The organism is Trabulsiella guamensis ATCC 49490 (assembly GCF_000734965.1).
Taxonomy (GTDB): Bacteria; Pseudomonadota; Gammaproteobacteria; order Enterobacterales; family Enterobacteriaceae; genus Trabulsiella; species Trabulsiella guamensis.
Map to the genome: position 1 here is coordinate 1 of NZ_JMTB01000113.1, position 56256 is coordinate 56256.

At 54.1% G+C, this 56256-nt stretch carries 57 protein-coding genes (1 of these 57 only partly in view); 34 read left to right on the forward strand and 23 right to left on the reverse strand.

What is annotated here, in order from left to right; genetic code table 11:
- On the forward strand, positions 1 to 1050 hold a 1050-nt coding region (locus GTGU_RS19310), incomplete at its 5' end, for a glycosyltransferase (RefSeq protein WP_038161046.1).
- Positions 1051 to 1085: 35 nt separating this feature from the next.
- On the opposite strand, the gene tdh is transcribed toward GTGU_RS19310, so the two are convergent.
- Positions 1086 to 2114, reverse strand: a complete 1029-nt coding sequence (gene tdh, locus GTGU_RS19315; protein ID WP_038161049.1) for an L-threonine 3-dehydrogenase — start codon at positions 2112 to 2114, stop codon at positions 1086 to 1088.
- Between the two features lie 9 nt (positions 2115 to 2123).
- A complete protein-coding gene (gene kbl / locus GTGU_RS19320; protein WP_038161052.1) occupies positions 2124 to 3320 on the reverse strand; it encodes a glycine C-acetyltransferase in 1197 nt (398 codons plus the stop codon).
- Between the two features lie 216 nt (positions 3321 to 3536).
- On the opposite strand from kbl, the gene rfaD reads away from it, so the two are divergent.
- The 6 genes from rfaD to GTGU_RS19350 are packed head-to-tail and all read left to right on the forward strand — an operon-like array spanning position 3537 to position 9680.
- A complete protein-coding gene (rfaD, locus tag GTGU_RS19325) occupies positions 3537 to 4469 on the forward strand; it encodes an ADP-glyceromanno-heptose 6-epimerase (protein WP_038161055.1) in 933 nt (310 codons plus the stop codon).
- Positions 4470 to 4481: 12 nt separating this feature from the next.
- On the forward strand, positions 4482 to 5528 hold the full coding sequence (gene rfaF, locus GTGU_RS19330; protein ID WP_038161058.1) for an ADP-heptose--LPS heptosyltransferase RfaF: 1047 nt from the start codon (positions 4482 to 4484) through the stop codon (positions 5526 to 5528).
- Between the two features lie 3 nt (positions 5529 to 5531).
- On the forward strand, positions 5532 to 6518 hold the full coding sequence (rfaC, locus tag GTGU_RS19335) for a lipopolysaccharide heptosyltransferase RfaC (protein ID WP_038161061.1): 987 nt from the start codon (positions 5532 to 5534) through the stop codon (positions 6516 to 6518).
- A complete protein-coding gene (locus GTGU_RS19340) occupies positions 6519 to 7616 on the forward strand; it encodes a glycosyltransferase family 9 protein (protein ID WP_038161065.1) in 1098 nt (365 codons plus the stop codon). It abuts the gene before it with no gap.
- Between the two features lie 8 nt (positions 7617 to 7624).
- Positions 7625 to 8533 carry a sugar glycosyltransferase gene (locus GTGU_RS19345; protein WP_245609625.1) on the forward strand — a complete coding sequence of 303 codons (909 nt, stop codon included), beginning with the start codon at positions 7625 to 7627 and terminating at the stop codon, positions 8531 to 8533.
- Positions 8520 to 9680, forward strand: a complete 1161-nt coding sequence (locus GTGU_RS19350) for an O-antigen ligase family protein (RefSeq protein WP_038161070.1) — start codon at positions 8520 to 8522, stop codon at positions 9678 to 9680. Before GTGU_RS19345 ends, GTGU_RS19350 begins: the two co-directional genes overlap by 14 nt.
- 13 nt (positions 9681 to 9693) lie before the next feature.
- Here GTGU_RS19350 and GTGU_RS19355 read toward each other — a convergent pair whose 3' ends face one another.
- The gene (locus tag GTGU_RS19355) at positions 9694 to 10656 is read right to left on the reverse strand and encodes a polysaccharide deacetylase family protein (protein WP_038161073.1); all 963 of its coding nucleotides are present in this window, start codon (positions 10654 to 10656) and stop codon (positions 9694 to 9696) included.
- A gap of 150 nt (positions 10657 to 10806) precedes the next feature.
- On the opposite strand from GTGU_RS19355, the gene rfaQ reads away from it, so the two are divergent.
- From rfaQ to coaD, 7 genes are all read left to right on the forward strand, one after another.
- Entirely contained in the window at positions 10807 to 11877 is a 1071-nt protein-coding gene (gene rfaQ / locus GTGU_RS19360; protein WP_038161076.1) for a putative lipopolysaccharide heptosyltransferase III, read from the forward strand.
- Positions 11874 to 13001, forward strand: a complete 1128-nt coding sequence (locus tag GTGU_RS19365) for a glycosyltransferase family 4 protein (RefSeq protein ID WP_038161078.1) — start codon at positions 11874 to 11876, stop codon at positions 12999 to 13001. Before rfaQ ends, GTGU_RS19365 begins: the two co-directional genes overlap by 4 nt.
- Positions 13002 to 13003: 2 nt before the next feature.
- The gene (locus tag GTGU_RS19370; protein WP_038161080.1) at positions 13004 to 14101 is read left to right on the forward strand and encodes a glycosyltransferase; all 1098 of its coding nucleotides are present in this window, start codon (positions 13004 to 13006) and stop codon (positions 14099 to 14101) included.
- An 11-nt stretch (positions 14102 to 14112) separates the two neighbouring features.
- Positions 14113 to 15102 carry a glycosyltransferase gene (locus GTGU_RS19375; protein ID WP_038161081.1) on the forward strand — a complete coding sequence of 330 codons (990 nt, stop codon included), beginning with the start codon at positions 14113 to 14115 and terminating at the stop codon, positions 15100 to 15102.
- 65 nt (positions 15103 to 15167) lie between these two features.
- The gene (gene waaA, locus GTGU_RS19380) at positions 15168 to 16442 is read left to right on the forward strand and encodes a lipid IV(A) 3-deoxy-D-manno-octulosonic acid transferase (protein ID WP_038161084.1); all 1275 of its coding nucleotides are present in this window, start codon (positions 15168 to 15170) and stop codon (positions 16440 to 16442) included.
- A complete protein-coding gene (locus GTGU_RS19385) occupies positions 16442 to 17218 on the forward strand; it encodes a glycosyltransferase family 2 protein (protein WP_038161087.1) in 777 nt (258 codons plus the stop codon). The genes waaA and GTGU_RS19385 overlap by 1 nt, the downstream gene beginning before the upstream one ends.
- Positions 17219 to 17220: 2 nt before the next feature.
- Entirely contained in the window at positions 17221 to 17700 is a 480-nt protein-coding gene (gene coaD / locus GTGU_RS19390) for a pantetheine-phosphate adenylyltransferase (RefSeq protein ID WP_038161089.1), read from the forward strand.
- Here the strand turns inward: coaD and mutM are convergent, their stop codons facing one another.
- The 4 genes from mutM to radC all read right to left on the reverse strand — a co-directional run bounded on the left by mutM (position 17701) and on the right by radC (position 19888).
- The gene (gene mutM, locus GTGU_RS19395) at positions 17701 to 18510 is read right to left on the reverse strand and encodes a bifunctional DNA-formamidopyrimidine glycosylase/DNA-(apurinic or apyrimidinic site) lyase (RefSeq protein ID WP_038161093.1); all 810 of its coding nucleotides are present in this window, start codon (positions 18508 to 18510) and stop codon (positions 17701 to 17703) included.
- Between the two features lie 69 nt (positions 18511 to 18579).
- Positions 18580 to 18747 (reverse strand): 50S ribosomal protein L33, encoded by a 168-nt coding sequence (rpmG, locus tag GTGU_RS19400; protein ID WP_003024094.1) that lies wholly within the window; start codon positions 18745 to 18747, stop codon positions 18580 to 18582.
- Positions 18748 to 18769: 22 nt separating this feature from the next.
- Positions 18770 to 19006, reverse strand: a complete 237-nt coding sequence (rpmB, locus tag GTGU_RS19405) for a 50S ribosomal protein L28 (RefSeq protein ID WP_002436699.1) — start codon at positions 19004 to 19006, stop codon at positions 18770 to 18772.
- Positions 19007 to 19222: 216 nt separating this feature from the next.
- The gene (radC, locus tag GTGU_RS19410) at positions 19223 to 19888 is read right to left on the reverse strand and encodes a RadC family protein (RefSeq protein WP_038161100.1); all 666 of its coding nucleotides are present in this window, start codon (positions 19886 to 19888) and stop codon (positions 19223 to 19225) included.
- 174 nt (positions 19889 to 20062) lie between these two features.
- On the opposite strand from radC, the gene coaBC reads away from it, so the two are divergent.
- The 3 genes from coaBC to slmA all read left to right on the forward strand — a co-directional run bounded on the left by coaBC (position 20063) and on the right by slmA (position 22419).
- A complete protein-coding gene (gene coaBC / locus GTGU_RS19415) occupies positions 20063 to 21274 on the forward strand; it encodes a bifunctional phosphopantothenoylcysteine decarboxylase/phosphopantothenate--cysteine ligase CoaBC (protein WP_038161377.1) in 1212 nt (403 codons plus the stop codon).
- A complete protein-coding gene (gene dut, locus GTGU_RS19420) occupies positions 21252 to 21710 on the forward strand; it encodes a dUTP diphosphatase (protein ID WP_038161103.1) in 459 nt (152 codons plus the stop codon). The genes coaBC and dut overlap by 23 nt, the downstream gene beginning before the upstream one ends.
- 112 nt (positions 21711 to 21822) lie before the next feature.
- Complete coding sequence (slmA, locus tag GTGU_RS19425; protein ID WP_038161106.1) at positions 21823 to 22419, forward strand: nucleoid occlusion factor SlmA; 597 nt, start codon at positions 21823 to 21825, stop codon at positions 22417 to 22419.
- Between the two features lie 45 nt (positions 22420 to 22464).
- Here slmA and pyrE read toward each other — a convergent pair whose 3' ends face one another.
- Positions 22465 to 23106 carry an orotate phosphoribosyltransferase gene (pyrE, locus tag GTGU_RS19430; protein WP_038161109.1) on the reverse strand — a complete coding sequence of 214 codons (642 nt, stop codon included), beginning with the start codon at positions 23104 to 23106 and terminating at the stop codon, positions 22465 to 22467.
- Between the two features lie 62 nt (positions 23107 to 23168).
- A complete protein-coding gene (gene rph / locus GTGU_RS19435; protein ID WP_038161379.1) occupies positions 23169 to 23885 on the reverse strand; it encodes a ribonuclease PH in 717 nt (238 codons plus the stop codon).
- Positions 23886 to 24012: 127 nt separating this feature from the next.
- Between rph and GTGU_RS19440 the strand changes: the two genes are divergently transcribed.
- Positions 24013 to 24876 carry a YicC/YloC family endoribonuclease gene (locus GTGU_RS19440; protein ID WP_038161112.1) on the forward strand — a complete coding sequence of 288 codons (864 nt, stop codon included), beginning with the start codon at positions 24013 to 24015 and terminating at the stop codon, positions 24874 to 24876.
- Between the two features lie 193 nt (positions 24877 to 25069).
- Positions 25070 to 25687, forward strand: coding sequence for a trimeric intracellular cation channel family protein (locus GTGU_RS19445; RefSeq protein WP_038161115.1), 618 nt, complete (start codon positions 25070 to 25072; stop codon positions 25685 to 25687).
- Here the strand turns inward: GTGU_RS19445 and ligB are convergent.
- On the reverse strand, positions 25681 to 27363 hold the full coding sequence (ligB, locus tag GTGU_RS19450) for an NAD-dependent DNA ligase LigB (RefSeq protein ID WP_038161118.1): 1683 nt from the start codon (positions 27361 to 27363) through the stop codon (positions 25681 to 25683). The genes GTGU_RS19445 and ligB overlap by 7 nt on opposite strands.
- Before the next feature lie 259 nt (positions 27364 to 27622).
- Here ligB and gmk point away from each other — a divergent pair, with 259 nt between their 5' ends.
- From gmk to fpr, 7 genes are all read left to right on the forward strand, one after another.
- Entirely contained in the window at positions 27623 to 28246 is a 624-nt protein-coding gene (gene gmk, locus GTGU_RS19455) for a guanylate kinase (RefSeq protein ID WP_038161121.1), read from the forward strand.
- A gap of 54 nt (positions 28247 to 28300) precedes the next feature.
- The gene (rpoZ, locus tag GTGU_RS19460; protein ID WP_000135058.1) at positions 28301 to 28576 is read left to right on the forward strand and encodes a DNA-directed RNA polymerase subunit omega; all 276 of its coding nucleotides are present in this window, start codon (positions 28301 to 28303) and stop codon (positions 28574 to 28576) included.
- 19 nt (positions 28577 to 28595) lie between these two features.
- A complete protein-coding gene (gene spoT / locus GTGU_RS19465) occupies positions 28596 to 30713 on the forward strand; it encodes a bifunctional GTP diphosphokinase/guanosine-3',5'-bis pyrophosphate 3'-pyrophosphohydrolase (protein WP_038161128.1) in 2118 nt (705 codons plus the stop codon).
- Between the two features lie 4 nt (positions 30714 to 30717).
- Positions 30718 to 31407, forward strand: a complete 690-nt coding sequence (gene trmH, locus GTGU_RS19470) for a tRNA (guanosine(18)-2'-O)-methyltransferase TrmH (RefSeq protein ID WP_038161130.1) — start codon at positions 30718 to 30720, stop codon at positions 31405 to 31407.
- A 3-nt stretch (positions 31408 to 31410) separates the two neighbouring features.
- Positions 31411 to 33492 carry an ATP-dependent DNA helicase RecG gene (gene recG / locus GTGU_RS19475; RefSeq protein WP_038161133.1) on the forward strand — a complete coding sequence of 694 codons (2082 nt, stop codon included), beginning with the start codon at positions 31411 to 31413 and terminating at the stop codon, positions 33490 to 33492.
- A 49-nt stretch (positions 33493 to 33541) separates the two neighbouring features.
- The gene (glpX, locus tag GTGU_RS19480) at positions 33542 to 34552 is read left to right on the forward strand and encodes a class II fructose-bisphosphatase (RefSeq protein ID WP_038161136.1); all 1011 of its coding nucleotides are present in this window, start codon (positions 33542 to 33544) and stop codon (positions 34550 to 34552) included.
- Between the two features lie 95 nt (positions 34553 to 34647).
- On the forward strand, positions 34648 to 35394 hold the full coding sequence (gene fpr, locus GTGU_RS19485) for a ferredoxin--NADP(+) reductase (RefSeq protein WP_038161139.1): 747 nt from the start codon (positions 34648 to 34650) through the stop codon (positions 35392 to 35394).
- On the opposite strand, the gene GTGU_RS19490 is transcribed toward fpr, so the two are convergent.
- Entirely contained in the window at positions 35395 to 35814 is a 420-nt protein-coding gene (locus tag GTGU_RS19490; protein WP_038161141.1) for a DUF805 domain-containing protein, read from the reverse strand.
- A 111-nt stretch (positions 35815 to 35925) separates the two neighbouring features.
- Between GTGU_RS19490 and GTGU_RS19495 the strand changes: the two genes are divergently transcribed.
- The gene (locus tag GTGU_RS19495; protein ID WP_038161142.1) at positions 35926 to 36525 is read left to right on the forward strand and encodes a DUF1454 family protein; all 600 of its coding nucleotides are present in this window, start codon (positions 35926 to 35928) and stop codon (positions 36523 to 36525) included.
- Positions 36526 to 36634: 109 nt separating this feature from the next.
- Positions 36635 to 37402, forward strand: a complete 768-nt coding sequence (tpiA, locus tag GTGU_RS19500) for a triose-phosphate isomerase (protein WP_038161145.1) — start codon at positions 36635 to 36637, stop codon at positions 37400 to 37402.
- Positions 37403 to 37448: 46 nt separating this feature from the next.
- On the opposite strand, the gene GTGU_RS19505 is transcribed toward tpiA, so the two are convergent.
- From GTGU_RS19505 to fabR, 5 genes are all read right to left on the reverse strand, one after another.
- A complete protein-coding gene (locus tag GTGU_RS19505) occupies positions 37449 to 38750 on the reverse strand; it encodes an SLC13 family permease (RefSeq protein ID WP_038161148.1) in 1302 nt (433 codons plus the stop codon).
- 72 nt (positions 38751 to 38822) lie between these two features.
- A complete protein-coding gene (locus tag GTGU_RS19510) occupies positions 38823 to 39578 on the reverse strand; it encodes a CDP-diacylglycerol diphosphatase (protein ID WP_038161151.1) in 756 nt (251 codons plus the stop codon).
- Positions 39579 to 39671: 93 nt separating this feature from the next.
- Complete coding sequence (locus GTGU_RS19515) at positions 39672 to 40661, reverse strand: sulfate ABC transporter substrate-binding protein (protein ID WP_038161153.1); 990 nt, start codon at positions 40659 to 40661, stop codon at positions 39672 to 39674.
- A 146-nt stretch (positions 40662 to 40807) separates the two neighbouring features.
- Positions 40808 to 41167 carry a YijD family membrane protein gene (locus GTGU_RS19520; protein ID WP_038161156.1) on the reverse strand — a complete coding sequence of 120 codons (360 nt, stop codon included), beginning with the start codon at positions 41165 to 41167 and terminating at the stop codon, positions 40808 to 40810.
- A complete protein-coding gene (gene fabR, locus GTGU_RS19525) occupies positions 41167 to 41817 on the reverse strand; it encodes an HTH-type transcriptional repressor FabR (RefSeq protein ID WP_038161157.1) in 651 nt (216 codons plus the stop codon). Before fabR ends, GTGU_RS19520 begins: the two co-directional genes overlap by 1 nt.
- A gap of 197 nt (positions 41818 to 42014) precedes the next feature.
- Between fabR and sthA the strand changes: the two genes are divergently transcribed.
- Complete coding sequence (sthA, locus tag GTGU_RS19530; RefSeq protein WP_038161160.1) at positions 42015 to 43415, forward strand: Si-specific NAD(P)(+) transhydrogenase; 1401 nt, start codon at positions 42015 to 42017, stop codon at positions 43413 to 43415.
- Here sthA and oxyR read toward each other — a convergent pair.
- The 4 genes from oxyR to argC form a co-directional block, all read right to left on the reverse strand.
- On the reverse strand, positions 43398 to 44315 hold the full coding sequence (gene oxyR / locus GTGU_RS19535) for a DNA-binding transcriptional regulator OxyR (RefSeq protein WP_038161162.1): 918 nt from the start codon (positions 44313 to 44315) through the stop codon (positions 43398 to 43400). The two genes, sthA and oxyR, sit on opposite strands and share 18 nt — an antisense overlap.
- 226 nt (positions 44316 to 44541) lie before the next feature.
- Positions 44542 to 45915 (reverse strand): argininosuccinate lyase, encoded by a 1374-nt coding sequence (gene argH / locus GTGU_RS19540; RefSeq protein ID WP_038161164.1) that lies wholly within the window; start codon positions 45913 to 45915, stop codon positions 44542 to 44544.
- A 35-nt stretch (positions 45916 to 45950) separates the two neighbouring features.
- Positions 45951 to 46727: an acetylglutamate kinase gene (gene argB / locus GTGU_RS25830; protein WP_156964213.1), complete on the reverse strand. Its 777-nt coding sequence runs from the start codon at positions 46725 to 46727 to the stop codon at positions 45951 to 45953.
- A gap of 9 nt (positions 46728 to 46736) precedes the next feature.
- The gene (gene argC / locus GTGU_RS25835; RefSeq protein WP_038161166.1) at positions 46737 to 47741 is read right to left on the reverse strand and encodes an N-acetyl-gamma-glutamyl-phosphate reductase; all 1005 of its coding nucleotides are present in this window, start codon (positions 47739 to 47741) and stop codon (positions 46737 to 46739) included.
- 88 nt (positions 47742 to 47829) lie between these two features.
- On the opposite strand from argC, the gene argE reads away from it, so the two are divergent.
- On the forward strand, positions 47830 to 48981 hold the full coding sequence (gene argE, locus GTGU_RS19555; protein WP_038161168.1) for an acetylornithine deacetylase: 1152 nt from the start codon (positions 47830 to 47832) through the stop codon (positions 48979 to 48981).
- Positions 48982 to 49022: 41 nt separating this feature from the next.
- Here argE and GTGU_RS19560 read toward each other — a convergent pair whose 3' ends face one another.
- Entirely contained in the window at positions 49023 to 49493 is a 471-nt protein-coding gene (locus GTGU_RS19560) for a nuclear transport factor 2 family protein (RefSeq protein ID WP_038161172.1), read from the reverse strand.
- A complete protein-coding gene (locus GTGU_RS19565; RefSeq protein ID WP_038161384.1) occupies positions 49486 to 50121 on the reverse strand; it encodes a pyridoxamine 5'-phosphate oxidase family protein in 636 nt (211 codons plus the stop codon). Before GTGU_RS19565 ends, GTGU_RS19560 begins: the two co-directional genes overlap by 8 nt.
- 109 nt (positions 50122 to 50230) lie before the next feature.
- On the opposite strand from GTGU_RS19565, the gene GTGU_RS19570 reads away from it, so the two are divergent.
- From GTGU_RS19570 to GTGU_RS19585, 4 genes are all read left to right on the forward strand, one after another.
- On the forward strand, positions 50231 to 51118 hold the full coding sequence (locus GTGU_RS19570; protein WP_038161174.1) for a LysR substrate-binding domain-containing protein: 888 nt from the start codon (positions 50231 to 50233) through the stop codon (positions 51116 to 51118).
- Between the two features lie 139 nt (positions 51119 to 51257).
- A complete protein-coding gene (gene murQ, locus GTGU_RS19575) occupies positions 51258 to 52160 on the forward strand; it encodes an N-acetylmuramic acid 6-phosphate etherase (RefSeq protein ID WP_038161176.1) in 903 nt (300 codons plus the stop codon).
- A 21-nt stretch (positions 52161 to 52181) separates the two neighbouring features.
- Positions 52182 to 53618, forward strand: coding sequence for a PTS N-acetylmuramic acid transporter subunit IIBC (gene murP, locus GTGU_RS19580; RefSeq protein WP_038161178.1), 1437 nt, complete (start codon positions 52182 to 52184; stop codon positions 53616 to 53618).
- Positions 53619 to 53792: 174 nt separating this feature from the next.
- A complete protein-coding gene (locus tag GTGU_RS19585) occupies positions 53793 to 55217 on the forward strand; it encodes a DNA cytosine methyltransferase (RefSeq protein WP_038161180.1) in 1425 nt (474 codons plus the stop codon).
- Between the two features lie 33 nt (positions 55218 to 55250).
- Here GTGU_RS19585 and GTGU_RS19590 read toward each other — a convergent pair whose 3' ends face one another.
- A protein-coding gene (locus tag GTGU_RS19590) for a type II restriction endonuclease (RefSeq protein ID WP_038161181.1) crosses the window boundary here: on the reverse strand, positions 55251 to 56256 show its 3' portion. 200 nt of this gene lie beyond the right edge of the window; only the last 1006 of its 1206 coding nucleotides appear in the window; its start codon lies beyond the right edge, outside the window — the gene reads right to left on this strand; it ends in the stop codon at positions 55251 to 55253.

The window sequence follows — 56256 nt, forward strand, 5'->3', positions numbered from 1 at the left end:
TTTGGTATACCGATGATTCTGCTGCCTGCGCGCTGCCAGCCAGTCTGGGCGAAAGTGCTCAAAGAGCTTGGACGCAGCCTGCTGTTTTTCTCCCGCGGTGCCCGCAAAGCCTTCACCCGCAAAATGGACAGCCTGTGGCGCATTCAGCCGAACGCGAAACGGCTACGACAGTTGCTGCAAGACGACGGTTACGACATTCTCTATATGAACAATCAGCCGGGCTCAAACGAGGAAGGCTATCACGCTGTTGACGGTCTGCCTGTTGCGCTGGTGCAGCACTGCCGCATTGAGCCCACGCTCACGCCGTCGCTGGTGTCATTAGTCAATCAACGCATTGATAAGATCATCGCCGTTTCGCAGGGCGTGGAGCAGGTGTTGCTGAAAAATGGGGTAGAGAAGCCGTATTGTGTGACGGTGAATAACGCCATTGATGTTAACCAGCCGCTGCCGGATCGCCAGCTGATGCGCAAAACCCTGGACATTACGCCTGAGACCTTCGTCTTCGGTAGCATCGGATCGCTACTCGCACGCAAATCCAATCATCATACGCTGGCAGCGCTGGCGCAGTTCCACCAGCAACATCCTGAAGCGAGCTGGAAAATGATACTGGTGGGTCAGGGGCCGGAGCGCAGCGCACTGGAAGCACAAGCCAGAACGCTGGGAATTGCGGAGCATATGATCTTCACCGGCTTCAAAAATAATCCTTTTGATTATCTGGCAGCCTTTGACGCGTTTATTCTCGCATCCAGCAGCGAAGGGCTGCCGCGGGTGGTGCTTGAAGCAATGCTGCTTGGTATTCCGGTCGTGGGATCAGACGTGACGGGAACGCAGGAGCTGGTTCACCATGAGCAAACCGGTCTGCTGTTTCCCTGGAGCGATGTGAAAATGCTGGAAAATCATCTCACCCGTATCTGGCAGGATGCGTCGCTGCGCCAGCGGCTCGCGCAAAACGGCCAGCAGCAGGTGCGCAGCCAGTACGCGATTGAACATTATGTTTCCGGTGTGGAAGACGTTCTGGGGACAATTCAGTCGAGGCGTTCGGGCGTTTAACCGGGAGCGCGAACGCGCCCCCGGCAATCACGGGCTTATTTATCCCAGCTTAAAATCACTTTTCCGGACTGGCCAGAACGCATCGCGTCGAAGCCTTTCTGGAAATCATCAATCCCGAAACGGTGAGTGATGATTGGCGATAAATCCAGACCAGACTGGATCAGCGCCGCCATTTTGTACCAGGTTTCAAACATCTCGCGACCGTAGATCCCTTTGATAAACAGCCCTTTAAAGATCACCTTGGTCCAGTCGATGGACATGTCTGATGGTGGAATACCGAGCATCGCGATGCGACCACTGTGATTCATGGTGTCGAGCATGGTGCGGAATGCGGGCGGCGCACCGGACATTTCCAGACCAACGTCAAATCCTTCGGTCATGCTCAGCTCGGCCATCACATCGGCCAGGTTCTCTTTCGCGACGTTAACCGCGCGGGTGACGCCCATTTTGCGCGCCAGCTCAAGACGATATTCATTCACATCAGTGATGACGACATGACGCGCACCCACGTGCTTCGCCACAGCCGCCGCCATGACGCCGATCGGACCTGCGCCCGAGACCAGCACATCTTCGCCGACCAGGTCAAAAGAGAGCGCCGTATGTACCGCATTGCCAAACGGGTCAAAAATGGAGGCTAAATCATCAGAGATATTGTCCGGGATTTTGAACGCGTTAAATGCCGGGATCACCAGATATTCCGCAAAGCACCCCGGGCGATTGACGCCCACGCCGATGGTATTGCGGCACAGGTGCGTGCGACCGCCACGGCAGTTGCGGCAGTGTCCGCAAGTGATATGGCCTTCACCGGAGACGCGATCACCGATGTTAAAGCCCTTCACTTCCTGACCAATGCCGACCACTTCGCCAACATATTCATGGCCCACGACCATCGGTACCGGAATGGTTTTTTGCGACCACTCATCCCAGTTGTAGATGTGTACATCCGTTCCGCAGATGGCTGTTTTACGGATTTTAATCAGGAGATCGTTATGACCCATGGCCGGTTCCGGCACATCAGTCATCCAGATCCCTTCTTCCGCTTTCAGTTTGGATAACGCTTTCATCTCACATCCTCAGGCAATCACGCCCAGTTGTTTACCGATGCGGGTAAAGGCTTCTACCGCACGTTCAATCTGTTCAGGCGTATGTGCAGCCGACATTTGGGTCCGGATACGCGCCTGACCTTTTGGTACCACCGGGTAGAAGAAGCCGGTGACATAAATACCTTCTTTTTGCAGTTCGCGAGCAAATTCCTGAGCGACCGTCGCTTCACCCAGCATCACCGGGATAATCGCGTGATCGGCACCAGCCAGGGTAAAGCCAGCGGCGGTCATTTTTTCGCGGAACAGGCGCGCGTTAGCCCACAGGCGGTCACGCAATTCAGCGCCGGATGCCAGCATTTCCAGCACTTTAATCGACGCAGAGACAATCGCAGGCGCGAGGGAGTTTGAGAAAAGATACGGACGAGAGCGCTGGCGCAGCCATTCCACGACCTCTTTACGCGCAGCGGTATAGCCACCAGACGCGCCACCGAGCGCTTTACCGAGCGTACCGGTGATAATGTCCACACGGCCCATCACATCGCAGTATTCATGCGTACCGCGACCATTTTCACCGACAAAACCGACCGCGTGGGAATCATCGACCATCACCAGCGCGTCGTATTTGTCTGCCAGATCGCACACGCCTTTCAGGTTGGCGATCACACCATCCATTGAGAATACGCCGTCAGTAGCAATCAGGACGTGGCGAGCGCCCGCTTCACGCGCTTCTTTCAGACGCGCTTCCAGCTCCTGCATGTCGTTGTTGGCGTAACGGAAGCGCTTCGCTTTACACAGACGCACACCATCGATGATCGATGCATGGTTCAGCGCGTCAGAAATAATCGCGTCTTCTGCGCCGAGTAGTGTTTCAAACAGACCGCCGTTGGCATCGAAGCAGGAGGAGTACAGAATGGCATCTTCCATACCGAGGAACTCCGCCAGTTTTTTCTCCAGCACTTTGTGCGTGTCCTGCGTTCCGCAGATGAAGCGGACCGACGCCATCCCGAAGCCATGGCTGTCCATACCCGCTTTTGCTGCAGCGACCAGCGCCGGATGGTTCGCCAGACCGAGGTAGTTGTTGGCGCAGAAATTGATGACGTGGCTGCCGTCGCCGACAGTGATATCCGCCTGCTGGGCAGACGTGATAATGCGCTCTTCTTTAAACAACCCTTCAGCACGAGCGGTATCAAGGTCATTGGCTAACTGTTTGTAAAAATCCCCACGCATTGCAACTCTCCAGATTCGGCTAAATTTGGCACATATTACCCAAAGCTATACTTCTATACGAGATGACAGAGTATGAAGTGCATTTTTTGTAGCATAAATCACGTGTAACCCTGTGAGGTGTCGGGGAATGGCTGAAGGGTTTCTCTTCTGATGATATGATAAGAAGCATTAGCGTCCGGGATAGTCCCGGTCATTCACATTTCAAAGGTTATCGTTATGATCATCGTTACCGGCGGCGCTGGCTTCATCGGCAGCAACATTGTCAAGGCACTGAATGACAAAGGTATTACCGACATTCTGGTGGTAGACAACCTGAAAGATGGTACCAAATTCGCCAACCTGGTAGACCTGAATATCGCTGATTACATGGATAAAGAAGACTTTCTGATCCAGATTATGGCGGGTGAAGAGTTCGGCGACATCGAGGCGATTTTCCATGAAGGTGCCTGCTCCTCCACCACTGAGTGGGATGGTAAGTACATGATGGATAATAACTATCAGTACTCCAAAGAGCTGCTGCACTACTGCCTTGAGCGCGAGATTCCGTTCCTGTATGCCTCATCTGCAGCGACCTACGGCGGCCGTACTTCTGACTTTATCGAATCCCGTGAATATGAAAAGCCGCTGAACGTTTACGGTTACTCAAAATTCCTGTTCGATGAATATGTTCGTCAGATCCTGCCGGAAGCCGGTTCGCAGGTGGTCGGTTTCCGTTACTTCAACGTTTACGGACCGCGTGAAGGTCACAAAGGCAGCATGGCGAGCGTGGCATTCCACCTCAACACCCAGCTCAACAATGGCGAAAGCCCGAAACTGTTCGAAGGTAGCGACAACTTTAAGCGCGACTTTGTGTACGTCGGTGACGTTGCAGCGGTCAACCTGTGGTTCTGGGAAAACGGTGTTTCCGGCATCTTCAATCTCGGTACGGGCCGCGCGGAATCTTTCCAGGCCGTAGCCGATGCGACGCTCGCCTTCCACAAAAAAGGCAGCATTGAATACATTCCGTTCCCGGATAAACTGAAAGGCCGCTACCAGGCATTTACTCAGGCGGATCTCACTAACCTTCGCGCTGCCGGTTACGACAAGCCGTTCAAAACCGTTGCCGAAGGTGTAACGGAATATATGGCCTGGCTGAACCGCGACGCGTAAGGCAAGCAACTGATGAGAATACTGGTGGTTGGCCCGTCCTGGGTGGGCGACATGATGATGTCGCAAAGTCTCTATCGCACGCTCAAGGCGCGTTATCCTCAGGCGATAATTGACGTGATGGCACCCGCGTGGTGCCGTCCGCTTTTATCACGCATGCCGGAAGTGAACGAGGCGATCCCCATGCCGCTGGGTCACGGCGCGCTGGAAATTGGTGAGCGTCGTAAACTCGGCCACAGTCTGCGCGATCGTCGTTATGACCGCGCTTACGTCCTGCCAAACTCATTTAAATCCGCACTCGTGCCTTTCTTCGCTGGCATTCCCCTACGCACCGGCTGGCGTGGCGAAATGCGCTATGGCCTGCTCAACGATGCGCGCGTGCTGGATAAAGCCGCCTGGCCGCTGATGGTGGAACGTTACGTTGCGCTGGCTTACGACAAGGGCGTGATGCGCTCCGCCAGAGATTTACCGCAGCCGCTACTGTGGCCACAATTGCAGGTCTCCGACGGTGAAAAATCGCAGACCTGTAACGCATTTGGTCTCTCGGCAGAACGCCCAATGATCGGCTTTTGTCCGGGCGCCGAATTTGGCCCGGCGAAACGCTGGCCGCATTACCACTACGCCGAACTGGCGAAACAACTGATTGACGAAGGCTATCAGGTAGTCCTGTTTGGCTCGGCGAAGGATCACGACGCGGGCAATGAAATTCTGGCGACGCTCAGCATTGAACAACAGGCCTGGTGCCGCAACCTGGCGGGTGAAACCCAGCTGGAACAGGCGGTGATCCTGATTGCCGCCTGTAAAGCCGTGGTCAGTAACGATTCCGGGCTGATGCATGTCGCCGCCGCGTTGAACCGCCCGCTCATTGCGCTTTATGGCCCGAGCAGCCCCGACTTTACGCCGCCGCTGTCTCACAAAGCGAAGGTAATTCGCCTGATTACGGGCTATCACAAGGTGCGCAAAGGCGATGCCGCAGAAGGTTATCACCAGAGCCTGATCGATATTACGCCGGAAAGCGTACTGGAAGCGCTTAACGCTTTGCTGCTGGACGAGGAAGTCTGACGGATGCGGGTATTGATTGTAAAAACTTCCTCCATGGGCGATGTGCTGCACACCCTGCCGGCACTCAGCGATGCCGCGATTGCGCTTCCAGGGATCCGTTTTGACTGGGTAGTTGAAGAAGGTTTCGCACAAATCCCCACCTGGCATGCCACTGTGGATCGCGTAATACCTGTCGCCATTCGCCGCTGGCGAAAAGCCTGGTTTTCCGCCGCCATCAGGCAGGAGAGACAGACCTTTCGCGAGCAGCTACAGCAGGCGCATTACGATGCCGTCATTGATGCACAGGGCCTGGTAAAAAGCGCCGCACTGGTGACTCGGCTGGCGCATGGCATCAAACACGGGATGGACTGGCAAACGGCACGCGAACCACTGGCGAGTCTGTTCTATAATCGTCGCCATCATATTGCAAAACAGCAGCACGCCGTGGAACGCACCCGCGAACTGTTTGCCAGAAGTCTGGGTTACAGCAAACCGCAGACGCAGGGTGATTACGCGATAGCTCAGCATTTCCTGAAAAATAGCGATGAAATGCAACCGCCATACGTTGTTTTCCTGCATGCCACCACGCGTGACGACAAACACTGGCCGGAATCGCACTGGCGAATGCTTTTAGAACGGATGCAACCAACCGGGTTACATATTAAACTCCCATGGGGTGCAGAACATGAGCGGCAACGGGCGGAACGTATCGCAACCGGTCTCGACTATGTTGAAGTCCTGCCGAAGCTCTCATTAGCCGAGGTGGCTGCCACTCTGGCGGGTGCGCAGGCGGTAGTTTCGGTCGATACAGGGTTGAGTCATCTTACCGCCGCGCTTGACCGCCCCAATATCACGCTGTTTGGCCCAACGGACCCTGGGCTCATTGGCGGATATGGTAAGAACCAACAACAAATGGTAAGTCCGACCCGCAATATGGGAGATATCACGGCCGATGCAATTTTTACCGCTTTACAGGGCAACCTGCGACGCGTTGACATGGAAGACAGCTAAATGAGCTATGTCTTTCTGTTTATCCTTTTTTTCCCGGTAAAGTTACTGGGCAAACTGTTTCGCAAAAACACGGGCAAAAATCTCGTCATTCAGACAGCGAAAATTGGCGATTTTGTGAATGCCACGCCGCTGCTCAGCTATCTCAAGACAAGCGATGTTCTTATCAGCCGGGGCGTAGCGCCACTGGCTGAACGTGACGACACGATTGATACCATCTATCTCATTGGTCTGCACAAGCGCAATCTGTTTGCCAAGCTCCGCTTCGCCTGGCAGATTATGAATCGCTACGACAACGTCTACCTGTTGCAGCCCAATAGTACGAACCTTTTTTTTGCTGCGGTTTGCAATGCCAAAAATAAACAGTTTCTGAGCATTTATACCCGTCGCTGGTATCACGGTATTTTTTACGCCACCGCAGACGGGGTGATTGAACATGGCAAGCGCACGCTGTCAGTCACAAACTATTTGCAGCTGGCAGACAGAAAACTGAGCTGGCAGGATGTTCCCAAACACGCGACCCATCCGCTGTATATGCCCAAAGCCTGGCCGGAAAGCCTGGAGAAAAAAGACGTTATCCGTATCGGGATCAGTATCTCAGCGGGTAATCGCGCCAAGACGGTCCCTCCCGCTACCTGGAAAAGTATTTTTGACGCACTCTCTGACCTGCCCTGCGTGTTTTATGTTTTTGGTACTGATGACGAGCAGCCCTGGCTGGATGATCTTTATCGGCATCTCGACGAGGAGCCGGACAACATCATCAGTCTGCTCGGGCTGCTTCCGCTGGAAGATGCCCCGTTCACCATTTCAAAGATGGATTGCTACATCGCCTCAGACTCCGGCAACGTCTATATCGCTGATGCTGTCGGCGTCCCTGTCGTGCTGCTTTTCGGTCCCTGTTGCCATTATGAGCAACGCCCGCTAGGCAAAACGCTGCTAATTGGCGACGACGAAAATATTTGTTCTTATGTCTTTGAGACGCGGTATTATTTCGATCAACCACGAGAGACGTTATTTAACTTAACCGAAACTGACATTAATAAACTGCATCATTTCGTTGCATCTCAATGCCATAACATGGATGCTACGCTCGTACACTAAGCAGGATAATGATGGGAACGCTGACTAAACAATTTTACCGTTACAGCCATAAACGCAATATGCGACATAACGAAAATTTATGGCCATTTGTTAAGATCCAGCGAAATAGCGAAGGCGAAATCACCACTTTCACCTATAAAAAAGAGCCAATTAATATCGTCAGACTCTCTTCGCTTGCGCAAAAATATACAGGCGAGGTATTACTCACCGCCACAGGCCCTTCTGTAAATACGCTTGATTTTTCAAGACTACCTGAGCATATCAACAGAGCCGGGGTGAATGGGGCCTGGCATCTCAACGGCATTCTTCGTTTTAATTTGTACTTCGTTGTCGATATGACGTTTATAGACCACCATACTTCAGTAATGGAAGGTCTCTGCAAAAATAGTAGCATTATCCTGTTCACAACGGTGATGGGTATCGTTAAGTTAATCGAACAGTTTGGCATATCAAATATTGTATGTCAGATTGCAATTCTGGAAGATATTTGTTACCAAACCTATCAGCCATCAGTAAAAAAAGAAAATATTTACAAAATATTCCATAACAATATTGATATTGCTTTTTCTACAGAGAAAAATCATATCGCTTATGCTAAAGATATCCGTCAGGGTGTTTTCGATGCCGGAACCGTTGTTTACTGGGCATTGCAGGCACTTGGTTATCTCGGCTTTAAAAAAATCTACATCGCCGGGCTTGATATGAATAACTTTAATGATCCCAGATTCTATGAGGACAACATCAACAAACGGCCATCCTTCCTTCAAAATAAAGTTAAAGATACCGTTATTCCGGCGCTACAACTCGCAAGCACTGTTCTTGCAGAAATGAGTGTATCGGTCATTAATCTTTCTTCACAAAGCGCAGTTCCAGAATCAATCTTTCCTAAACAGGATTTTAATAATGTCTTCAGTTAACTGGAAGAAAACTTATATCTGGTTTTTTATTTCTTTTATATTGCTCAGCACAATATTTTGTGGCATTTCTCGTGTTAATATTTTATTCCATGTTGCGCTTTCACTATTCCTGCTGTCGTTCATCTTTTCGCCGCTGGTGCGTAAAAGTGTTTTAGACGACAGACAATATTTGCCAGCGATGCTGCTCGTCGCCCTGTTTGTCATTTACTATTCATTCTCTAATCTGTGGGCTGATCACTCTCATCTGGAGTCATCTCTGACCCATTCTTTTTATTTGCTGGTTCTGATGGCACTTTACCGTCAGGCAGAACTGGCAGGGTATAAGAAAGCCGTCATTACTGCCGCCTGGCTGGGAACTATCATACTGGCGATTTTGACCCTCATTTATGTCGACAAAACAAAAATTTTCACCCAACGACTGAATCATGCTTTTCCGTGGGCGCCAGACAACGTGATTGATCTGGGCGGCTATATGGCATTGGGTATTTTATTGAGTGCCCTTCTGGTCAGGGAAATGAAAACGCTGTGGGTTCTTCTGCCCGTTCCACTACTGCTGCTGTGTCTTATTTTGACTCAGAGCCGTGGTCCTCTGCTCGCCTTAGTGCTTGCAGGCGTTATGGTTTACTTGCTACGACCAAATTTAAATCTGAAATTCCTGCCTGGCATCATTATGTTATTGGTCGTAGTCGCCGCTGCATTGTATTTCAGTGGCTTTCTTGATCGTTTTGTAATGCGCATTGAATCTTCCTATCAACAGAGCTTTATCCGGTTTGGAATATGGCAGCATGCGTTTGAGGTGAGCCTTGAAAAGCCCATTTTTGGCTGGGGGTTTGATAAAGAACTCACGTTCATCAATAGCATCAAGCAACCCGTAACAACAACACATAGCCTCTATGTCTCAGCATTGTTAAAGGGCGGCTTTGTTGGGTTTACGTTATTTATCGGCATGATCGGCTATAGCCTGTGGCAATGTAAAAAGCACCTCGCTGCACACCATACGGCCGAAATTGCTATTTTGCTGTTTGCACTGATCTTCTACTCAACCCAGGGGATGTTCATTATCAGTAACCCGCGTGAATACTGGGTCTTGTTCTGGTTACCACTTATTATCGTGTTGAGTGTTCCCCCGCAACGACAGCAATATTAAAGAAAAACGCCGGTTACCCGGCGTTTTTTTTCATTTCATAATACTCTGCCAGCGTCATTCCCTGCGTTCGTTGCGCGAGCCAGGCAAACAGCTGTTCCAGGTCCTGATACAACCCTTCGATTGCCGCGTCATCCTTAAACGTCGGACTGCCGCCGGGCATAAACTCGGAAGAGTGCAGCATAAACTCAACGTAATCATTGCCCTGTGCCAGGCATTTTTCTGCCACGGCGATCATTTGCGCCACATTACCACCGGCAGGGCGCAACCAGTTTACTGACGGGGAGCGGTATTTTCCTCGCAGCCGATCGTAACCCTGTTTGATGCTGTTCAGCCAGGCGGGATGTTTGTATTGAATACTCATCGGCACTTCCAGCAACGGGCTGTTGCCCGGCTGATGAATCGCATTTTCATCCATAAAATAAGCGTGATCGGGAAAATGCTGGAAATCTGTCCCGCCGTTGCCCTGCGGCGCACCTTTGGCGTTGCGCCAGTTCACGCGCGGGGTGACGGAGCAGTCCACCTGATAGCCCTGCTCAATCAGCAACTTCGCATAACGGCTGTCAAATGCCCAGCGGCCGGCCCGGTGGCTACGCATTTTTGTCTGGAAGGTGTCTTCCAGCAATTGCGTCATAAACTCGACTTTGTCCCGCAACACGGCATCCGGGAATTCAATCAGATAGGGTTGCCAGCGCCAGTCATCACCCGTAAGGTCGAACTCCGGCGGACTGTTCCAGGCATGAAGATGCATCCCGACTTCACCCTGCCCGCGCGCAATGACATCCTTAGCAAACGCAACATAAACAGGATCAACCGCCATCTCATAGTTCGTTAACCAGACCGGTTTGAAACCAAATTTTTCACAAAGTGACTGAAAGCGCGGTAAAAAGCGGGCATTCTCCGTTTTAATCTGTCGATGGTTTTGCCACAGATTATCGCCTTCTGTATCAATAGTGATGATAAATGCGGGTCTGGTCATGTTGTTCTCATTAGTCATACCGATAAATACTATGTTACGCACTCGGGCCGGTGGGAGTAAATACTCGCCAGGAAAAGACCGACATTAAGGAGAAAGGATGCAACTGTGCAGCAGGTCTATTAGAATTGCACGCATATTGCTTCCGATAAGATAATGATGAATAACCAACTTAACACGCCTGAATTACGGATTTTGTTGATAAAATTACGTCATCATGGCGACATGCTTCTGACGACGCCGGTCATCAACTCCCTGCATCAGCACTGGCCTAATGCGCGCATTGACGTCCTGTTGTACGAAGAAACACGGGATATGCTGGCGGCCCATCCGGATATTCATCATATCTATGGCATCGATCGAAAATGGAAACAGCTCGGTACGCGCGGCCATCTGGCGAAAGAGTGGCAGTTGCTGAAAACCTTGCGAAAACAGCATTACGACCTTGTCGTTAATCTCGCCGATCAGTGGCGCAGCGCCATTATCACGCGATTTACCGGTGCGCCGGTGCGCATCGGCTTTGCCTTTAATAAACGCCGCAGCGCCTTCTGGCGTTATTGTCATACGCGGCTGGCACTGGTGACGAATCACACAACGTTGCACACTGTTGAACAAAATTTAACGATTCTCGAGCCGCTTCATATTGAGCCTCAGACCAACGTCTCGATGTGCTATTCCGCTGACGACTGGCAGGGTGTTGAAGCAAAACTGGCGGAGAAAGGTGTTACGGGATCATACATTGTCGTCCAGCCCACATCCCGCTGGTTCTTCAAATGCTGGGACGAAAATAAGATGGCGCAAACCATCACCGCGCTTCAACAGGACGGGCGTACCATTGTCCTCACTTCCGGCCCTGATAAAAAAGAGCTGGCGATGATTGACACTATTCTTTCTGCTTGCCCGACAGAACGTGTTATCTCGCTGGCGGGCCAACTTAGCCTGCGACAGCTTGGCGCGATTATCGATCATGCCGCGCTGTTTATCGGCGTGGATTCCGTGCCAATGCACATGGCGGCCGCGCTGCAAACACCTTGCATCGCGTTGTTCGGGCCATCAAAACTGACATTCTGGCGCCCCTGGCAGGTCAAGGGCGAGGTGATCTGGGCCGGTGATTACGGCCCGCTGCCTGACCCTGATAACGTCGATACCAACACGAAAGAACGCTATCTGGATGCCATTCCGGTCGAGCCTGTCGTGAATGCCGCCAGGAGACTTCTGTCATGAAAAAACATCGCCTGGCGATTGTCAGACAAAAGTATCGCCCTGATGGCGGCGCAGAACGCTTTGTCTCCCGTGCCCTCAGCGCGCTCAGTAACCAGGATCTCGAACTCAATGTGATCACCCGCGAGTGGCAGGGTGACAAGCAGGACGACTGGCATATTCACATTTGTAACCCGCGAAAATGGGGGCGAATCAGTCGTGAGCGCGGCTTTGCTCATGCGGCACGCGCGCTGTGGCAGGCGGAGCAGTTCGATATCGTACAAAGCCACGAACGTATCCCCGGTTGTGATATTTATCGTGCAGGTGATGGCGTGCATCGTCGCTGGCTTCAGCAACGTGCGCGTATTTTACCTGGCTGGCGCAGCCAGCTTCTGATGCAGGATCGCTATCATCGCTATGTGATGGGCGCAGAACGTGAGATGTATCAGGCGCCGGAACTCAAGGCGGTGATCTGCAACGCGGCGATGATCAAACAAGAGATTATTGAGGATTTCGGCGTAGGTGCAGATAAAATTCACGTTATTTATAATAGTATTGATTCAGGCCGCTTCGCTCCGGCACAAAGTGCGCAAAGATTCGCACTGCGACAACAGTATGGCATCCCGCCAGAAGCGGTGGCGCTTTGCTTTGTTGGCTCCGGATTCGAACGAAAAGGGCTGACTGCCGCTATCAGAGCTATCGCGCCAAGTGACCGTTATTTGCTGGTCGTCGGTCAGGATAAAGCCGAAAAGCAGTATCAGGCGCTGGCGCGCACGCTCGGGTGCAGCGATCGTGTTCTTTTTTGCGGTGTGCAGAAAGAGACGCTACCGTTTTATCAGATGGCCGATGGCTTGTTACTGCCGACGCTTTATGACCCTTTTCCGAATGTGATCCTTGAAGCAATGGCGTGCGGTTTACCTGTCATCACCTCGACAACCTGTGGTGGCGCAGAATTTGTTGAACAGAATATCAACGGTTTTGTTTGCGATGCGCTGGATATTCAGCGACTGGCTGAAGCGGTAATGGCCATTCCGGCGCTCGAAAAAGATAACAATATGGGCATGAATGCCCGACATAAAGTCAAGGAAGCAACACCTGAGCGGCTCTCGGGCCAGCTCATTTCGCTTTATCATACTTTATTGGATTAATGATGCGCATCCTCATGATTATCGATGGTTTACCCGGCGGTGGGGCTGAGAAAACCGTATTGACGCTTTCCCGTGGGTTAATGGAAATGGGTCATCAGGTCTCGCTGTTCTCCCTGCGCAAGGTATGTGATTATCCACTTCCTGAGGGGCTTGATTACCAGGTTGTGTTGGATCGCTGTAAAAAGCCGTGGCGGAAGCTGACGGAGTTATATCGTCGTGCCCGTCTGCTTGATGACGCCATCAGCAAAGCGCAAGAAAAAGGCGAATTCGATATCGTCTTTTCACACCTGCACAAAACCGATCGCATTGTGTCGCATACGAAGGTTATCGACCGCAAGAAAATCTGGTATTGCGTCCACGGGATGTTCTCATTTGCCTACCTCGGCCACCGTAAAGGGTTATCGCGTTGGTTTAAGCAGGCAAAAATTCGCCATGTTTATGAAAACAGTCAGGTGGTGGCCGTTTCAAATGCCGTGCTGGAGGATTTAACCCAGGTACTCGGCATACATTTACAGCGTCAGACCGTCATCCACAATCCATTCGATATCGACAGGATCCAGCAGTTAATGCAGGAGCCGTGCGAAATGCAGGGCCAGAATTACATCATTCACGTAGGTCGTTATCATGAACACAAGCGCCATGACCGTCTGCTGCGCGCCTGGGCGCAAAGCGGTATTGATGCATCACTGGTAATGATGGGAAACGGCAATGATCGTCAGCGCGAACGGTTGAAAGCCCTTGCCGCCGAGCTGGGCGTTGAGGATAAAGTCACCTTCAGCGCGTTTGTTCCGAATCCGTACCCGTGGATTAAAAACGCCCGCCAGCTGGTACTCAGTTCAGATTGCGAAGGGTTCGGCAACGTTCTGGTTGAAGCCATAATCTGTCATACTCCGCCGGTCAGCACGCGTTGCCCTGGCGGACCCGCCGAAATACTCACCGGCGATCTGGCACGCGGGCTCTCAGACATGAGCGATGAGGGTCTGGCGAAGACGATTTCGGATATCTACAATCATCCGCCCGTCATTGATGACTCTACGATCTCTGCCTATAGCATTGAGGCCATTTGCCAGCGTTATCTCTCGCTGGCAGAAAAACATTAATCAGGTATTTTATGCAACTCCCGACATCGCCACTGCTGAGTGTGGTTGTGGCCGTTTATAACGGCGAGGCTTTTTTAGATCAGTTTTTCTCCTGCTTAGTTGCGCAGAACATCGACAGCATGGAAGTCATCATCGTTAATGATGGCTCCACCGATGGCTCCATGGGCATTGTCGAAAAATGGCGCGAGCAACTCCCGCAAATGCAGGTGCTTGAGCAGGAGAATCAGGGCGTCTCCGCCGCGCGCAATACGGGTCTCGCGGTCGCTACGGGGCAGTATCTCTCCTTTCCTGATATTGATGATTATTTCAAACCTGGCATGTATCAGCGCCTGCTGGATATGGCGCTGGAAAACACGCTGGACGTCGTCACCTGCAATGGTAACTACGTCTGGGAAAACGACAAAAAACCGTCGCGCCCCATTTTCCCGCTCGATAAGCTGCAATCTACCGGAGTGATGACCGGCCCGGCCTGGCTGAAGCAGGCGCTGGATTCGCGCAAATTTCTGCATGTCACCTGGCTGAATCTGTATCGCCACGACTTTATTCGCCAGCACAATTTCCATTTCGAGCCTGGCTTACGTCATCAGGATATTCCGTGGACCACCGAAGTGCTGCTGACCGCCGAACGCGTTCAGTACACCAGCGAACAGTTTTATGACTACTACATCCATTCCGCCTCGGTTTCCCATAAACCAGACACTGATGACACGCTGATCCGCTCCGCGCGACATTACATGAAAATTCTGCAAATGCTGGATGCCATCAACCAGCGTTACCCGGAAAAAGTCAGCCGTATTCCGGCCTGCCACTGGCAGATCGCCAAAGAAGGGCTGGGGATCATTCATACCTTCGACAACATGAAGGATGAACAGAAAAAGGCGATGATCATTCGGGAATTCTTTGAACGCGGCATCTGGAAACTGATCTGGAAGAGTGCGAAAAGCCCGCGACTGCGCTGGCGGCTTGGTCGTCGGTACTTTCGTTTGAAGCGTTATATTTAGGGAGTAGCTTTACTCCGGCTAAATGCTTAGAATTTGCCCGCTAAAACAGAAAACGGATAACACTCTTGGAATTGCTTTATACCGCCCTGCTCTACCTTATTCAGCCGCTGGTCTGGTTGCGATTGCTGTTACGCAGCCGGAAAGCGCCCGCTTACAGAAAACGCTGGGCCGAAAGGTACGGCTTTTGTACAAACAAGGTGGCGCCAGAGGGTATTCTTCTGCACTCCGTTTCCGTCGGCGAAACGCTGGCGGCGATTCCGTTAGTTCGCGCGCTGCGCCACCGTTATCCGACGCTGCCGATTACCGTGACAACCATGACCCCGACGGGTTCTGAACGCGCCATGTCGGCGTTCGGCAAAGATGTTCATCACGTTTATCTGCCCTACGATCTTCCCTGCGCCATGAACCGTTTTCTCGACACCGTGCGACCAAAGCTGGTGATTGTGATGGAAACTGAGCTGTGGCCCAACATGGTGTCCGCACTCAATAAGCGCAAAATCCCGCTGGTCATCGCCAACGCCCGTCTTTCTGAGCGCTCGGCAAAAGGCTATGGCAAGCTGGGCGGCTTTATGCGTCGGCTGTTGAGTAAAATCACGCTCATCGCCGCACAGAACGAAGAAGACGGAAACCGTTTTCTCGCTCTGGGTCTGAAACGCAACCACCTGGCGATTACCGGCAGCCTGAAGTTTGATATTTCCGTCACGCCTGAACTTGCCGCGCGCGCTATCACGTTGCGCCGCCAGTGGGCACCGCGTCGTCAGGTCTGGATAGCCACCAGCACCCACGATGGCGAAGAACAAATTATTCTGCAGGCGCATAAAGAACTGCTGAAAAGTTTCCCGGAACTCCTGCTGATTCTGGTTCCCCGCCACCCTGAACGTTTCAACGATGCACGTCAGATGGTACAAAAAGCGGGCATGAGTTTTACTCTGCGCAGCACCGGCGAGATCCCATCCAGCAGCACACAGGTAGTGATTGGCGACACCATGGGCGAACTGATGCTGCTGTATGGCATTGCCGATCTCGCTTTTGTCGGCGGCAGCCTGGTGGAGCGAGGCGGTCACAACCCGCTCGAACCCGCCGCGCATGCCATTCCGGTACTGATGGGGCCGCACACCTTCAATTTTAAAGATATATGCGCCCGACTGCAGCAAGCCGACGGCCTGATCACCGTGACCGATGCGGCCTCGCTGGTCAAAGAGGTCGCCAATCTGCTCACCGATGAAGATTATCGCCTGTGGTATGGCCGACACGCGGTCGAAGTGCTACACCAGAATCAGGGCGCGCTGTCGCGTCTGCTGGAGTTACTGCAACCCTACCTGCCTCAGCGGAGCCACTAATGACCATGCGCCTGTCGGTGGTGATGATCGCGAAAAACGCAGCCGACCTGCTGGCGGAGTGCATCGCCTCGGTTCGCTGGGCCGATGAAATCATCCTGCTGGATTCCGGCAGTACCGATAATACCGTGGAACTGGCGCAAAGCCTCGGCGTAAAGGTCTACAGTAACACCGACTGGCAGGGCTACGGGCCTCAGCGTCAGCGCGCACAGTCATACGCGACCGGCGACTATGTTTTGATGATCGACACCGACGAGCGCGTCACACCTGAGCTTGAGCAGTCTCTGCGTCAGGTGCTGGCCTCGCCGCAGCCCGGCGCGGTCTACAGTATGGCGCGGCAGAACTATTTCCTCGGTCGTTTTATGCGCCATAGCGGCTGGTATCCTGATCGGGTCATACGTTTGTACGAACGCGAGCGTTTTCAGTATAACGATAACCTTGTACATGAATCGCTCGACTGTCACGATGCCCTGGTCATCGAACTGAACGGTGATTTACGCCATCTGACCTGTCGCGATTTCGCCAGCTTCCAGCAAAAGCAACTCGCTTATGCCACGGCATGGGCGCAGGAACGCCATCAGAAGGGCAAACGCGTGACGCTGGCGGGTATATTCGGGCATACACTGGGCGCGTTTGTGAAAACGCTGCTGATTCGCGGGGGCGTGCTGGATGGCGCGCAGGGATGGTTACTGGCGGTGGTCAACGCGCAGTATACTTTCAACAAATATACCGGGCTGTGGGCACTGAACCGCGGCTACTCAGCGTCAGAGAAAGCGTAAATATGGCGACAAAAGCGATCTACCCAGGCACCTTCGACCCAATCACCAACGGGCACATTGATATCATCACCCGCGCGTCATATATGTTCGATACGGTGATCCTGGCAATTGCCGCCAGTCCGGGCAAAAAGCCGATGTTCGACCTCGACGAGCGCGTGGTGCTGGCGCAGCAGGCAACGGCACATCTGAGTAACGTTGTGGTGATGGGATTTAGCGATCTGATGGCCAATTTTGCCCGCGCGCAGCAAGCAAATATCCTGATCCGCGGGCTGCGCGCGGTCGCTGACTTTGAATACGAAATGCAATTGGCGCATATGAATCGCCACCTGATGCCGGAACTGGAAAGCGTTTTCCTGATGCCGTCAAAAGAGTGGTCGTTTATTTCGTCATCGCTGGTGAAAGAAGTGGCGCGCCATCAGGGTGACGTCACTCACTTCCTGCCACCCCATGTGCATCAGGCGTTGCTGGAAAAACTCAAATAATTACGTCTGACAGTGGCGGCAATAAAAGGTCGCACGCTGGGCATGTTTGCTGGCGATGATCGGTGTACCGCACACTCGGCAGGGCTCGCCCTTACGGCCATAGACTTGTAATTCCTGCGCAAAATAACCCGGTTTACCATCACTCTGCAGGAAATCCTTCAGCGTGGTTCCACCCTGTTCAATTGACCGCAGCAGCACGGCTTTTATCGCCTGAACCAGTAATTCACACTCTTCCCGCGACAGCGACGAAGCCATGCGATCAGGATGGATCCCGGCAGCGAACAGCGATTCGCTGGCATAGATGTTCCCCACGCCCACGACCAGTTTGTTATCCATCAGCCACGGTTTAATAGCGGTTTTCTTCTTCGCGCATTTCTGGTGCAGATAATCGCCGTTGAACGCATCGCTCAGCGGCTCTGGCCCGAGATGCGCCAGCACGTTGTGCCCTTCGAGCTCTTCGGTCCATAGCCAGGCGCCAAAACGACGGGGATCGGTGTAACGCAACACTTTGCCATTACTGAGCACCAGATCGACATGGTCATGTTTTTCAGCAGGAACCTCTTCAGCGAGAATGCGCAGGCTGCCGGACATACCGAGATGAATGATGATCCAGCCGTCAGGCAGTTCAAGCAGCAAGTATTTGGCGCGACGCTGAACGCTCAGCACCGGCTTATCGCTCAGGCGATGGATTTCTTCTGAAACGGGCCAGCGCAGACGACCATTGCGCACCACGGCATGAAGTATGGTTGCTCCCACCAGATGCGGCTCGATACCGCGACGGCTGGTTTCTACCTCGGGTAATTCCGGCATGGTTTTATTCTCCTGGCCCTGAAAACAGAAAACCCCGCCGGAGCGAGGTTTTCGTACAATCCACTAAAATTATTTGATTTTAGCTTCTTTGTAAAGAACGTGCTGACGGACCACTGGATCGAATTTTTTCAGTTCCAGTTTTTCCGGCTTAGTACGTTTGTTCTTCGTGGTGGTATAGAAGTGACCAGTACCAGCAGAAGAAACCAGCTTGATCTTCTCACGAATACCTTTAGCCATGATTTATTTCCTCTTTAAGTACTTAGTACTTTTCGCCACGGGCACGCAGTTCAGACAGAACTGTATCGATGCCTTTCTTATCGATTACACGCATACCTTTAGCAGATACACGCAGGGTGACAAAACGCTTCTCGCTCTCAACCCAGAAACGGTGAGAGTGCAGGTTCGGCAGGAAACGGCGTTTAGTCGCGTTCAGTGCGTGGGAACGGTTGTTACCGGTCACCGGACGCTTGCCAGTAACTTGGCAGACTCGGGACATGTCTATTCTCCAAAAATCAAATTAGCTCGAGCTTCGTATGGGGTATTGGCGCCTCGTCAGGCTGTAAAGCCCAGTCATGGCGGTTCTTAGTGAACCCCCGATTGCCAGGCCCAAATGCCAAACCCGAGATTCTCAAAGGTGGCGTAGTATACGCTGAGTCGGCGGTGTGCTCAAGTCCCGAACAGACAAAGATCCCGATGGATCGCGCGATCGGCGTTAAATCCAGCCGCGCTCTGCAAAAGAAACCGACTCCCCATGACCAATAACCAGATGGTCGAGAACGCGTATGTCCATGAAATAACAGCATTTCATGATTTCTTTGGTGATTATTCTATCCGCTTTGCTCGGTTCTGCCAAACCAGAAGGATGATTATGGGCAAGGATCAGCGACGACGCGTTCACTTTGATGGCTTCTCGTACAATTTCCCGAGGATAAACCTCGACATGGCTGAGCGTCCCGGCAAAAAGGCGGCTGTGTTTTATCACCCGGTTCTGGTTATCAAGAAAGATCACCAGGAAGATCTCACGCTCTTCATCCGCCAGCTGACTTTGCAGAAATTCCCGCACCATGTCCGTGCTGGAGAGTGAAATTTCTTTCTGTACTCGCGTGTTGTAGTAGCGCTTCGCCAGCTCAGCAATCCCTTTCAGTTGGGCATAGGTGGCGACGCCCATGCCGTATACCTCGGTAATTTCCTTTCTTTCCGCCGACAATAAACCATAGAGCGAGCCAAAATGTTGCAGCAACTCCAGTGACCAGCTCAGTACATCCTTCCCGCGTGTCCCGGTCCGTAAAAAGAGTGCCAGCAACTCAACATCTGATAGCGCTTCAATGCCGCTACGCAGCATTTTTTCCCGCGGCATGGCGTATTCCATTGATTCCATTATTGCTCCTTTATCTCCTTGCGCCACAGCGTGGCACACTCCGCCTCGTTCGCCGAGAGGCTTCTTTCCGTCTTGCGTAGCGCCTCGCAAAGTGGAGCCGCCACAAGCGCACGACCTCGAAAGGATTGTGATAAAATGTCCCACTCTGGTTTACCCCAACAGGAAAGAATCATGATGAGCCTGGCCGGTAAGAAAATCGTTCTTGGCGTGAGCGGCGGTATCGCGGCTTATAAAGCGCCTGAACTGGTGCGTCGTCTTCGCGAACGCGGCGCTGAGGTGCGCGTCGCTATGACTGACGCGGCAAAAGCGTTTATCACGCCGATGAGTCTGCAGGCGGTGTCGGGTTATCCGGTGTCCGACAGCCTGTTGGATCCGGCTGCCGAAGCCGCCATGGGCCACATTGAGCTTGGTAAGTGGGCTGATCTGGTTATCCTCGCGCCAGCCACGGCCGATTTAATTGCCCGCATCGCCGCAGGCATGGCTAACGATCTGGTTTCGACGATTTGTCTGGCGACGCCGTCGCCGGTGGCAATCGTTCCGGCAATGAACCAGCAGATGTATCGCGCTGCCGCCACACAGCACAATCTCAGCGTGCTGGCTTCACGCGGCGTTTTGCTGTGGGGCCCTGACAGCGGTAGTCAGGCGTGTGGTGACGTTGGCCCGGGCCGGATGCTCGACCCGTTGACGATTGTCGACATGGCTGCCGCACATTTCTCGCCTGTCAACGATCTGCAACATCTCAACATCATGATTACCGCGGGTCCAACCCGCGAGCCGCTGGATCCAGTACGTTACATTACCAATCACAGCTCCGGTAAAATGGGGTTTGCGATTGCCGCTGCGGCGGCGAAACGAGGTGCGAATGTGACGCTAATCAGCGGCCCTGTATCGTTGCCTACCCCGCCGTTTGTGCAACGGGTAGATGTCACGACAGCGCTGGAAATGGAAGCCGCCGTGCAGGCGTCGGTGCAAAATCAACAGATTTTTATCGGCTGTGCCGCCGTTGCCGACTATCGTGCCGCTACCATTGCTGATGCGAAAATTAAAAAGCAGGGCGACGAATTAACAATAAAAATGGTGAAAAACCCTGATATTGTGGCAGGTGTGGCCGCACTGACCCACCACCGCCCCTTTGTCGTAGGATTTGCCGCAGAAACGAATAATGTGGAAGAATACGCGCGGCAAAAACGCGTCCGTAAAAACCTCGATTTGATTTGTGCCAATGATGTATCACAAGAAAATCAAGGCTTTAACAGTGACAGCAACGCATTGCATCTTTTCTGGCAAGAAGGAGATAAACGCCTGCCGCTTGAGCGTAAGGAACTCCTGGGCCAACTATTACTGGACGAGATCGTTACCCGTTATGATGAAAAAAATCGACGTTAAGATTCTGGACCCGCGCATTGGCGAACAGTTCCCACTGCCGACCTATGCCACCTCCGGCTCCGCTGGACTTGATCTGCGAGCCTGTCTCGACGACGCCGTAGAGCTGGCGCCAGGTGCCACTACGCTGCTGCCGACCGGTCTGGCTATTCATATCGCCGATCCATCGCTGGCGGCGGTGATTCTGCCGCGCTCAGGCCTTGGTCATAAGCACGGTATCGTACTGGGCAACCTGGTCGGCCTGATCGATTCCGATTATCAAGGGCAACTGATGGTTTCCGTGTGGAACCGCGGCCAGAGCAGCTTCACTATCCAGCCAGGCGAGCGTGTCGCACAAATGGTCTTTGTGCCCGTGGTACAGGCAGAGTTTAATCTGGTGGAAGCGTTCGACGAGAGTGATCGCGGCGAAGGTGGTTTCGGCCATTCCGGGCGCCACTAAACAACCACGCCCCACAGCGTAATAATGCTAAAACAAGCCGCAAACAGTCGTTTGCGGTCGCTGTGTGGATGGCTGCCCGGTAACTGTTTATTTTTCAGGGGTATTTTAGAACATGGCAGAAAAGCAAACTGCGAAAAGGAACCGTCGCGAAGAAATACTTCAATCTCTGGCACTCATGCTGGAATCCAGCGATGGCAGTCAACGTATTACAACGGCAAAACTGGCTGCGTCTGTGGGCGTGTCCGAAGCGGCGTTGTATCGTCATTTTCCCAGCAAAACCCGCATGTTCGATAGCCTCATTGAGTTTATCGAAGACAGTCTGACAACCCGCATCAACCTAATCATGAAGGATGAAAAAGACACCGCCGCGCGCGTGCGACTTATCGTGCTGCTGGTGCTCGGCTTTGGGGAACGTAATCCGGGGCTTACCCGTATTCTCACCGGCCATGCGCTGATGTTTGAACAGGACAGGTTGCAGGGAAGGATCAATCAGCTTTTCGAACGCATTGAATCGCAGTTGCGCCAGGTGCTGAGAGAAAAGCGTATGCGCGAAGGTGAGGGGTATCAGACTGACGAAACGCTGCTGGCGAGCCTGTTGCTGGCATATTGTGAAGGGATGCTCTCTCGTTTTGTACGCAGCGAATTCAAATACCGCCCGACGGACGACTTTGACGCCCGCTGGCCGCTCCTCGCCGCACAACTGCAGTAATCACTGGCCCGGTAAGCACTTGCCACCGGGCAGTTTCTGTTCCGCTTATACGCCAAACGCTTCGCGATACGCACGTACCTTAGCCAGATGCTCCGCCATTTCCGGCTTTTCTTCCAGATAAGCAATCAGATCTTTCAAGGTGATGATGGAAATTACATGACAGCCGTAATCGCGCTCGACCTCCTGAATCGCGGAAATATCTGCACGACCACGTTCCTGACGATCCAGTGAAATCAGTACGCCAGCCAGCGTCGCACCGTGGGCCTGAATAATCTCCATGGACTCGCGAATCGCCGTGCCTGCAGTGATCACATCATCCACCAGCATTACACGGCCTTGTAACGGGCTGCCGACCAGGGTTCCACCTTCACCGTGGTCTTTGGCTTCTTTGCGGTTAAAGCAGTACGGATAGTCACGGTCATGGTGTTCTGCCAGCGCAACAGCCGTTGTGGTGGCGATGGGGATCCCTTTGTAAGCCGGCCCGAACAGCAGATCAAAATCGATACCGGAATCCACTAACGCTTCCGCATAGAAACGGCCTAACAGTGCCAGATCGCGCCCGGTATTAAACAGCCCGGCGTTGAAGAAATAGGGGCTCTTGCGCCCGGATTTCAGCGTAAACTCGCCAAACTTCAGTACCTGCTTGTTAAGCGCAAATTCAATAAACTGGCGCTGATATAGTTTCATGGATTCGCTCCTCATCTCACTTAATGACAGACAAAAAAAAGGGCGACTACGTCGCCCTGAAATCAATTTTCTAACGCCGCTTTCTGCGTCGCTACAATAGATTCGATTCCCCCTCTGGCCAGCGCCAGCAAGGTGAGAAGTTCTTCGTGAGTGAACGGCTCGCCTTCGGCCGTGCCCTGCACCTCAATGATGCGCCCGTCTTCAGTCATCACTACGTTCATGTCGGTTTCTGCGGCGGAATCTTCAACATACTCCAGATCGCAGACGGCAGCGCCATCCACGATGCCGACAGAGACGGCGGCCACCATCCCTTTCATCGGGTTAGTTTTGAGTTTGCCCGCGGCTACCAGCTTATTCAACGCATCCGCCAGCGCCACGCAGGCCCCAGTGATAGACGCAGTGCGGGTGCCGCCATCAGCCTGGATGACATCGCAATCGAGAGTAATGGTGAACTCGCCCAGCGTTTTCAGATCCACCGCCGCACGCAGCGCACGGGCGATTAGTCGCTGGATTTCCATGGTACGACCGCCCTGTTTGCCTTTGGCGGCTTCACGGGCGTTACGGGTGTGGGTCGCACGTGGCAGCATGCCGTATTCGGCAGTGATCCAGCCCTGGCCCTGGCCTTTCAGAAAACGTGGAACACCTTCTTCGATCGAGGCGGTACACAATACTTTGGTGTCGCCAAATTCGACAAGCACGGAGCCTTCAGCGTGTTTTGTATAGTTACGGGTCAGGGTTACGGGGCGCACCTGATGAGCGCTACGACCTGCTGGACGCATGATGTTTTTCTCCGGCGTGAAACCAATGTGGCTGCGCATTATACGGATTAAACGCGCTTATTCCTATCCCGTGCGGCCCCGGAAAGCTATAATCCCCCCATCTCTCCGACAAAAAACGGGAACGTCTATGATCCGCAGTATGACCGCCTATGCCCGGCGTGAAATCAAGGGTGAGTGGGGCACTGCCGCGTGGGAACTGCGCTCGGTAAACCAACGTTATCTGGAAACCTATTTTCGTCTGCCGGAACAGTTCCGCAGCCTTGAGCCGGTGGTGCGTGAGCGCCTCCGCGCCCGCCTGACACGCGGAAAAATCGAATGTAACCTGCGGTTTGAGCCTGATGCCAGCGCGCAAGGGGAGTTAATCCTCAATGAAAAACTGGCTAAACAGTTGGTCAGTGCCGCCAACTGGGTCAAAATGCAGAGCGATGAAGGTGAAATCGATCCGGTCGATATACTACGCTGGCCTGGCGTAATGGCAGCGCAGGAGCAGGATCTGGACGCTATCGCGGCGGAGATCCTCACGGCGCTTGACGGTACGCTGGACGACTTCATTGTCGCCCGCGAAACGGAAGGTCAGGCGCTGAAAGCGCTGATCGAACAGCGCCTGGAAGGCGTAAGTACAGAAGTGGGTAAAGTCCGTGCGCATATGCCTGAAATTCTGCAGTGGCAACGCGACCGTCTGGTGGCGAAGCTGGAAGAGGCGGAAGTACAACTGGAAAACAACCGTCTGGAGCAGGAACTGGTACTGATGGCGCAGCGTATCGACGTTGCCGAAGAGCTGGATCGCCTGGAAGCACACGTGAAGGAAACCTATAACATCCTGAAGAAGAAAGAAGCGGTCGGCCGCCGTCTCGACTTCATGATGCAGGAATTCAACCGCGAATCGAACACGCTGGCCTCGAAATCCATCAATGCGGAAGTGACCAATTCCGCCATCGAACTGAAAGTGCTGATCGAACAAATGCGCGAGCAGATTCAAAATATCGAGTAGGATTCAGGTACGTTCAGAATATAAATCATCATCATCGCTAAGTCCGCATCATCGCGGACTTTTTAACTTCTGCATTAAACCACCCGGCAAAATACATTAGAAATACTTATCCGAAATACCTCGCGTTAGAAAATCTCAATCGTGAGCGCGTGCACAAAACGCTAAGCTGCCGCCATCGTTGACGGGGGCAAGCATGCTGCTACATATTCTCTATTTAATTGGTATCACCGCGGAAGCCATGACCGGGGCGCTGGCCGCAGGTCGTCGCCGTATGGATACCTTTGGTGTCATTATTATTGCTACTGCGACCGCCCTCGGTGGAGGTTCCGTCCGCGACATCCTGCTGGGACACTACCCGCTGGGTTGGGTTAAACATCCTGAATACGTCATTATCGTGGCCACCGCTGCCGTGTTAACTACCATTTTCGCCCCCGTGATGCCGCACCTTCGCCGGCTTTTTCTGCTGCTGGACGCGCTGGGCCTGGTGGTGTTTTCCATCATCGGCGCACAAATCGCGTTGGATATGGGCGAAGGCCCGGTCATCGCAACCATCGCTGCCGTTGTCACTGGTGTGTTTGGCGGTGTACTGCGCGACATGTTCTGCAAACGCATCCCGCTGGTCTTTCAGAAAGAGCTGTATGCGGGGGTTTCGTTTGCTTCTGCGGTGTTGTACATCGCACTGCAGCATTATGTCAGCAGCCACGACGTAGTGGTGATTTCTACCTTGCTGTTCGGTTTTACCGCCCGACTGCTGGCGCTGCGCCTGAAACTGGGCTTGCCCGTGTTTGACTACAAACACAACGCTCACTGAGCCGAAAAACCCGCTATCTTCTGCTCACTGAGCCATGTCGCGAGCTGACCTGTCGCTTCGTTGCGAAGCCACTGGCGAATTTGCGTTGCCCGCTGAGCCCCGGTACCGGGGAGTGTTCGCCAGTCTGACTCGCTTTTCGCCACGAGTTGTACCCAGTTAATATCCGCAATGCTGTTCAGCGTCTCCTGACTGAGCGGGATCCCCATCGCCGCTATCCAGCGCCGGAAAGGCTGACTGCGGGCGAGGTTAAAGCGATGCCACAACTGTGCCCCCCGGACGGCAGTTAACCCTGGCGTGGCCTGCAACTGCTCCTGCGTCAGTGCCAGCCAGGAAAAGAGATGGTTGAAATGATGAGCACGGTGCAATGTCTGCCAGGTGGCCGCGCCGATGCTGTCGATATCCAGCGCATGTGGCGAGCTGCTCCAGACCAGTCGAGACAAAAACTGCGCTTCACACTCAGGTGTTGAGAAGTAGCAGGTTAATGGCGTAAAACGCGCGACAGGCGGTTCGGGTTTGTGGCGTTCAGCGCTTCGCCAGACTACGCTGTCAATCCGTGGAATGCCCTGTCCGGCAAGGCTTACCTGTACCTGATCGCCCGGCGCGAGATCCAGATGCTTCCAGCGATTCACTGAGCCAATATTCACTCGCTGCACACGCTTATCGTCCAGTTGTACCGGCTCAAGCTGCGCAACGACGGCGATTTTTCCGGTGCGACCGACCGTAAAATTGACCGCTTTCACCTCGGCTAACTGCGCCACGGGAGCATATTTCCACGCCACTATCCAGTTTTCCTGCCCCGGTAACCAGTGCTTACCAGAAGGTTCCGACGCCGCTCTGACCACCACGCCATCCGTCACAAACGGTAGCGGTGAGCTAAACCAGTGCTCGCGCTGCGCTGTAACCTGCGCCACTGTGGTAACGGGCAGGGTGTACTGAGAAACCCAGTCAAAACCGGCGTCTCGAAGCAACGTCAGGCGTTGATTCATGTTTTTCGGGCCATCCGGCCAGGCCCAGACGAACAGCGAGAGTGCCTGCAACGAGGCTGGCGTGCTTTTACGCATCATCGCGCCTGCCACTTTCGCCCGGGCGTTCATGCCGCCCATTTGCTTCTGAATGTGCCCGTCGCGCCGCAAAAACAGCTCACCCTGTAATACGCTATTCGCCAGCTCGCCGGTGACTGTCTGCGGTACTGCGGGGATGAGCCTGACGCGCGCAGTCCAGTCTTCCCCTTTTAAGCCGTCACCCCGGCTGATGGCCTGAACCAGCTTGCCCGCGCGATACACCAGCGTCACGGCAACACCGTCGACTTTTGGCTGGATCCATAACGCCGATTTGCCTTTCATCCACCCGGAGAGGGCGGCGGCATCAGGTAGTTTTTTCACGCCGGTATGGGCGACAGGATGAACGACGCCTTTTTCCAGTAGCGGCGGCGCAAGCTCAGCAGAAGCATCTTTACCAAAACAACGCCGCCACTGCGCCAGACGCGCGGATAACTGATCGTAAACCGCGTCGTTTACCCCGCTGGCACCCTGTGACCAGTAAGCGTCGTTCCACTGGGTTATCTGCCCACTCAATCGCGCAATCTCCTCGTCAGCCCTTGCGGTTGACCAGACGGGACACGCCGCGCTCGTTGAACCACAGACCATTAATACCAGCAGCCATCCCCATTTCGCCATTGTTGCGCCTCCGTTCAAAAGTATTCCCGCAGATTTAACGCCTTGATTTCTTTTATGGCGATGCGCGATGTTTAACGTTGCGAAGCGGATTCCAGCGTTTTGCCGTTGTTGCAGCAACTGACAAGGAAATCAGGAAAACGGCGCGTAAAATGCAATTAACCGCAGTAAAAAGTGTGACAAAGGCTACGTCACCCGAGCGCGGCGTGTATAATAGGCTCGTATGTAGACTTCTCTCGATAACCACATACAAAAGACTCTCATGGCTCAAGGCACGCTATATATTGTTTCTGCCCCCAGTGGCGCGGGTAAATCCAGCCTGATTCAGGCGCTGTTAAAAACCCAACCGTTGTATGACACCCAGGTATCTGTTTCGCATACCACGCGCGCGCCGCGTCCGGGTGAAGTGCACGGCGAACATTATTACTTCATCAATCATGATGAATTTCGTCATATGATTGGCAAAGACGCGTTTCTTGAGCACGCAGAGGTTTTTGGTAACTATTACGGCACCTCTCGTGAAACCATCGAGCAGGTATTAGCCTCTGGCGTAGACGTATTCCTGGATATCGACTGGCAAGGCGCACTGCAAATTCGCCAGAAAATGCCAAACGCACGGAGTATTTTTATTCTGCCGCCCTCGAAAGAGGAACTGGATCGCCGGTTGCGTGGACGCGGTCAGGATAGCGAAGAGGTGATTGCAAAACGTATGGCGCAGGCAGTTGCAGAAATGAGCCATTACGCGGAATATGATTACCTTATTGTGAACGATGATTTCGACACCGCGTTGGGCGATCTGAAAACCATCATTCGCGCTGAACGTCTGCGCATGAGCCGCCAAAAGCAGCGACATGACGCTTTAATCAGCAAACTATTGGCAGACTGAACCCACTTTCAGTATCATGCCCAGTCATTTCTTCACCTGTGGAGCATTTTAAGTATGGCACGCGTAACTGTTCAGGACGCTGTAGAGAAAATTGGTAACCGTTTTGACCTGGTACTGGTCGCCGCGCGTCGCGCTCGTCAGATGCAGGTAGGCGGTAAAGATCCGCTGGTACCGGAAGAAAACGATAAAACCACCGTTATCGCGCTGCGCGAAATCGAAGAAGGCCTGATTAACAACCAGATCCTCGACGTACGTGAGCGCCAGGAGCAGCAAGAGCAGGAAGCCGCAGAACTGCAGGCCGTTACCGCCATTGCTGAAGGTCGTCGTTAATTAAACCTGCGGGTCGCCCTTGTATCTGTTTGAAAGCCTGAATCAGCTGATTCAAACTTACCTGCCTGAAGATCAAATCAAGCGTCTTCAGCAGGCGTATCTCGTTGCACGTGATGCTCACGAGGGCCAGACACGTTCAAGCGGTGAACCCTATATCACGCACCCGGTGGCGGTAGCCTGTATCCTGGCCGAGATGAAACTCGACTACGAAACGCTGATGGCTGCCCTGCTGCATGACGTGATTGAAGATACCCCCGCCACCTACCAGGATATGGAACAGCTGTTTGGCAAAAGCGTTGCTGAACTGGTGGAAGGGGTGTCGAAACTGGATAAACTCAAGTTTCGCGACAAGAAAGAGGCGCAAGCCGAAAACTTTCGCAAGATGATTATGGCGATGGTGCAGGATATCCGCGTCATTCTCATCAAGCTCGCTGACCGCACCCATAATATGCGCACGCTGGGCTCCCTCCGCCCGGACAAGCGCCGCCGAATTGCCCGTGAAACCCTCGAAATCTATAGTCCGCTGGCACACCGTTTAGGTATTCATCACATTAAAACTGAGCTCGAAGAGCTGGGTTTTGAAGCGTTGTACCCGAACCGCTATCGCGTGATTAAAGAGGTGGTGAAAGCCGCGCGCGGCAACCGTAAAGAGATGATCCAGAAAATCCTCTCTGAAATCGAAGGGCGTTTGCAGGAGGCCGGCATTCCCTGTCGTGTGAGCGGGCGTGAGAAGCATCTGTACTCCATCTACTGCAAAATGGTGCTGAAAGAGCAGCGTTTTCACTCCATCATGGATATCTACGCGTTCCGCGTAATTGTTCATGATCCGGATACCTGCTACCGCGTACTCGGTCAGATGCACAGCCTGTACAAACCCCGTCCGGGACGAGTCAAAGACTATATCGCCATTCCGAAGGCGAACGGTTATCAGTCTTTGCATACCTCAATGATTGGACCGCACGGCGTGCCGGTTGAGGTCCAGATCCGTACCGAAGACATGGATCAAATGGCGGAAATGGGGGTCGCGGCGCACTGGGCTTATAAAGAACATGGCGGCGAAAGCAGCACCACCGCGCAAATTCGCGCCCAGCGCTGGATGCAGAGTCTGCTTGAACTCCAGCAAAGCGCAGGTAGTTCGTTTGAGTTTATCGAGAGCGTAAAATCTGATCTCTTCCCGGATGAGATTTATGTTTTCACACCGGAAGGCCGCATTGTCGAATTGCCGGCAGGCGCGACGCCGGTCGACTTCGCCTATGCAGTACATACTGATATTGGTCATGCCTGTGTTGGCGCGCGTGTCGATCGCCAGCCTTATCCACTGTCGCAGTCGCTTTCCAGTGGTCAGACCGTAGAAATTATCACCGCCCCTGGCGCGCGTCCGAATGCTGCCTGGCTGAACTTTGTCGTGAGTTCGAAAGCGCGCGCTAAAATTCGCCAGTTGCTGAAAAACCTTAAGCGTGATGATTCTGTCAGCCTGGGGCGTCGTCTGCTTAACCATGCGTTAGGCGGCAGCCGCAAGCTGGCCGAAATCCCGCAAGAGAACATTCAACGCGAGCTTGATCGCATGAAGCTGGCAAGCCTTGACGATCTGCTGGCGGAAATCGGCCTCGGCAACGCGATGAGCGTCGTAGTCGCGAAAAACCTGTTGCAGGGCGAAACTGCAACAGCCGCACCATCGACTGCGCAGGGACACGGACATCTGCCGATTAAAGGCGCGGATGGCGTGCTGATCACCTTCGCCAAGTGCTGTCGCCCGATTCCCGGCGATCCGATCATCGCTCACGTCAGCCCTGGCAAAGGGCTGGTGATCCACCATGAATCCTGCCGTAACATCCGTGGCTACCAGAAAGAACCAGAGAAATTCATGGCGGTAGAGTGGGATAAAGAAACCGAGCAGGAGTTCATCACCGAAATTAAGGTGGATATGTTCAACCACCAGGGTGCGCTGGCAAACCTGACGGCGGCAATCAACACCGCGTCGTCCAATATTCAGAGTCTGAATACGGAAGAAAAAGACGGCCGCGTATACAGCGCGTTTATCCGTCTGACCGCCCGCGATCGCGTCCATCTGGCAAATATCATGCGTAAAATTCGCGTGATGCCAGACGTGATTAAAGTCACCCGTAACCGAAACTAGAAACATGAATCAAAAACGTTATGAGCGCATTTGTGAAATGCTCGCCCGACGCCAGCCTGATCTGACGGTCTGCATGGAGCAGGTGCACAAACCTCATAATGTCTCCGCGATTATCCGCACTGCCGACGCAGTTGGTGTGCATGAAGTACATGCGATCTGGCCTGGCAACCGCATGCGTACCATGGCATCCACGGCGGCGGGCAGCAACAGCTGGGTCAGCGTCAAAACACACCCGACGATTGACGACGCCGTTACACACCTGAAAGCGCGCGGCATGCAGGTGCTGGCAACGCACCTTTCAGGGAAAGCCGTCGATTTTCGCGATATCGATTACACCCGCCCGACCTGCATTCTGATGGGGCAGGAGAAAACCGGGATCAGCCAGCAAGCGCTGACGCTGGCGGACCAGGAGATCATCATTCCGATGATCGGCATGGTGCAGTCGCTCAATGTCTCCGTCGCCTCTGCGTTAATTCTCTACGAAGCGCAGCGCCAGCGTCAGAACGCCGGTATGTACGAACGTGACAACAGCATGCTGCCGGAAGAGGAACAACAGCGTTTGCTGTTTGAAGGTGGTTATCCGGTGCTGGCGCGCGTCGCGAAACGCAAAAAATTGCCCTACCCTCACGTGAATGCGTCCGGCGATATCGAAGCCGATGCGGCGTGGTGGGCCACGATGCAGGCAGCGAGATAAGCCATGGGCGGCCGTCTGCTGGATGCCGTTCCGCTGAGTTCGCTCACCGGCGTTGGCGCGGCGCAGACCAGTAAGCTCGCGAAAATCGGCCTGCATACCGTGCAGGATTTACTCCTGCATCTGCCGCTGCGTTACGAAGACCGCACCCAACTTTATCCCATTAACGACCTGCTCCCCGGCGTCTATGCGACCGTGGAAGGTGAAGTGCTGAACTGCAACATCTCGTTTGGTGGTCGTCGCATGATGACCTGCCAGATCAGCGACGGCACTGGCATTCTCACCATGCGTTTTTTCAACTTCAACGCAGCGATGAAAAACAGCCTTGCGACCGGGCGTCGTGTGCTGGCCTATGGTGAAGCCAAACGCGGCAAATATGGCGCGGAAATGATCCACCCGGAATACCGCGTGCAGGGCGATCTCAGCACACCAGAGCTGCAGGAAACGCTGACGCCGGTTTACCCGACGACAGAAGGCGTCAGGCAGGCAACGCTGCGCAAGCTCACTGACCAGGCCCTGGATTTGCTCGACACCTGCGCTATTGCCGAGCTACTGCCGCCCGATCTGGCGCAAGGAATGATGAGCCTGCCCGAAGCGCTGCGCACGCTGCATCGTCCACCGCCGACCATGCAACTGAGCGACCTTGAAACCGGGCAACACCCGGCGCAACAGCGCCTGATTCTCGAAGAGCTGCTGGCGCATAACCTGAGCATGCTGGCGCTACGCGCGGGCGCTCAGCGCTATCACGCTCAGCCACTCAGCCCGAAAGATGATTTGAAAAACCAGTTGCTGGCCGCGCTGCCGTTTAAACCTACCGGCGCGCAGGAACGTGTGGTCGCGGAAATCGAACGCGATATGGCGTTGGATATACCGATGATGCGTCTGGTGCAGGGCGATGTCGGTTCCGGGAAAACGCTGGTTGCCGCGCTGGCTGCGCTGCGGGCGATTAGTCATGGTAATCAGGTGGCGCTGATGGCGCCGACGGAGCTGCTCGCAGAGCAGCACGCCAACAACTTCCGCAACTGGTTTGCTCCGCTCGGCGTTGAAGTCGGCTGGCTGGCTGGCAAACAAAAAGGCAAAGCGCGTATTGCACAGCAAGAGGCCATCGCCAGCGGGCAGGTGCAGATGGTTGTAGGTACTCACGCTATTTTTCAGGAACAGGTGCAGTTCAACGGACTGGCGCTGGTGATCATCGACGAACAGCACCGTTTCGGCGTGCATCAGCGGCTGGCGTTGTGGGAAAAAGGCCAGCAGCAGGGTTTTCACCCGCATCAGTTGATCATGACCGCGACGCCAATTCCACGCACCCTGGCAATGACCGCCTATGCCGATCTCGACACATCTGTTATCGACGAGCTCCCTCCCGGGCGTACACCGGTGTCAACTGTCGCCATCCCGGATACGCGCCGCCATGAAATTATCGACCGCGTGCGCCATGCCGGTACCGCTGAAGGGCGTCAGGCGTACTGGGTTTGTACGCTTATTGAAGAGTCAGAGTTACTGGAAGCCCAGGCGGCAGAAGCCACCTGGGAAGAACTCAGACTGGCGCTGCCGGAGCTGAAAATCGGACTGGTGCATGGTCGCATGAAGCCTGCCGAGAAGCAGGACGTCATGCAGGCGTTTAAACAGGGCGACCTGCAACTGCTGGTGGCAACGACGGTCATTGAAGTGGGCGTGGACGTCCCTAACGCCAGCCTGATGATCATTGAAAACCCGGAGCGGCTTGGTCTTGCGCAACTCCATCAGTTGCGTGGGCGTGTCGGGCGCGGCGCAGTGGCCTCCCATTGCGTCCTGCTCTACAAATCGCCACTGTCGAAAACCGCGCAAAAGCGTTTGCAGGTGCTGCGCGACAGCAACGATGGCTTTGTGATTGCCCAGAAAGACCTGGAGATCCGCGGTCCCGGCGAATTGCTCGGTACGCGTCAGACCGGCAACGCCGAGTTTAAAGTCGCTGACCTGCTGCGCGATCAGGGCATGATCCCCGACGTTCAGCGCATCGCCCGTCATATTCATGAACGTTATCCGGCACAGGCGCAGGCGCTGATCGAACGCTGGATGCCGGAAACAGAACGCTATTCCAACGCGTAGCCCCTCCGACGGAGCGGGCTTCGCTAATTTTTCCTCTGAAGAGTTTGCTATGAAACGAGAACTTGCCATCGAATTTTCACGCGTCACCGAAGCCGCTGCGCTGGCGGGCTATAAGTGGCTGGGTCGTGGTGATAAAAACACGGCGGACGGTGCGGCGGTCAACGCCATGCGCATCATGCTGAACCAGGTCAATATCGACGGCACCATCGTGATTGGCGAAGGTGAGATCGACGAAGCTCCCATGCTCTATATCGGCGAGAAAGTCGGTACCGGTAAAGGCGACGCAGTCGATATCGCCGTTGATCCGATTGAAGGTACCCGTATGACCGCGATGGGTCAGGCCAACGCGCTGGCGGTGCTGGCGGTTGGGGATAAAGGCACCTTCCTCAACGCGCCTGATATGTATATGGAAAAGTTGATCGTCGGCCCTGGCGCGAAAGGCGTTATCGACCTTAATCTGCCGCTGGCGAATAACCTGCGTAACGTCGCCGCTGCACTCAATAAGCCGCTCAGTGAGCTTACCGTGACCATTCTGGCAAAACCCCGCCATGACGCGGTTATTGCGCATATGCAACAGCTTGGCGTACGCGTTTTTGCTATTCCTGACGGTGATGTTGCCGCCTCTATTCTCACCTGTATGCCGGACAGTGAAGTGGACGTACTGTATGGCATCGGCGGCGCGCCGGAAGGCGTGGTCTCTGCTGCAGTGATCCGCGCACTCGACGGCGATATGCACGGCCGCCTGCTGCCTCGTCATGAGGTAAAAGGCGATAACGACGAAAACCGTCGGATCGGTGAAAACGAGCTGGCGCGTTGTAAAGCGATGGGGATCGCCGCGAATCAGGTATTGCAACTGAGCGATATGGCGCGCAACGACAACGTGATTTTCTCCGCTACCGGCATCACCAAAGGTGATCTTCTGGACGGTATCAGCCGTAAGGGCAATATCGCCACCACTGAAACCCTGCTCATCCGTGGGAAATCACGCACCATACGCCGCATTCAGTCCATTCATTATCTTGACCGTAAAGACCCGGACGTGCAGCGCCATATCCTGTAACCCATTTGTCTGATTGAGCTTTCCGGCCCTGCGGGGCTGGAAATCTGCGCGCTGAGTGACGAAGATAAGGTATCGCATCAGAACAGGAGAAGATTATGGCGGACTGGGTTACTGGCAAAGTGGCGAAGGTGGAGTACTGGACCGATGCACTGTTTAGTCTTACCGTCCATGCGCCTGTTCAGCCATTCACCGCCGGGCAGTTCACCAAACTGGGGCTGGAGATCGACGGCGAACGCGTCCAGCGTGCCTACTCCTATGTTAATGCGCCCGCCAACCCGGATCTTGAGTTTTATCTCGTCACCGTCCCCGATGGCAAACTGAGCCCGCGCCTGGCGGCCCTGAAGCCTGGCGATGACATCCAGTTGGTCAGCGAAGCCGCAGGATTCTTTGTGCTCAACGAAGTACCCGACTGCGAAACGCTGTGGATGCTGGCAACCGGTACCGCCCTTGGCCCGTATCTTTCTATTTTGCAGGACGGCAACGATCTCGATCGCTTTAAAAACCTGGTGCTGGTTCATGCGGTACGTTACGCCGCGGATTTAAGCTATCTGCCGCTAATGCTCGAACTGCAAAAGCGCTATGAAGGGAAGTTGCGGATCCAGACGGTGGTGAGTCGCGAAACGCTGTCCGGATCGCTGACCGGGCGCATTCCGGCACTGATTGAAAGCGGTCAACTGGAAGCGGCGACTGGCCTGCCGATGACAGCCGAGACCAGCCACGTGATGCTGTGCGGGAACCCGCAAATGGTGCGCGATACCCAGCAATTACTGAAAGATACCCGGCAAATGACCAAACATCTGCGTCGCCGACCGGGTCATATGACCGCCGAACACTACTGGTGATCAGCGGTATTTCACATCCTGCGTCTCTTTACCGTATTTATTCTCGCCCTGGGTGCCCACAAACGCGCCCAGGTCAATCAGCATCATCACAATAATCAGCGTCGGAATAAAACGGCCCACGCCCCACTGCCAGACGCCAGGCAGCATGACCCAGTTCCCGGCAAGCAGCATCCACGCAAGGATCATCAGCAACGCCCAGAGCCCGGATTTCCCGCGATCATGCAGCCGTTTGACGGTAACGGCCGCCGTCGGCCATAACAGGCAGACAAGGGCGAACGCCGCGGTTTGCAGGCTCAGCCAGTTGCTACCCGCAAGGGTAAACAGCACTATCATCGCCAGGATCCAGATGCCTATCCAGATCCAAAAATCGCGGCGCCCGATACGCCCCTTAATTGAAAAAAGCCACTGCTGTAGGGTCATTTCCCATTCCTTATTCTCATCGTGGCGCGTAGTTTACCCTGGTAACGTCTCTTTTTGACAAGCCGGGCGCTTCCCGTTTTAATCGTCAGCAAAGGATCCGAGGATGGTAAGATGAAAAAGTGGATATCGCTGTGTTTGTTAACGCTTGCCGTCACACTGGCAAGCTATCGCGTATTGTCGGCCGAAGCGCCGGCAATCACGACGGCACCGTACCTGTTGCCAGGTGCGCCCACGTTCGATCTCTCCATCAGTCAGTTCCGGGAAAAATTTAACACTGACAATCCCACCCTCGCGCTTAACGAATTTCGCGCCATTGGCGGCAGCCGCGACCAGCTCAACCTCACCCGCGCCGCCACGAAAATTAACGAAAACCTGTACGCCTCTACCGCTCTTGAGCGCGGTACGCTGAAAATAAAGTCCATGCAGGTTACCTGGCTGCCCATTCAGGGGCCAGAAAAGAAGGCTGCCAGAGATAAAGCGCTGGAATACATGGCCGCCCTCATCCGCACCTTTACCCCGACGCTGACGAAACCACAAAGTCTGCAAAAGTTGCAAAAACTGCTGACGCTCGGTAAAGGCAAGCACTACTACGCCGCCGCGGAAGGCGCGATTCGCTATGTGGTGGCAGATAACGGTGAAAAAGGGCTGACCTTCGCTGTTGAACCGATTAAGCTGGCGCTATCTGAGACCCTCGAGAACAACAATAAATGATAAAAAGCAAAGCCATCGGGGCCATCAATCTCTATACTGTTTCACAGACCATGCTGCCCTGAGGGGCGGCCATATTCCTTAATTCGCTTTTGTAGCGTGGAGAATTGAAATGCGACATCCTTTAGTGATGGGTAACTGGAAACTGAACGGCAGCCGCCACATGGTTAACGAGCTGATTGCGAACCTGCGTAAAGAGCTGGCAGGCGTGACTGGCTGTGACGTAGCTATCGCTCCGCCGGAAATGTACCTTGATCTGGCGAAACAAGCCGCTGCGGGTAGCCACATCATCCTTGGCGCGCAGAACGTTGACGTTAACCTGTCCGGCGCATTCACCGGTGAAACCTCCGCTGAAATGCTGAAAGATATCGGCGCGAAATACATCATCATCGGCCACTCTGAGCGTCGCACCTACCACAAAGAATCCGACGAGTTCGTCGCCAAAAAATTTGCTGTACTGAAAGAGCAGGGTCTGACCCCGGTATTGTGCATCGGTGAAACCGAAGCAGAAAACGAAGCGGGCAAAACCGAAGAAGTGTGCGCACGCCAGATTGACGCCGTACTGAAAACGCAGGGCGCTTCCGCTTTTGAAGGCGCGGTTATCGCTTACGAACCTGTCTGGGCGATCGGTACCGGCAAATCTGCCACTCCGGCGCAGGCGCAGGCCGTGCATAAATTCATCCGTGACCACATTGCGAAAGCTGACGCGAAAATCGCTCAGCAGGTCATCATCCAGTACGGCGGTTCTGTTAACGCGTCTAACGCGGCAGAACTGTTCACTCAGCCGGACATCGACGGCGCGCTGGTTGGCGGCGCATCCCTGAAAGCAGACGCTTTCGCGGTGATTGTTAAAGCAGCAGAAGCGGCAAAACAGGCGTAATGCTGATGTGGCGGGTGGCGCTTCGCTTACCCGCCCAACAAAACCACTACAACTGACCCAACACCCTGAACCACAGATAATCCAGCGGCAGCAGTATCAGATAGCTCGCTAACGCCAGCGCCACGCACAACAACATTCCCGCCCGCGCAGGTACTTTCCCTAACCCCATCGCCACGACAATCGGCGACGCCTGATAAGGCAGCAGCGGTGTGGAATATCCCAGCACCTGAATCATGATCACGCTTAACAGCGGGAACCCGGTGGCATCGGAAAAGCTCTGCGCAAACGTCGTATACAGCGCTGGTACGCCGTTAGCAGTCATGATGAAGTTCAGCGCCGTGGTGATCCCGGTCAACGCCAGAAAGCTGACGAACGGGCGTTGCGGGTCAAGCGGCATCACCTTCAACAGCGCACCGCCCACCGCATCGCCAATACCGGTTTGTGTAACGATAATGGCAAGGCCGAGGATCCCGGCAACGTAAATGCAGGTGCGAATATTCACGCCAGTCGAGAACTCTTCCCCGCTGATAAATCCGATGCGCGGCAAGAGCGTCACACAGGCGGCGGCAAGCCCGGTCCATGCGGGGCCAATGCCATGCCAGCTCTCGGTGACCCACAGGGTCAGCACCACTGTGAGCATCCAGGCCAGCCGCTTTTCGTCTGCGCTCATCGGTGGCGGTGGCGTCAGCTCGCGCGGTGCATGCGGCTTGCCCGGGAACAGCCAGCAAATCAGGCCTATCAGGATCATGCCTTTCAGCCACCCCAGCACGGGCGTATGCAGCAACAGATAAGGTACGTAGTTGAGATGAATGCCGTAGGAGCCTTCCGCCGCCCCGCTCATCACCAGATTCGGCACGTTTGCCGGCAGAATGGTGGCTGAAAGCTGGAAGGTACCGAAACCGACCGCCAGCGCCAGCCCGTACCAGGCACGGGTGTTTTCATGGATACCGGCGCGGGCCGCCATGGCCGCCACTACCGGCATTAACAACGCAATGCGGCCCATATTCGACGGCATGACAAACGCCAGCGCATAACTGAGCAAGACCACGCTCGCCACCATTTGCAGCCAGGAGTCGGTCAGCCGCGCTGACAGCGCACGCGCCGCACGGTCAGCCAGCCCGGTCTTACGAATGGCAATGCCTAAAACAAATCCGCTGAACACCAGCCAGAAGGCAGAAGAGGCGAAGCCGCCGAAAATCATCTCTGCCGGGGCGATTTTTGCCATCATCGCCACCGTAAAGAACAGCAACGCGGTGATGAATTCAGGCAATAGCGATGTCGCCCACAGCAGGATGGTGACGCCAACTATCAGGGATGGAAGAAACAGAGGGTGTGAAAGCCAGGACATGCCTGTCTCCTGTCGTTTTTTTCAGCAAGGATACGACGACAGGAGAGACAGGTAAATGCCGGTGTTAGCAGGTTATTGCAGAATATCGCATTGATGATCCTGAATTTCTTCCGAAGATGCCAGATTCAGCGCCAGCAAATTGCGCTCGGTGGCAAGCAACACGAAGGTACCGTCGCTCTGCTGCGCCATCGCCAGCGCAAAACGCCCCATATGGTCGCGCGCTTGCGGCACCTCTTCCGCCAGCATCAGGAACGGGCTGCGCTGCGCCAGTTCGGTTTCCGTCACCCGCCGCGCCAGATATTCATGGCCCATCAGTCCGTCCGGCAGCGGCAGCCAGCGCGTGCTGATCGACGCCATATCGCCGTTAAGCTGGTCGCGGACGTCTTTCCGCAGACAGGAAATATGAATATGGAAATGGTTCTGCGTCCGGCCGATACGCGAGTTGATCGCCAGCGAGACGGCTTCGTCCGGCACCGGCGCGCCGTGACGCTTACTCAGCATGCTACGCCCCTGCCACGCCTGCCAGAAAAAGTTCGGCGTGCGTGGATCGAGCAGCAACGGGCTTTCGGTGCCGTTAATGCGGTACGTTGGCATCAACAGATACTGCAACGGGCCGTTGCGATCCTTGAACAGAACATAGCCACCCTGCAGATTCACCTCGTCACAGGGCGCGGTCGGCTGCTGCTGTTGCGCTTTGGGCACACATTCGCCTAACACCTTGTCACGCAGCACATCGGGGTTACCGGAATGCAGCCAGAACCAGCCGCCAGCGATGACAGCCACTACGATAATCAGCAGCACCAGCAATATACGTCGTATTCTTCTCATTGTGCTTTCTCTGGTTGAATGCGAACCGGAAGAGTACAGCATAATGATGACCAAATAAAAACGGCCCCGCAGGGCCGCATAGTTTTTTCGTATTTACCGCTTACTGATCTGGTCGAAAGTCCCGCCGTTGGAGAAGTGCTCTTTCTGCGCCTTCGTCCAGCCGCCAAACTCTTCATCAATGGTGAACAGCTTCAGTTTCGGGAATGCGCTGTCATATTTTTTCGCTATCGCTGGATCGCGTGGACGATAAAAGTTCTTCGCAGCGATCTCCTGGCCTTCCGGTGAGTAGAGATATTTCAGGTAAGCTTCCGCCACCGCCTGAGTGCCTTTTTTCTCCGCGACTTTGTCGACGACAGAAACGGTCGGCTCAGCCAGAATGGATTCGCTCGGGGTGACAATTTCAAACTTGTCTTTACCCAGCTCGTTGGTCGCCAGCAGCGCTTCGTTTTCCCAGGCAATCAGCACATCGCCGATGCCGCGTTCTACGAAGGTGTTGGTGGCGCCACGGGCGCCGGAATCCAGTACTTCCACGTTTTTAAACAGCGCTTTCACGAATTCCTGCGCTTTTGCCTGATCGCCATTGTTATGATGCAGCGCGTAACCCCAGGCCGCCAGATAGTTCCAGCGTGCGCCGCCGGAGCTTTTCGGGTTCGGAGTGATAACCGACACGCCAGGTTTAATCAAATCGTTCCAGTCGTGGATCTGTTTCGGGTTGCCTTTCCGCACGAGGAAAACGATGGTGGAGGTGTATGGCGCGGAGTTATCCGGCAGGCGCTTGATCCAGTTTTTATCGATACGGCCGCGCTCGGCAATGGCGTCAACGTCATAGGCCAGCGCGAGGGTGACCACGTCCGCTTCGAGACCGTTGATGACCGAAGTGGCCTGTTTGCCTGACCCGCCATGCGACTGACGAATCACGACATTATCGCCGGTTTCCTGTTTCCAGTGCGCGCTGAACGCTTTGTTGTACTGCTCGTACAGTTCCCGCGTCGGGTCATACGATACGTTTAATAACTGAATGTCCTTTGCCAGAATGCTGGTAGAGACCAGCAAAAGCGTTAACCCCAAATGCCACTTTTTCATCGCCCGCTCTCTTTATGCTGTGTTGTGATGAAAACAGCCTGCCAGAAAGCGATCCAATGATTAAAGAATAAAAAAAGATTTGCTATAACCTGAGGGCATAAATGAGAGAAATAAAACCCCCGGCAGCATCGCGGGGGTTTTCTGGACTATTCGGAGATGTCGTCTTTGCGGCTGCGCAGACGGAAACCAATCCAGAACACCATCACCACGGATAGCACAGCGGGCAGGAAATTAGAGCCGATGTCGGGATACTCTGCGCGCACGACAGTGCTGTAAAGCAGCACGCCGAGGATGAAAAAAGCCGCGGCCAGACCCGGCAGGCCGACCGGCATAGTCCGGTTCTGGTAGCGTTGATGCAGGCAGTAAGCCGCCAGCAGCAGCGAGATAATCGGGAATATGGAGAAAGGTACAATGGCGCTAAAAACCGCTGAGAATGTACCGTTGATCGATAAGCCGGCAATCAGGGCCAGCAAGAGCGTACCTTTGTCCTGCACTGACTGTTTCATTACTTTTCCTTCACCTGGTCAGAATGATGTGAACTCTTTTCCTGCTCCCGGCGATACCAGTAATACGCGCCTTTGGAGATCATCCTCAGCTGTAAAACCAGTCGCTCTTCTAATTGCCGACGCTGTTCCGCGCCAACATCCAGCGCCTCCGCGCCGGCGCTGAACACAATGGTGACCATCGCTTCAGCCTGTGCTTCGGTAAAGGCGCGCGGCATATGGTTTTCGATTTCCAGATAATCGGCAAGTTCCGCAATAAAATGCTGAATTTCACGCGCGACGGCGGCACGAAACGCGGGGGATGTTCCGGAACGTTCACGCAACAATAAGCGGAAGGCGTTAGGGTTATTGCTAATAAACTCCATAAATGTGGAAACGGACGTGCGGATCACGCTGCCGCCTTTGGCAATGCGTTGACGCGCCTGCCGCATCAACTGGCGCAGCATCAGACCGCTCTCGTCGACCATCGTTAGCCCAAGCTCGTCCACGTCGCGAAAGTGACGATAGAAAGACGTTGGCGCAATCCCTGCCTCGCGCGCCACTTCGCGCAGGCTGAGGCTTGCGAAACTGCGCTCAGCGCTTAACTGACTAAATGCGGCTTCGACCAGCGAACGCCGGGTTTTCTCTTTTTGTTGCGCTCTTACGCCCATCACGATGTCTGAATCCTTCCAAAGGCCCTGCTGGCACTATACCAGAGAATAACGCTACGTGATTTGCACAGCTTTGTGAATGATTGTTTACGCGCTGAATGTGCTTTCGTGCGGCAAAAAAGCACAACGATAATTGGGTTATCGCGCTGATGATGTTATTATTCTGTTGCTTTTATGTATAAGAACAGGTAAGCCTTACCATGCCACACTCCTACGATTATGATGCTATTGTGATAGGTTCCGGCCCCGGCGGCGAAGGTGCTGCAATGGGTCTGGTGAAACAGGGAGCCCGTGTCGCCGTTATTGAGCGTTATCATAACGTCGGCGGCGGTTGTACCCACTGGGGCACTATCCCGTCGAAAGCGCTGCGACACGCGGTCAGCCGCATCATCGAATTTAACCAGAACCCCCTCTACAGCGATCACACCCGACTCCTCCGCTCCTCTTTTGCCGATATCCTCAATCACGCCGACAGCGTCATTAATCAGCAAACGCAGATGCGGCAAGGTTTTTATGAGCGCAACCACTGCGAGATTTTGCAGGGCAACGCCCATTTCATAGACGAACACACCCTGGCACTGGAATGCCACGACGGCTCCGTCGAAACGGTCACCGCCGAGAAATTTGTTATCGCCTGCGGCTCGCGCCCGTACCATCCGAACGATGTCGATTTTTCACATCCGCGCATTTATGACAGCGACTCTATCCTGTCGATGCACCACGAACCGCGCCACGTGATTATCTATGGTGCCGGGGTGATCGGCTGCGAATACGCGTCTATCTTCCGCGGAATGAGTGTTAAGGTGGATCTCATCAACACCCGCGACCGTCTGCTGGCGTTTCTCGATCAGGAGATGTCGGACTCCCTCTCTTACCACTTCTGGAACAGCGGTGTGGTTATTCGCCACAATGAAGAGTACGAGAAAATTGAAGGGACGCATGACGGCGTCATCATGCATCTGAAGTCCGGGAAAAAACTGAAAGCCGACTGCCTGCTGTATGCTAACGGGCGCACCGGTAATACCGACTCGCTGGCGCTGGAAAACATCGGTCTGGAAGCAGACAGCCGCGGTCAGCTGAAGGTCAACAGTATGTACCAGACTGCGCTGCCGCATATCTACGCGGTGGGCGACGTGATTGGCTACCCGAGCCTCGCTTCGGCGGCATATGATCAGGGCCGCATTGCCGCGCAGGCGATGATCAAAGGCGAAGCCACCGCGCACCTGGTGGAAGACATTCCCACCGGCATCTACACCATCCCGGAAATCAGCTCTGTCGGCAAAACCGAACAGCAACTGACGGCGATGAAAGTGCCGTACGAAGTGGGACGCGCGCAGTTTAAGCATCTGGCGCGGGCGCAAATTGTCGGTATGAACGTCGGGACGCTAAAAATACTCTTCCATCGCGAGACGAAAGAGATCCTGGGCATTCACTGCTTTGGCGAGCGCGCTGCCGAGATTATTCACATCGGCCAGGCGATTATGGAGCAGAAAGGTGGTGGCAACACCATTGAGTACTTCGTTAACACCACCTTCAACTACCCGACCATGGCGGAAGCCTATCGGGTAGCGGCGCTGAACGGCTTAAACCGCCTCTTTTAACGGCTTGTCGAAATGGCCATCCATCGCACCACGGATGGCCTCTGCCAGCTGCTCATAGCGGCTGCGCAGCGGTGATCCCGGACGATAGACCAGACCCACCGTACGTTTCGGTTCAGGCTTGATGCACGGCAGATAAATCACACCGTCGCGTTTACGCTCCTGCGGTACAGCCAGTGCAGGCAACAGCGTGATGCCGCTACCGGCAGCCACCATGTTGCGCAGCGTTTCCAGGCTGGTGGCGCGGAAATGCGTGTCTTCATCGGCACCCGCTTCAAAGCAGAACCCCATCGCCTGATCGCGCAGGCAGTGCCCGTCTTCCAGCATCAACAGCTTTTCACCCGCCAGATCAGACATGGCGACACGATCGCGATTCGCCCACGGGTGATCTTCGTAGATCGCCAGCAGCATCGGCTCATCAAACAGCGGGACTTCAATAAACGCTTCACTCTCTTTCACCAGCGCCAGAATGGCGCAGTCGAGTTTACCGCTGTCCAGTTGCGCCAGCAGCTGATGCGTTTGCGCTTCGTGGAGGTACATTTCGAGCTTCGGGAAAGTCTGGTGCAACATCGGGATGATATGCGGCAGCAGATAAGGACCGACGGTAGGTATCAGGCCAATATGTAATGGCCCGGACATGGTTTCTCCCTGCTGGCTCGCCATCTCCTTGAGCACTTTGACCTCACGCAGCACAGTCCGCGCCTGATCCACCAGCAGCAAACCTGCCTGGGTGAACAGCACTTTACGACTGGTGCGTTCCAGCAGCATCACACCAAGCTCATCTTCCAGCTTACGAATTTGCCCGCTCAGGGTGGGCTGGCTGACGTGGCAGGAGTCTGCGGCACGGCGGAAATGACGATGTTCGGCTAACGCTACCAGGTATTCAAGATCACGAATATTCATTATTCATCCTCCATCGCCATGATAGTTCATGGCGATAGGTAGCATAGCAACGAACGATTATCCCTATCAAGCTTTCTGTTCAATAATACACCCAGAAACGAAGCGGTATCTCGTTAACCCTTGAAGCCACCGCTTGTTCAGAGAGTTTCGCACTGTTTCTCTCAAATAACTAAAGCCAACGTGAACTTTTGCGGACCCCGTGGTCCGCATTTTTTTTGCCTGAACGCTACACCAGACGTGCTTTTGCTGCGGCAATGGCCTGCGTTACCTGCGTCGGTGAGACGCCGCCTTTTGCCGCCCGTTTATCAAGACAGGACTGCAGCGACAGGATCGGGTAGACATCGTCGCCAATCACATTGCTGAACTTTTGCAGATCCGCAAGCACCAGCGCTTCCAGGGGCTTGCCCTGACCAATCGCCTCAACCACCGCTTCGCCCACAATGTGGTGTGCTTCGCGGAACGGTACACCTTTCGCCACCAGGTAATCTGCCAGTTCAGTGGCATTCGCATAACCCTGCTGCGCCGCTTCCTGGCAACGTGGACGCTTCACCTGAATGCCGTCCAGCACCAGCGCCGCCATATGCAGGCAATCGAGCCAGGTATCGAGCGCATCGAACAGCCCTTCTTTGTCTTCCTGCATATCTTTGTTGTAGGCCAGCGGCAACCCTTTCAGCGTCATCATCATGCCGGTCAGCGCGCCCTGCACGCGACCGCATTTGCCGCGGATAAGCTCCAGCGCATCCGGGTTTTTCTTCTGCGGCATCAGTGACGAGCCGGAAGTCACGCGGTCGGACAGCTCAACAAACCCGGATTCACCGGAGTTAAAGAAAATCAGATCTTCAGCGAAGCGCGACAGATGCACCATGCCGATGGACGCGTCAGACAGCAGTTCCAGCACGTGGTCGCGATCAGAAACGCTGTCGAGGCTGTTACGGGTTGCCGACGCAAAACCAAGCCAGCCGGCCAGTTGTTCACGGTCGATTTCATACGCGGTTCCCGCCAGCGCGCCGCAGCCCAGCGGACTGACGTCCAGACGCTTCAGTGCATCCTGCAGACGGCTTTCATCACGCGCCAGCATTTCGACATAGGCCAGACACCAGTGCGCAAAAGTCACCGGCTGGGCGCGTTGCAGGTGCGTGTAGCCCGGCATCACCGCGTCCTGATTGTTCTGCGCCGTGTCCACCAGCGCGCTTTGCAACTGGCGGTTCGCCGTGAGCAATTCGGTAACGGTATCTTTGCACCACAGTTTGAGATCAGTGGCGACCTGGTCGTTACGACTGCGGCCGGTGTGCAGTTTTTTACCCAGCTGACCGACTTTGTCGATGAGCTTCCCTTCCACCCAGCTGTGAATATCTTCCGCGTCGCTGTTGAGGATTTGCTGCGGATCCGCCTGGACCTCTTCCAGCAGCACGTTCAGCGCCGCTTCCAGCTGCTGCTGCTCGTCGACCGTCAGCACACCCACCGTTACCAGCGCTTTCGACCAGGCCACAGAGCCAACGATATCCTGCTCCGCCAGGCGATAATCAAAGCGCAAAGAGTCATTGAACTGTTTGAACCGTTGATCTGCTGCCTGAGTAAAACGCCCGCCCCAAAGTGCCATAACATGCTTCCTTAATTTCCAGAATATATAAATGATTAAGCCAGAATACGTGTACCAATCGGCGTGCCGTTAAACAGCGCCGGGAGCTGATCCGCATGCCGCCACGAGGCGATATCCACCGGGCGACCCAGGGCACGGGCTGCATCCAGCGCCGCGTTCACTTTAACAATCATACCGTCAGTAATTATACCCTGGTCAATCAGCTGTTCTGCTTTGGCCGCTGTCATTTCGGCGATGCGCTGCCCTTTGCCGTCCAGAATGCCGCTGACATCCGACAGCAGGATAAGATCCGCGCCCAGCGTCGCCGCCAGCGCCGTCGCCGCCTGATCGGCATTAACGTTCATCAGTTGCCCCTCGTCGGTGACACCAATGGAGCTGACCACCGGCAGGAAACCGCCTTCCAGCAGCGAGGTAATCAGCCTGGGCGACCCTGGTTGCGCCAGTCCGACATGACCGAGCGACTCATCTAGCTGGGTTACGTTGACGCTGTCGCCATCGCCAAGGTACAGGCCAACGGACGGAATATGGTGCTTTTTCGCCCACGCCAGCAATGTTTTGTTTGCCGTGCCCGCCAGCGCGCCGGTAATGATGTCTATCTGATCGGCAGGCGTAACACGAAGGCCATTTTTCTTTTTCACCGGCAGGTTGAGCTGTTTCATCAGTTCGTCGACCACGCAACCACCGCCGTGAACGATAACCAGCGGGCGCTGATGAGATTCACGATAATTAACCAGCGCGGTAAACAGGCGCTCCAGCGCCTCTTCACTATCCAGCAGTACACCACCGAGTTTGATAATTAAAGGATTCATCATCATCACACCTTAAAGAAGAGACTGCGTTTCGGGGTAACCGAAACGAATGTTTGCGCATTGTACCGCCTGAGCCGCGGCACCTTTCAGCAGATTATCTTCCGCTGCCACGATAATCAGATGTTCGCCATCCACCGCAAAGCCGATATCACAGAACGGCAGCCCTTCGACGCCTTTCAACGCCGGGACGCCAGCGTCATACAGGCGCACCAGCGGTTTGCTGGCATACGCCTGCTGATAGAGTTCCGCAATGCGCGCGCGGGTCACGCCGGCATTCAAACGGCAGGTGATGGTTTCGAGGATCCCGCGCTTAAAGTTACCCAGATGCGGCGTAAAAATCACCTCGGCCCCCAAATGCGTAGTAATTTCAGGATGATGGCGATGATTAAAAATACCGTACGGCTGCAGGCTTACTTCGCAGAAGCTGTTTGACATCGCCGCTTTACGCCCCGCGCCGCTGACGCCGCTGGTGGCGTTGATCACCGGCCACTGATTCAGATTGAGCACACCGGCATCAATAAGCGGTTTCAGCGCCAGTTGCGCCGCCGTCGGATAGCAGCCCGGCACCGCGATCAGATTCGCCTCTTTCACTGCATCGCCGTTCCACTCCGCCAGCCCGTAGGCAGCCTGCGCCAGCCATTCCGGGTGCTGATGAGTGAAACCGTAGAATTTTTCATAGAAGGCCGCATCGTTGACGCGAAACGCCCCTGAGAGATCGAACACCACACACCCGGCGGCGAGGAACTGCGGCGCCAGATCGTGGCTGACCTCATGGGCAGTGGCGAGAAACACCACGTCCACGCCGCCGCTGAATTCGCTGATGTCTGACATCGGCTGCAACGGCAGATCAACCACACCTTTCAGCTGCGGATGCAAATCAGATATTAACTTTCCTGCATCATTGCTTTGCGCTGAGACCGTCAAAGCGGTTATGTTCATATGCGGATGACGATTTATGTAACCCACCAGCTCAGCACCTGCATAACCGCTGGCGCCTACAATCAGCGTATTCAACATCGGGTTCCTTTAAGCTCAACGATAATGTATTTTTATTCACTAATTTTGCATGAATATTGATACTATCATGACCTGAGGTGTGTCAACAATGAAAAACGTTTTACCGCCATTTATCGAGATTTATCGCGCATTAATCGCCACTCCTTCGATCAGCGCAACGGAAGAAGCGCTCGATCAGAGTAATGCGGCTTTAATCAATCTGCTGGCCGACTGGTTCGCTTCTATCGGGTTCAACGTCGAGGTACAGCCGGTGCCGGGAACGCGCAATAAATTCAACCTGCTGGCCAGTACCGGCAGTGGCGCTGGCGGACTGTTGCTCGCAGGACACACAGATACCGTCCCCTTTGACGACGGACGCTGGACGCGCGATCCTTTTACCCTGACCGAACATGACAACAAGCTCTACGGCCTCGGCACTGCAGATATGAAAGGCTTCTTCGCCTTTATTCTTGATGCTCTGCGCGACGTTGACGTGACGCAACTGAAAAAACCGCTCTACATTCTGGCGACTGCCGACGAAGAGACCAGCATGGCGGGTGCGCGTTATTTTGCGGAAACCACCGCTTTGCGCCCGGACTGCGCCATCATCGGCGAGCCGACCTCGCTGCAACCGGTTCGCGCCCATAAAGGCCATATCTCCACTGCCGTGCGTGTGCTCGGCCAGTCGGGTCATTCCAGCGATCCAGCGCGCGGGGTGAACGCCATTGAACTGATGCATGACGCCATCGGCCATATTCTGCATCTGCGGGATGACCTGAAATCGCGTTATCACTACGAGGCTTTCACCGTGCCATACCCGACACTCAACCTCGGTGCCATTCACGGTGGTGATGCGTCAAACCGTATTTGCGCCTGCTGCGAGCTGCATATGGATATTCGTCCGTTACCGGGCATGACACTGGAAGATTTAAATGGCCTGCTGAATGAGGCGCTGGCACCGGTCAGCGAACGCTGGCCGGGCAGGCTGACGGTGTCAGAACTGCACCCGCCGATCCCCGGCTACGAATGCCCGCCAGATCATCAACTGGTGCAGGTAGTGGAAAAACTGCTCGGTACGCATACCGACGTGGTGAACTACTGTACCGAAGCACCGTTTATTCAGACCCGCTGCCCAACGCTGGTGCTCGGCCCCGGCTCTATTAATCAGGCGCATCAGCCGGATGAGTATCTCGAAACGCGTTTTATCAAACCCACCCGTGAGCTGATCACCCAAGTGGTGCATCACTTTTGCTGGCATTAATCGCCCGCCCTTTCTCTGCGGGAAAAGGGCGGCGTGATGATTTACAAGCCGAGGTCGCTTAAGCCCGGATGGTCGTCAGGGCGACGACCCTGGGGCCAGCGGAACAGGCGCTCATTTTCGGCGATCGGCAAATCGTTGATGCTGGCGAAGCGTGTGCGCATCAGGCCGTTCTCGTCAAATTCCCAGTTCTCGTTGCCGTAAGAGCGAAACCAGTTGCCGCTGTCGTCGTGCCATTCATAGGCAAAACGGACGGCGATACGGTTGTCGCTATAGGCCCAGATCTCTTTAATCAGGCGATATTCCTGTTCGCGACGCCATTTGCGGGTGAGGAATTCAACAATCTCCTCGCGCCCGGTGACGAAATCGCTGCGGTTGCGCCAGACGCTGTCCGGTGAATAGGCCAGCGATACCTTCTGCGGATCGCGGCTGTTCCAGCCATCTTCGGCAGCACGCACTTTCTGGATAGCGCTCTCCCGCGTAAACGGCGGCAGAGGCGGTCGTTGTTCAGACATGATCTTCTCCCTTCGATGTTAATTTCTCTTTTAGCAGCTGGTTTTCGTGTTCCAGCTCCGCAATGCGCGTTTGTAGCGTCTGGCTGTATTCAGCCACCTGCTGCGTGGTATAGCGCGGCGTGATGTGCTGCGGACAATTCCAGTCAAAGGCCATCAGGTGAAACAGATACACCCGCTCAACACGCGCGCGATAGTCAGGCAGCGTCACCTGTGCCAGCAGTTCCGGCGCCGCTTCCGGCGCGAACACCTCAACGGTGGCATAGATTTTCAGCCTGGCACGACGCGGGTAATCCATCAAAAACAAACAAGCGCGATCGCTGCCACGCAGGTTCCCACTGGTGATGTACTGTCGGTTGCCGCTGAAATCGGCCATCGCCAGCGTTTTGTCGTCAATCATTCGCAGAAACCCTGCCGGCCCGCCACGGTGCTGAAGATACGGCCAGCCACTTTGCGATACTGTTGCCATGTAAAAGCTGTCACGACTGGCAATCATCGCTTCTTCGCTGGCAGTAAACCGGTCGGACGTTCGTCCGGGACGCGGGTGCTGCCACAGCGCATCGCTGCCCATTTCATGCTGAACGTCCATCACATCCGGTGTCATGGCGATGTCGAGAAATCCCAGGGCCATCATTCACCTCTGCACCATGTTGTTGTCTTCTGTCGCGATGATGGACTCTGCCAGAGTAAATGATAATACTGAGAGTTCAGCAAACATCTTTCCGAAAAACGGGAGAATCATGGATCGTCTGGAAGCCATGGCGCTACTGGTGAAGGTTAGCGAACTGGGGAGCATGTCGGCGGCGGCGCGCATGCTGAATACGCCGTTAACCACTGTCAGTCGCAACATTGCCGAGCTGGAAAACCGCCTGGGCGTACGCCTGCTGACGCGCACCACCCGCAAACTTACGCTGACGGATGCCGGTGTGGATTACGTCGCGGCTGCACAGCGCATTCTGGAAGAAGTGGAAAACGCCGAACGGTGCGCCACCGGGGAATATCAGGAGCCGAAAGGGGAACTGGCGATCAGCGCCCCGACAATGTTTGGCCGCCTGTATGTGCTGCCGGTGGTGACGGAATTTCTCGCCCGCTATCCACAAATTACTCTTCGCTTGCTGCTGAGCGACCGCAACGTCGACCTGATTGGCGAGCATATCGATCTTGCCGTGCGTATCGGTCAGTTGCCGGACAGCTCGATGGTGGCGACCCGCGCCGGGGAGATGCGTATCGTCACCTGCGCCAGCCCGGCGTTGCTGGAAAAGTACGGTACTCCCGCCAGACCGGAAGCCCTCGCCGCGCTGCCATACATTCGTATTGAATCACCGATGCCGTTCAGCTACTGGCGCTCGCAAGAACAGCGCCCGGCGCTCTCCGTTACCAATCCGGAAGCCGCCGCCGACGCCGCCCGGCTGGGCGCAGGGGTGGCGAGACTGTTGCATTACCAGGCCATTGAAGGACTGCGGCGCGGCGAATTGTCGCTGATCCTCGACGCTTTCGAACCACCGCCGGTGCCGGTACATTTGCTCTACGCCTCGCGCGATCTCACGCCGCTGAAACTACGCAAATTCATTGATTTCGCGGCACCTGCGCTGCGTCTCGCGCTTCAGCAGATTGCCCGTACGGCTTAGTGTTAGACCGATTAAAGCGCTCTCGACAGGCCATCAATACTGAGTCATTCTTTTTGTAATAATTAATTCCATACACCCTGCCGTAATTTGGAATATAATATTCCTAAGCATGACACAGGTGCATTAAAACGAGGTAAAAATGAGTATTGACCTGAGTAAGTTACTGACCGAACGCCGCAACAGCAACAGCGCTGACATCGATACCCTCTCCACAGAAGCGATGCTGGCGGTGATCAACCACGAAGACCAGCAGGTACCACACGCCATAACCCCTTATCTGCCGCAGATCGCGCAGGTGGTAGATCGCGTTGCCGCGGCGATTCAGGCAGGCGGGCGTCTGATTTACATCGGCGCAGGCACGTCCGGGCGACTGGGGATCCTTGACGCCAGCGAATGCCCGCCAACGTTTGGCACGCGCCCGGAACAGGTGGTGGGGCTGATTGCTGGCGGGCATAAAGCCATTCTCAGCGCAGTAGAAAACGTTGAAGACAACAAAGCGCAGGGTGCTGCCGATCTGCAGGCCATCCGGTTCAGCGAGCGCGATGTACTGGTAGGGCTGGCCGCCAGCGGGCGCACGCCGTACGTCATCGGCGCGATGGAATACGCGAAAGCCTGCAACGCCTTCGTGGCAATTGTCAGTTGCAACCCGCACGGCGAAATGGCGCAACTGGCGGATGTCGCCATCACCCCAGTGGTCGGTCCGGAAGTGGTTACCGGCTCCACACGCCTGAAAGCAGGCACCGCACAGAAACTGGTGCTGAATATGATCTCTACAGGCGCCATGATCCGCGTCGGCAAGGTCTACAGCAACCTGATGGTGGATGTGGAAGCGACCAACGCGAAACTGATTGAGCGCCAGGTCTCCATTGTGATGGAAGCCACCGAATGCTCGCGCGATACGGCGCAACAGGCGTTGGCCGCCTGCGATCGTCACTGCAAAACCGCCATCGTGATGGTGCTGGCGAATCTCAGTGCCGACGAGGCACGTACTCTGCTGGCCGACAATCACGGCTATATCCGTCAGGCGCTGAATCACGCCTGAACTCCACACAGGACATCATGAATGGCGAAAATAACACAAGAGATGATAGCCCGGATCCTGTCCCACGTGGGCGGTGCCGGAAACGTGGCGCAGGCCGGGAACTGTATGACGCGTCTGCGTCTGACGCTGCGCAATGACAGCCAGGCCGACGTAGCCGCCATCCGCCAGATCGATGGCGTGCTGGGGGTGATTGTCAGTGATGAGCAATTCCAGGTGGTACTTGGCCCAGGCAAAGCCCATACCGCGGCAGAGATGATGAATCAGTTGCTCGACGCCGCGCCTGCGACCGACAACCCGTCACTGCAAGAGATGGCAGCCGCCAAAAAGCAGGAGCTGAAAGGCAAGCAAACCAGCAGCGTGCAGAAATTTCTGGCGAAGTTCGCCACCATCTTCACACCGTTAATTCCCGGGTTTATCGCCGTCGGTCTGCTGCTTGGCTTTGCGACGCTGGCTGAACAGATGTTCGTGCTGGAGAACGCGCATCCCAACGCCACGCTGGTGGCGCTGATCGGTTATATGAAAGTATTCAGCAAGGGTATGTTTACATTCCTGAGCATTCTGATTGGCTATAACGCACAGAAAGCCTTTGGCGGTTCCGGCGTCAACGGAGCGATTATCGCGTCGCTGTTTGTCCTTGGCTACAACCCGGACGCCACCAGCGGCTTCTACTCAGGCATTTCAACCTTCTTCGGTCACGGTATCGATCCGCGCGGCAATATCATCGGCGTGCTGATTGCCTCCATGCTGGGCGCGTGGGTGGAAAAACGGGTGCGCAGCGTTATACCTGCCAACCTCGATATGATCCTCACCTCCGCCATCACGCTACTGATCATGGGCGCCATCACTTTTATCGTCATCATGCCGCTCGGCGGTTATCTGTTTACCGGCATGTCGTGGCTGTTCCTGCATCTTAACGGCAACCCGTTCGGGTCGGCGGTACTGGCGGGGCTGTTCCTGCTGGCCGTGATGTTTGGCGTGCATCAGGGGTTTGTCCCTGTCTATTTTGCGCTCATGGACGCCCAGGGCTTCAACTCACTGTTCACCATTCTGGCAATGGCCGGCGCAGGGCAGGTCGGGGCAGCACTGGCGCTCTTTTTCCGGGCGAAAGCGGGCGCGCTACTGCGTACACAAATTAAAGGGGCGATCATCCCCGGTTTCCTTGGCATTGGCGAACCGCTGATTTACGGCGTGACGCTGCCGCGCATGAAACCCTTCGTCACCGCTTGTCTCGGTGGCGCCTGCGGCGGATTCTTCATCGGGATGGTGGCGTGGATGGGCCTGCCGGTGGGACTGAACACCGTCTTTGGCCCGTCGGGTCTGGTGGCGCTGCCGCTGATGACCTCTGGTCACGGCATTTTCGCCGGAATGGCGGTATACGCAGCGGGGCTATGTGTGGCCTATCTCTGCGGTTTTGTCCTGACCTGGCTGTTTGGCAGCAAGGATGTGGATTTAAGCTGATTCTGCTAACTTCTTTCTGCGCAATATCTTCAAAGTGCACTGCTTTGGTGCGCTTATAGATGTTTCAGCACTTCCATAACCTTTCAAAAACACTGGTTAAAAACACAGATAAAATGTTTTTAACTGGGTCAAATGAGTGATAGAGTATCACCAATAAGACCCATTGGAGGTGCTATGTTCGAATTTGAATTGCTTGCTCAAGATCTTCTCGAAAAAGCTGAAGAGGAAGAAAAACAGCAACAAGATAAAGACAGAAAATTGATTGAAAAAGTTCTGGAAATTTATGACCAGAAATATGTTGCTGAATTACTTAGAAAAATTGGCAAAAATGAATGGAGTAGAGAAACGCTCAACCGGTGGGTTAATGGTAAATGTGAGCCTAAATCATTAACTACTGCTGAAGAGACCCTCCTCAAGAAAATGCTTCCAGCTCCGCCTGAACATCACCCAAATTACGCATTTCGTTTTATTGATCTCTTTGCGGGTATCGGTGGTATTCGTAAAGGTTTTGAAGCAATTGGTGGTCAGTGTGTCTTTACCAGCGAATGGAACAAAGAGGCTGTACGCACTTATAAAGCAAACTGGTTCAATGATGAGCAAGCTCATCAATTTAACCTTGATATCCGTGAAGTCACACTAAGTGATAATGCCAATATTTCTGAAATAGAAGCTTATGAAAATATTGATAATGTTATTCCAGATCATGATGTCCTATTGGCGGGTTTCCCATGCCAGCCTTTTAGTCTGGCGGGTGTAAGCAAGAAGAATTCATTGGGCCGGGCCCATGGTTTCGAATGTGAAGCTCAAGGGACACTTTTCTTTGATGTCGCACGAATTATCCGCTCAAAAAAACCAGCTATTTTTGTACTGGAAAATGTTAAAAATTTGAAGAGCCATGATAAAGGGAAAACCTTCAAAGTCATCATGGAGACGCTTGATGAGTTAGGTTACGAAGTTGCTGATGCGGCAGCTTCGGGTTCAGATGACCCCAAAATTATCGATGGTAAACATTTCCTTCCACAACATCGTGAGCGAATTGTATTGGTCGGATTTCGTCGAGATCTTGCTATCCATGAAGGGTTTTCTCTCCGCGATATTAATCATTTTTATCCGAAAAAACGCCCTACTCTTGGTGAATTACTTGAGTCCACAGTTGACAGTAAATATATTCTTACGCCAAAGCTCTGGGAGTATCTCTATAACTATGCTAAGAAGCATGCAGCTAAAGGTAATGGTTTTGGGTTTGGTTTGGTTGATCCTAAAAATGCAGATAGTATCGCACGGACTCTTTCTGCCAGATACCACAAAGATGGCTCCGAAATTTTGATAGATCGAGGATGGGATAAAGAGCTTGGTGAGGTTGATTTTGGAAATGAACACAATCAGTCCCATCGGCCGAGACGGTTAACGCCTCGTGAATGCGCACGCCTAATGGGGTTTGAAAAACCAGATGGGAAACCATTCAGAATCCCTGTCTCCGACACCCAGTCATATCGACAATTTGGAAATTCTGTCGTTGTTCCCGTTTTCGAAGCTGTCGCCAGATTACTCGAGCCATATATCTTAAAAGCTGTGACAGTAAAAACCGCTAAGAATTAAAGACGTTCCCGGCACTTCTTTGCCGGGGACTTATTATGACCTATCGGTATACAATTCAATCAACTCTGCAATAAAAGCGCCTAAACTCATCAACTCACCTCTAATAGCTTCTGGGTATTTCTTATGCAGACTAGCAGGAACAACCAATCTCACACCTGCTTCCTGCATTTCTCTGAACTGAGCTATTGAAACACCCTCCTGAAGGGTGAAAAGATGGATTGTTTTGATTCTATCCGCTTCATTGAGTATTTGCCGCCAGCGATCTTTACAGGTTGTTTTAACAGCCAGCATTCGCAATCTATCATCAGAGAACGCCACATCTTTATAGGCCTCAACTGACGGGAAAAGAAAATCTGGTTTTTTGTTACCCTCTGTAGTCGCCTGAGTTGCGAAAATGCTCAACCCGTGTTCCAGAAATAGTTGTTCAAGATGCAATTCAAGCGATTTTCCAGCGCGAGATTTACGGCGATTACTAACCGAGTTGGCCAATGCGATAAACTCATCAACCGATCCAAATCCTTTTTGAATAATATCGAGAACGTGCGCTTCCTCTACCAAAAGGAAAATATCATATTCAACACGACGGCGATCGATTAATTGCTCATCCGGGTCGGCGGAATCTTTAGCAAAATAAGACGCTGCATATTGAATAATTTCACTTCCGGAAGGGAAAGTATGGCTCCACTCTTCGGGGAGTTCATATCGCTTATTATTCACCTTAGGCTGGGGAGCTAACCCTCCCAAAATCTCTCTAGCAGGACCGAAGAGCAATGTTCCAGGTACTATTTCTCCAAGAGTTGATTCCACAACATCTTCTTCATCCGGATTGATACAAACCCAAGTATCTACACCTTCGCTATCGTTTCCAGGCTCATGCTTGAAGGCCAGAACAGCCAACGCTCCCGTATTTTCCGGATTCTGAAGAGGGCTATCTCCCCCCCAACGAGTGATTCTTTTCTCGTTTCGCGTCATGCCAAAGAATTTATTATTGTAATAAATAGCCCTGACTTCACTATCGGCACAAATATGTGACGAACTT

What these genes read in the sequence shown, in the direction of transcription:
- tdh (WP_038161049.1), bottom strand. Translation starts at nt 2,114, where the DNA reads ATGAAAGCGTTATCCAAACTGAAAGCGGAAGAAGGGATCTGGATGACT.
- kbl (WP_038161052.1), bottom strand. Translation starts at nt 3,320, where the DNA reads ATGCGTGGGGATTTTTACAAACAGTTAGCCAATGACCTTGATACCGCT.
- rfaD (WP_038161055.1), top strand. Translation starts at nt 3,537, where the DNA reads ATGATCATCGTTACCGGCGGCGCTGGCTTCATCGGCAGCAACATTGTC.
- rfaF (WP_038161058.1), top strand. Translation starts at nt 4,482, where the DNA reads ATGAGAATACTGGTGGTTGGCCCGTCCTGGGTGGGCGACATGATGATG.
- rfaC (WP_038161061.1), top strand. Translation starts at nt 5,532, where the DNA reads ATGCGGGTATTGATTGTAAAAACTTCCTCCATGGGCGATGTGCTGCAC.
- GTGU_RS19340 (WP_038161065.1), top strand. Translation starts at nt 6,519, where the DNA reads ATGAGCTATGTCTTTCTGTTTATCCTTTTTTTCCCGGTAAAGTTACTG.
- GTGU_RS19345 (WP_245609625.1), top strand. Translation starts at nt 7,625, where the DNA reads ATGATGGGAACGCTGACTAAACAATTTTACCGTTACAGCCATAAACGC.
- GTGU_RS19350 (WP_038161070.1), top strand. Translation starts at nt 8,520, where the DNA reads ATGTCTTCAGTTAACTGGAAGAAAACTTATATCTGGTTTTTTATTTCT.
- GTGU_RS19355 (WP_038161073.1), bottom strand. Translation starts at nt 10,656, where the DNA reads ATGACCAGACCCGCATTTATCATCACTATTGATACAGAAGGCGATAAT.
- GTGU_RS19365 (WP_038161078.1), top strand. Translation starts at nt 11,874, where the DNA reads ATGAAAAAACATCGCCTGGCGATTGTCAGACAAAAGTATCGCCCTGAT.
- GTGU_RS19370 (WP_038161080.1), top strand. Translation starts at nt 13,004, where the DNA reads ATGCGCATCCTCATGATTATCGATGGTTTACCCGGCGGTGGGGCTGAG.
- GTGU_RS19375 (WP_038161081.1), top strand. Translation starts at nt 14,113, where the DNA reads ATGCAACTCCCGACATCGCCACTGCTGAGTGTGGTTGTGGCCGTTTAT.
- GTGU_RS19385 (WP_038161087.1), top strand. Translation starts at nt 16,442, where the DNA reads ATGACCATGCGCCTGTCGGTGGTGATGATCGCGAAAAACGCAGCCGAC.
- coaD (WP_038161089.1), top strand. Translation starts at nt 17,221, where the DNA reads ATGGCGACAAAAGCGATCTACCCAGGCACCTTCGACCCAATCACCAAC.
- mutM (WP_038161093.1), bottom strand. Translation starts at nt 18,510, where the DNA reads ATGCCGGAATTACCCGAGGTAGAAACCAGCCGTCGCGGTATCGAGCCG.
- rpmG (WP_003024094.1), bottom strand. Translation starts at nt 18,747, where the DNA reads ATGGCTAAAGGTATTCGTGAGAAGATCAAGCTGGTTTCTTCTGCTGGT.
- rpmB (WP_002436699.1), bottom strand. Translation starts at nt 19,006, where the DNA reads ATGTCCCGAGTCTGCCAAGTTACTGGCAAGCGTCCGGTGACCGGTAAC.
- radC (WP_038161100.1), bottom strand. Translation starts at nt 19,888, where the DNA reads ATGGAATCAATGGAATACGCCATGCCGCGGGAAAAAATGCTGCGTAGC.
- coaBC (WP_038161377.1), top strand. Translation starts at nt 20,063, where the DNA reads ATGAGCCTGGCCGGTAAGAAAATCGTTCTTGGCGTGAGCGGCGGTATC.
- dut (WP_038161103.1), top strand. Translation starts at nt 21,252, where the DNA reads ATGATGAAAAAAATCGACGTTAAGATTCTGGACCCGCGCATTGGCGAA.
- slmA (WP_038161106.1), top strand. Translation starts at nt 21,823, where the DNA reads ATGGCAGAAAAGCAAACTGCGAAAAGGAACCGTCGCGAAGAAATACTT.
- pyrE (WP_038161109.1), bottom strand. Translation starts at nt 23,106, where the DNA reads ATGAAACTATATCAGCGCCAGTTTATTGAATTTGCGCTTAACAAGCAG.
- rph (WP_038161379.1), bottom strand. Translation starts at nt 23,885, where the DNA reads ATGCGTCCAGCAGGTCGTAGCGCTCATCAGGTGCGCCCCGTAACCCTG.
- GTGU_RS19440 (WP_038161112.1), top strand. Translation starts at nt 24,013, where the DNA reads ATGATCCGCAGTATGACCGCCTATGCCCGGCGTGAAATCAAGGGTGAG.
- GTGU_RS19445 (WP_038161115.1), top strand. Translation starts at nt 25,070, where the DNA reads ATGCTGCTACATATTCTCTATTTAATTGGTATCACCGCGGAAGCCATG.
- ligB (WP_038161118.1), bottom strand. Translation starts at nt 27,363, where the DNA reads ATGGCGAAATGGGGATGGCTGCTGGTATTAATGGTCTGTGGTTCAACG.
- gmk (WP_038161121.1), top strand. Translation starts at nt 27,623, where the DNA reads ATGGCTCAAGGCACGCTATATATTGTTTCTGCCCCCAGTGGCGCGGGT.
- rpoZ (WP_000135058.1), top strand. Translation starts at nt 28,301, where the DNA reads ATGGCACGCGTAACTGTTCAGGACGCTGTAGAGAAAATTGGTAACCGT.
- trmH (WP_038161130.1), top strand. Translation starts at nt 30,718, where the DNA reads ATGAATCAAAAACGTTATGAGCGCATTTGTGAAATGCTCGCCCGACGC.
- recG (WP_038161133.1), top strand. Translation starts at nt 31,411, where the DNA reads ATGGGCGGCCGTCTGCTGGATGCCGTTCCGCTGAGTTCGCTCACCGGC.
- glpX (WP_038161136.1), top strand. Translation starts at nt 33,542, where the DNA reads ATGAAACGAGAACTTGCCATCGAATTTTCACGCGTCACCGAAGCCGCT.
- fpr (WP_038161139.1), top strand. Translation starts at nt 34,648, where the DNA reads ATGGCGGACTGGGTTACTGGCAAAGTGGCGAAGGTGGAGTACTGGACC.
- GTGU_RS19490 (WP_038161141.1), bottom strand. Translation starts at nt 35,814, where the DNA reads ATGACCCTACAGCAGTGGCTTTTTTCAATTAAGGGGCGTATCGGGCGC.
- GTGU_RS19495 (WP_038161142.1), top strand. Translation starts at nt 35,926, where the DNA reads ATGAAAAAGTGGATATCGCTGTGTTTGTTAACGCTTGCCGTCACACTG.
- tpiA (WP_038161145.1), top strand. Translation starts at nt 36,635, where the DNA reads ATGCGACATCCTTTAGTGATGGGTAACTGGAAACTGAACGGCAGCCGC.
- GTGU_RS19505 (WP_038161148.1), bottom strand. Translation starts at nt 38,750, where the DNA reads ATGTCCTGGCTTTCACACCCTCTGTTTCTTCCATCCCTGATAGTTGGC.
- GTGU_RS19510 (WP_038161151.1), bottom strand. Translation starts at nt 39,578, where the DNA reads ATGAGAAGAATACGACGTATATTGCTGGTGCTGCTGATTATCGTAGTG.
- GTGU_RS19515 (WP_038161153.1), bottom strand. Translation starts at nt 40,661, where the DNA reads ATGAAAAAGTGGCATTTGGGGTTAACGCTTTTGCTGGTCTCTACCAGC.
- GTGU_RS19520 (WP_038161156.1), bottom strand. Translation starts at nt 41,167, where the DNA reads ATGAAACAGTCAGTGCAGGACAAAGGTACGCTCTTGCTGGCCCTGATT.
- sthA (WP_038161160.1), top strand. Translation starts at nt 42,015, where the DNA reads ATGCCACACTCCTACGATTATGATGCTATTGTGATAGGTTCCGGCCCC.
- oxyR (WP_038161162.1), bottom strand. Translation starts at nt 44,315, where the DNA reads ATGAATATTCGTGATCTTGAATACCTGGTAGCGTTAGCCGAACATCGT.
- argH (WP_038161164.1), bottom strand. Translation starts at nt 45,915, where the DNA reads ATGGCACTTTGGGGCGGGCGTTTTACTCAGGCAGCAGATCAACGGTTC.
- argB (WP_156964213.1), bottom strand. Translation starts at nt 46,727, where the DNA reads ATGATGAATCCTTTAATTATCAAACTCGGTGGTGTACTGCTGGATAGT.
- argC (WP_038161166.1), bottom strand. Translation starts at nt 47,741, where the DNA reads ATGTTGAATACGCTGATTGTAGGCGCCAGCGGTTATGCAGGTGCTGAG.
- argE (WP_038161168.1), top strand. Translation starts at nt 47,830, where the DNA reads ATGAAAAACGTTTTACCGCCATTTATCGAGATTTATCGCGCATTAATC.
- GTGU_RS19560 (WP_038161172.1), bottom strand. Translation starts at nt 49,493, where the DNA reads ATGTCTGAACAACGACCGCCTCTGCCGCCGTTTACGCGGGAGAGCGCT.
- GTGU_RS19565 (WP_038161384.1), bottom strand. Translation starts at nt 50,121, where the DNA reads ATGGCCCTGGGATTTCTCGACATCGCCATGACACCGGATGTGATGGAC.
- GTGU_RS19570 (WP_038161174.1), top strand. Translation starts at nt 50,231, where the DNA reads ATGGATCGTCTGGAAGCCATGGCGCTACTGGTGAAGGTTAGCGAACTG.
- murQ (WP_038161176.1), top strand. Translation starts at nt 51,258, where the DNA reads ATGAGTATTGACCTGAGTAAGTTACTGACCGAACGCCGCAACAGCAAC.
- murP (WP_038161178.1), top strand. Translation starts at nt 52,182, where the DNA reads ATGGCGAAAATAACACAAGAGATGATAGCCCGGATCCTGTCCCACGTG.
- GTGU_RS19585 (WP_038161180.1), top strand. Translation starts at nt 53,793, where the DNA reads ATGTTCGAATTTGAATTGCTTGCTCAAGATCTTCTCGAAAAAGCTGAA.